The sequence below is a fragment of the Enterococcus sp. HMSC078F03 genome (assembly GCF_001811595.1).
Classification (GTDB): Bacteria; Bacillota; Bacilli; order Lactobacillales; family Enterococcaceae; genus Enterococcus; species Enterococcus faecalis.
The window spans coordinates 29038-76959 of sequence record NZ_KV805568.1; the positions used below are offsets into that span (position 1 = coordinate 29038).

Annotated in this window: 61 protein-coding genes and 1 other annotated feature; of the genes, 52 read left to right on the forward strand and 9 right to left on the reverse strand. The window is 37.1% G+C overall.

The window, feature by feature from the left end:
- The 3 genes from HMPREF2810_RS16235 to HMPREF2810_RS08595 form a co-directional block, all read left to right on the forward strand.
- Positions 1 to 180: hypothetical protein (locus tag HMPREF2810_RS16235; RefSeq protein ID WP_002418863.1), on the forward strand; the 180-nt coding region annotated here is incomplete at its 5' end.
- A 15-nt stretch (positions 181 to 195) separates the two neighbouring features.
- On the forward strand, positions 196 to 573 hold the full coding sequence (locus HMPREF2810_RS08590; protein ID WP_002356033.1) for a DUF956 family protein: 378 nt from the start codon (positions 196 to 198) through the stop codon (positions 571 to 573).
- Positions 574 to 839: 266 nt separating this feature from the next.
- A complete protein-coding gene (locus HMPREF2810_RS08595) occupies positions 840 to 1367 on the forward strand; it encodes an HdeD family acid-resistance protein (RefSeq protein ID WP_002383513.1) in 528 nt (175 codons plus the stop codon).
- Between the two features lie 46 nt (positions 1368 to 1413).
- Here HMPREF2810_RS08595 and HMPREF2810_RS08600 read toward each other — a convergent pair whose 3' ends face one another.
- Complete coding sequence (locus HMPREF2810_RS08600) at positions 1414 to 1617, reverse strand: hypothetical protein (protein WP_002383512.1); 204 nt, start codon at positions 1615 to 1617, stop codon at positions 1414 to 1416.
- Between the two features lie 197 nt (positions 1618 to 1814).
- Between HMPREF2810_RS08600 and HMPREF2810_RS08605 the strand changes: the two genes are divergently transcribed.
- The 5 genes from HMPREF2810_RS08605 to mprF all read left to right on the forward strand — a co-directional run bounded on the left by HMPREF2810_RS08605 (position 1815) and on the right by mprF (position 8791).
- Entirely contained in the window at positions 1815 to 2585 is a 771-nt protein-coding gene (locus tag HMPREF2810_RS08605) for a MurR/RpiR family transcriptional regulator (RefSeq protein ID WP_010714969.1), read from the forward strand.
- A 148-nt stretch (positions 2586 to 2733) separates the two neighbouring features.
- On the forward strand, positions 2734 to 4302 hold the full coding sequence (gene malX / locus HMPREF2810_RS08610; protein WP_002378674.1) for a maltose/glucose-specific PTS transporter subunit IIBC: 1569 nt from the start codon (positions 2734 to 2736) through the stop codon (positions 4300 to 4302).
- A 14-nt stretch (positions 4303 to 4316) separates the two neighbouring features.
- Complete coding sequence (locus HMPREF2810_RS08615; protein ID WP_002383510.1) at positions 4317 to 5531, forward strand: MalY/PatB family protein; 1215 nt, start codon at positions 4317 to 4319, stop codon at positions 5529 to 5531.
- Positions 5532 to 5630: 99 nt separating this feature from the next.
- Positions 5631 to 6011: a RidA family protein gene (locus tag HMPREF2810_RS08620; RefSeq protein WP_010714971.1), complete on the forward strand. Its 381-nt coding sequence runs from the start codon at positions 5631 to 5633 to the stop codon at positions 6009 to 6011.
- 188 nt (positions 6012 to 6199) lie between these two features.
- Entirely contained in the window at positions 6200 to 8791 is a 2592-nt protein-coding gene (gene mprF, locus HMPREF2810_RS08625) for a bifunctional lysylphosphatidylglycerol flippase/synthetase MprF (protein WP_002383508.1), read from the forward strand.
- A gap of 36 nt (positions 8792 to 8827) precedes the next feature.
- On the opposite strand, the gene HMPREF2810_RS08630 is transcribed toward mprF, so the two are convergent.
- The 3 genes from HMPREF2810_RS08630 to HMPREF2810_RS08645 form a co-directional block, all read right to left on the reverse strand.
- The gene (locus HMPREF2810_RS08630; protein WP_002383507.1) at positions 8828 to 11443 is read right to left on the reverse strand and encodes a YfhO family protein; all 2616 of its coding nucleotides are present in this window, start codon (positions 11441 to 11443) and stop codon (positions 8828 to 8830) included.
- Between the two features lie 559 nt (positions 11444 to 12002).
- Positions 12003 to 12512: a ClbS/DfsB family four-helix bundle protein gene (locus HMPREF2810_RS08640; RefSeq protein WP_002383506.1), complete on the reverse strand. Its 510-nt coding sequence runs from the start codon at positions 12510 to 12512 to the stop codon at positions 12003 to 12005.
- Between the two features lie 7 nt (positions 12513 to 12519).
- Positions 12520 to 12987, reverse strand: coding sequence for a VOC family protein (locus tag HMPREF2810_RS08645; RefSeq protein WP_002383505.1), 468 nt, complete (start codon positions 12985 to 12987; stop codon positions 12520 to 12522).
- Positions 12988 to 13051: 64 nt separating this feature from the next.
- Between HMPREF2810_RS08645 and HMPREF2810_RS08650 the strand changes: the two genes are divergently transcribed.
- On the forward strand, positions 13052 to 13999 hold the full coding sequence (locus tag HMPREF2810_RS08650; protein WP_002383504.1) for a helix-turn-helix transcriptional regulator: 948 nt from the start codon (positions 13052 to 13054) through the stop codon (positions 13997 to 13999).
- A 91-nt stretch (positions 14000 to 14090) separates the two neighbouring features.
- On the opposite strand, the gene HMPREF2810_RS08655 is transcribed toward HMPREF2810_RS08650, so the two are convergent.
- A complete protein-coding gene (locus tag HMPREF2810_RS08655) occupies positions 14091 to 15344 on the reverse strand; it encodes a glutamate-5-semialdehyde dehydrogenase (RefSeq protein ID WP_002383503.1) in 1254 nt (417 codons plus the stop codon).
- A complete protein-coding gene (proB, locus tag HMPREF2810_RS08660) occupies positions 15331 to 16146 on the reverse strand; it encodes a glutamate 5-kinase (RefSeq protein ID WP_010714974.1) in 816 nt (271 codons plus the stop codon). The genes HMPREF2810_RS08655 and proB overlap by 14 nt, the downstream gene beginning before the upstream one ends.
- Before the next feature lie 319 nt (positions 16147 to 16465).
- On the opposite strand from proB, the gene HMPREF2810_RS08665 reads away from it, so the two are divergent.
- The 18 genes from HMPREF2810_RS08665 to glmU all read left to right on the forward strand — a co-directional run bounded on the left by HMPREF2810_RS08665 (position 16466) and on the right by glmU (position 33085).
- Positions 16466 to 16951, forward strand: coding sequence for a dCTP deaminase/dUTPase family protein (locus HMPREF2810_RS08665; protein ID WP_002361472.1), 486 nt, complete (start codon positions 16466 to 16468; stop codon positions 16949 to 16951).
- Positions 16952 to 17029: 78 nt separating this feature from the next.
- On the forward strand, positions 17030 to 18400 hold the full coding sequence (gene radA / locus HMPREF2810_RS08670) for a DNA repair protein RadA (protein ID WP_002356050.1): 1371 nt from the start codon (positions 17030 to 17032) through the stop codon (positions 18398 to 18400).
- Between the two features lie 100 nt (positions 18401 to 18500).
- Positions 18501 to 19646 carry a PIN/TRAM domain-containing protein gene (locus HMPREF2810_RS08675; protein ID WP_002383500.1) on the forward strand — a complete coding sequence of 382 codons (1146 nt, stop codon included), beginning with the start codon at positions 18501 to 18503 and terminating at the stop codon, positions 19644 to 19646.
- 18 nt (positions 19647 to 19664) lie between these two features.
- Positions 19665 to 20138 (forward strand): 2-C-methyl-D-erythritol 2,4-cyclodiphosphate synthase, encoded by a 474-nt coding sequence (ispF, locus tag HMPREF2810_RS08680; protein WP_002367570.1) that lies wholly within the window; start codon positions 19665 to 19667, stop codon positions 20136 to 20138.
- A 52-nt stretch (positions 20139 to 20190) separates the two neighbouring features.
- A complete protein-coding gene (gene gltX / locus HMPREF2810_RS08685; RefSeq protein ID WP_010706819.1) occupies positions 20191 to 21648 on the forward strand; it encodes a glutamate--tRNA ligase in 1458 nt (485 codons plus the stop codon).
- Positions 21647 to 21853 (forward strand) — a binding site (T-box leader). Its footprint overlaps the gene before it by 2 nt.
- A gap of 64 nt (positions 21854 to 21917) precedes the next feature.
- Positions 21918 to 22457 (forward strand): serine O-acetyltransferase EpsC, encoded by a 540-nt coding sequence (gene epsC, locus HMPREF2810_RS08690; protein WP_048942189.1) that lies wholly within the window; start codon positions 21918 to 21920, stop codon positions 22455 to 22457.
- Complete coding sequence (cysS, locus tag HMPREF2810_RS08695) at positions 22450 to 23862, forward strand: cysteine--tRNA ligase (RefSeq protein ID WP_002370606.1); 1413 nt, start codon at positions 22450 to 22452, stop codon at positions 23860 to 23862. Before epsC ends, cysS begins: the two co-directional genes overlap by 8 nt.
- Positions 23859 to 24257, forward strand: a complete 399-nt coding sequence (locus HMPREF2810_RS08700; protein WP_002356056.1) for a Mini-ribonuclease 3 — start codon at positions 23859 to 23861, stop codon at positions 24255 to 24257. The genes cysS and HMPREF2810_RS08700 overlap by 4 nt, the downstream gene beginning before the upstream one ends.
- The gene (rlmB, locus tag HMPREF2810_RS08705) at positions 24247 to 25104 is read left to right on the forward strand and encodes a 23S rRNA (guanosine(2251)-2'-O)-methyltransferase RlmB (RefSeq protein WP_002378685.1); all 858 of its coding nucleotides are present in this window, start codon (positions 24247 to 24249) and stop codon (positions 25102 to 25104) included. The genes HMPREF2810_RS08700 and rlmB overlap by 11 nt, the downstream gene beginning before the upstream one ends.
- Before the next feature lie 14 nt (positions 25105 to 25118).
- Positions 25119 to 25649 (forward strand): NYN domain-containing protein, encoded by a 531-nt coding sequence (locus HMPREF2810_RS08710; protein WP_002383499.1) that lies wholly within the window; start codon positions 25119 to 25121, stop codon positions 25647 to 25649.
- Between the two features lie 85 nt (positions 25650 to 25734).
- Complete coding sequence (locus HMPREF2810_RS08715; protein ID WP_002383498.1) at positions 25735 to 26301, forward strand: sigma-70 family RNA polymerase sigma factor; 567 nt, start codon at positions 25735 to 25737, stop codon at positions 26299 to 26301.
- Positions 26302 to 26358: 57 nt separating this feature from the next.
- On the forward strand, positions 26359 to 26661 hold the full coding sequence (locus tag HMPREF2810_RS08720) for a Veg family protein (protein WP_002383497.1): 303 nt from the start codon (positions 26359 to 26361) through the stop codon (positions 26659 to 26661).
- Between the two features lie 180 nt (positions 26662 to 26841).
- Complete coding sequence (gene ispE / locus HMPREF2810_RS08725) at positions 26842 to 27693, forward strand: 4-(cytidine 5'-diphospho)-2-C-methyl-D-erythritol kinase (protein ID WP_002356061.1); 852 nt, start codon at positions 26842 to 26844, stop codon at positions 27691 to 27693.
- Between the two features lie 167 nt (positions 27694 to 27860).
- Positions 27861 to 28814, forward strand: coding sequence for a metal ABC transporter substrate-binding protein (locus HMPREF2810_RS08730; protein ID WP_002383496.1), 954 nt, complete (start codon positions 27861 to 27863; stop codon positions 28812 to 28814).
- A gap of 25 nt (positions 28815 to 28839) precedes the next feature.
- On the forward strand, positions 28840 to 29532 hold the full coding sequence (locus tag HMPREF2810_RS08735) for a metal ABC transporter ATP-binding protein (protein WP_002356064.1): 693 nt from the start codon (positions 28840 to 28842) through the stop codon (positions 29530 to 29532).
- A gap of 161 nt (positions 29533 to 29693) precedes the next feature.
- A complete protein-coding gene (locus tag HMPREF2810_RS08740) occupies positions 29694 to 30533 on the forward strand; it encodes a metal ABC transporter permease (protein WP_002383493.1) in 840 nt (279 codons plus the stop codon).
- Positions 30534 to 30676: 143 nt separating this feature from the next.
- Positions 30677 to 31498, forward strand: coding sequence for a pur operon repressor (gene purR / locus HMPREF2810_RS08745; protein ID WP_002381336.1), 822 nt, complete (start codon positions 30677 to 30679; stop codon positions 31496 to 31498).
- A 201-nt stretch (positions 31499 to 31699) separates the two neighbouring features.
- A complete protein-coding gene (gene glmU / locus HMPREF2810_RS08750) occupies positions 31700 to 33085 on the forward strand; it encodes a bifunctional UDP-N-acetylglucosamine diphosphorylase/glucosamine-1-phosphate N-acetyltransferase GlmU (protein ID WP_002356067.1) in 1386 nt (461 codons plus the stop codon).
- A gap of 544 nt (positions 33086 to 33629) precedes the next feature.
- Here the strand turns inward: glmU and HMPREF2810_RS08755 are convergent.
- The 3 genes from HMPREF2810_RS08755 to HMPREF2810_RS08765 all read right to left on the reverse strand — a co-directional run bounded on the left by HMPREF2810_RS08755 (position 33630) and on the right by HMPREF2810_RS08765 (position 36071).
- Positions 33630 to 34979, reverse strand: coding sequence for a recombinase family protein (locus HMPREF2810_RS08755; RefSeq protein ID WP_048942190.1), 1350 nt, complete (start codon positions 34977 to 34979; stop codon positions 33630 to 33632).
- Between the two features lie 28 nt (positions 34980 to 35007).
- Positions 35008 to 35190 (reverse strand): hypothetical protein, encoded by a 183-nt coding sequence (locus tag HMPREF2810_RS08760; RefSeq protein ID WP_010824902.1) that lies wholly within the window; start codon positions 35188 to 35190, stop codon positions 35008 to 35010.
- 164 nt (positions 35191 to 35354) lie between these two features.
- Positions 35355 to 36071 (reverse strand): XRE family transcriptional regulator, encoded by a 717-nt coding sequence (locus HMPREF2810_RS08765; protein ID WP_229226729.1) that lies wholly within the window; start codon positions 36069 to 36071, stop codon positions 35355 to 35357.
- Positions 36072 to 36213: 142 nt separating this feature from the next.
- On the opposite strand from HMPREF2810_RS08765, the gene HMPREF2810_RS08770 reads away from it, so the two are divergent.
- The 25 genes from HMPREF2810_RS08770 (at position 36214) to HMPREF2810_RS08890 (ending at position 47890) form a co-directional block, all read left to right on the forward strand.
- The gene (locus HMPREF2810_RS08770) at positions 36214 to 36420 is read left to right on the forward strand and encodes a helix-turn-helix domain-containing protein (RefSeq protein WP_010824904.1); all 207 of its coding nucleotides are present in this window, start codon (positions 36214 to 36216) and stop codon (positions 36418 to 36420) included.
- A 37-nt stretch (positions 36421 to 36457) separates the two neighbouring features.
- Positions 36458 to 36619: a hypothetical protein gene (locus HMPREF2810_RS15890; RefSeq protein WP_010824905.1), complete on the forward strand. Its 162-nt coding sequence runs from the start codon at positions 36458 to 36460 to the stop codon at positions 36617 to 36619.
- A 21-nt stretch (positions 36620 to 36640) separates the two neighbouring features.
- Positions 36641 to 37336, forward strand: a complete 696-nt coding sequence (locus HMPREF2810_RS08775; RefSeq protein ID WP_010824906.1) for a Rha family transcriptional regulator — start codon at positions 36641 to 36643, stop codon at positions 37334 to 37336.
- A 12-nt stretch (positions 37337 to 37348) separates the two neighbouring features.
- Positions 37349 to 37522, forward strand: coding sequence for a hypothetical protein (locus tag HMPREF2810_RS15895; protein ID WP_002369040.1), 174 nt, complete (start codon positions 37349 to 37351; stop codon positions 37520 to 37522).
- Positions 37523 to 37628: 106 nt separating this feature from the next.
- A complete protein-coding gene (locus HMPREF2810_RS15900; protein ID WP_002389151.1) occupies positions 37629 to 37784 on the forward strand; it encodes a hypothetical protein in 156 nt (51 codons plus the stop codon).
- 56 nt (positions 37785 to 37840) lie between these two features.
- A complete protein-coding gene (locus HMPREF2810_RS08785) occupies positions 37841 to 38077 on the forward strand; it encodes a hypothetical protein (protein ID WP_002389004.1) in 237 nt (78 codons plus the stop codon).
- The gene (locus HMPREF2810_RS08790; protein ID WP_010824907.1) at positions 38078 to 38755 is read left to right on the forward strand and encodes an ERF family protein; all 678 of its coding nucleotides are present in this window, start codon (positions 38078 to 38080) and stop codon (positions 38753 to 38755) included.
- Positions 38740 to 39678, forward strand: a complete 939-nt coding sequence (locus tag HMPREF2810_RS08795; RefSeq protein ID WP_048942191.1) for a DUF1351 domain-containing protein — start codon at positions 38740 to 38742, stop codon at positions 39676 to 39678. The genes HMPREF2810_RS08790 and HMPREF2810_RS08795 overlap by 16 nt, the downstream gene beginning before the upstream one ends.
- Positions 39675 to 40355, forward strand: a complete 681-nt coding sequence (locus HMPREF2810_RS08800) for a putative HNHc nuclease (RefSeq protein WP_016618508.1) — start codon at positions 39675 to 39677, stop codon at positions 40353 to 40355. The genes HMPREF2810_RS08795 and HMPREF2810_RS08800 overlap by 4 nt, the downstream gene beginning before the upstream one ends.
- Before the next feature lie 2 nt (positions 40356 to 40357).
- On the forward strand, positions 40358 to 41326 hold the full coding sequence (locus HMPREF2810_RS08805; RefSeq protein WP_010824910.1) for a phage replisome organizer N-terminal domain-containing protein: 969 nt from the start codon (positions 40358 to 40360) through the stop codon (positions 41324 to 41326).
- Positions 41327 to 41956 (forward strand): hypothetical protein, encoded by a 630-nt coding sequence (locus tag HMPREF2810_RS08810; protein WP_048942192.1) that lies wholly within the window; start codon positions 41327 to 41329, stop codon positions 41954 to 41956.
- Positions 41957 to 42376, forward strand: a complete 420-nt coding sequence (locus tag HMPREF2810_RS08815) for a Cas9 inhibitor AcrIIA9 family protein (RefSeq protein WP_002409390.1) — start codon at positions 41957 to 41959, stop codon at positions 42374 to 42376.
- Positions 42373 to 43746 carry a PcfJ domain-containing protein gene (locus tag HMPREF2810_RS08820; RefSeq protein ID WP_048942193.1) on the forward strand — a complete coding sequence of 458 codons (1374 nt, stop codon included), beginning with the start codon at positions 42373 to 42375 and terminating at the stop codon, positions 43744 to 43746. Before HMPREF2810_RS08815 ends, HMPREF2810_RS08820 begins: the two co-directional genes overlap by 4 nt.
- A gap of 2 nt (positions 43747 to 43748) precedes the next feature.
- The gene (locus HMPREF2810_RS08825) at positions 43749 to 44021 is read left to right on the forward strand and encodes a hypothetical protein (protein ID WP_048942194.1); all 273 of its coding nucleotides are present in this window, start codon (positions 43749 to 43751) and stop codon (positions 44019 to 44021) included.
- Positions 44005 to 44511 carry a YopX family protein gene (locus HMPREF2810_RS08830; RefSeq protein WP_033627942.1) on the forward strand — a complete coding sequence of 169 codons (507 nt, stop codon included), beginning with the start codon at positions 44005 to 44007 and terminating at the stop codon, positions 44509 to 44511. Before HMPREF2810_RS08825 ends, HMPREF2810_RS08830 begins: the two co-directional genes overlap by 17 nt.
- A complete protein-coding gene (locus HMPREF2810_RS08835) occupies positions 44512 to 44820 on the forward strand; it encodes a hypothetical protein (RefSeq protein WP_048942195.1) in 309 nt (102 codons plus the stop codon). It abuts the gene before it with no gap.
- A complete protein-coding gene (locus HMPREF2810_RS08840; RefSeq protein WP_048942196.1) occupies positions 44817 to 45299 on the forward strand; it encodes a hypothetical protein in 483 nt (160 codons plus the stop codon). The genes HMPREF2810_RS08835 and HMPREF2810_RS08840 overlap by 4 nt, the downstream gene beginning before the upstream one ends.
- Complete coding sequence (locus tag HMPREF2810_RS08845; RefSeq protein WP_048942197.1) at positions 45296 to 45574, forward strand: hypothetical protein; 279 nt, start codon at positions 45296 to 45298, stop codon at positions 45572 to 45574. The genes HMPREF2810_RS08840 and HMPREF2810_RS08845 overlap by 4 nt, the downstream gene beginning before the upstream one ends.
- Before the next feature lie 11 nt (positions 45575 to 45585).
- The gene (locus tag HMPREF2810_RS08850) at positions 45586 to 45804 is read left to right on the forward strand and encodes a hypothetical protein (RefSeq protein ID WP_048942198.1); all 219 of its coding nucleotides are present in this window, start codon (positions 45586 to 45588) and stop codon (positions 45802 to 45804) included.
- Complete coding sequence (locus HMPREF2810_RS08855) at positions 45801 to 46004, forward strand: hypothetical protein (protein WP_048942199.1); 204 nt, start codon at positions 45801 to 45803, stop codon at positions 46002 to 46004. Before HMPREF2810_RS08850 ends, HMPREF2810_RS08855 begins: the two co-directional genes overlap by 4 nt.
- An 11-nt stretch (positions 46005 to 46015) precedes the next feature.
- Positions 46016 to 46516, forward strand: a complete 501-nt coding sequence (locus tag HMPREF2810_RS08860) for a DUF1642 domain-containing protein (protein ID WP_048942200.1) — start codon at positions 46016 to 46018, stop codon at positions 46514 to 46516.
- Entirely contained in the window at positions 46517 to 46747 is a 231-nt protein-coding gene (locus tag HMPREF2810_RS08865; protein ID WP_016630712.1) for a hypothetical protein, read from the forward strand.
- 16 nt (positions 46748 to 46763) lie between these two features.
- On the forward strand, positions 46764 to 46946 hold the full coding sequence (locus HMPREF2810_RS08870; protein WP_002389222.1) for a hypothetical protein: 183 nt from the start codon (positions 46764 to 46766) through the stop codon (positions 46944 to 46946).
- 182 nt (positions 46947 to 47128) lie between these two features.
- Positions 47129 to 47329 carry a hypothetical protein gene (locus HMPREF2810_RS08880; RefSeq protein ID WP_002409380.1) on the forward strand — a complete coding sequence of 67 codons (201 nt, stop codon included), beginning with the start codon at positions 47129 to 47131 and terminating at the stop codon, positions 47327 to 47329.
- 144 nt (positions 47330 to 47473) lie between these two features.
- The gene (locus tag HMPREF2810_RS08890) at positions 47474 to 47890 is read left to right on the forward strand and encodes an ArpU family phage packaging/lysis transcriptional regulator (RefSeq protein WP_048942201.1); all 417 of its coding nucleotides are present in this window, start codon (positions 47474 to 47476) and stop codon (positions 47888 to 47890) included.
- Positions 47891 to 47922: the final 32 nt, after the last annotated feature.

The window sequence follows — 47922 nt, forward strand, 5'->3', positions numbered from 1 at the left end:
ATTTCGGCTTATTTCCGAAGGAGCTGGTTCTGTTTCCGCCGTTTATCAGTTTTTGATTCTGGAACAAAAAAAGCGGAAGAGAAGTCGAGAAACTTTTCTTCCGCTTTTTTAAACAAAGATGTAATTTTGTTTGTTTCGATCAGGAAAGAAACGTATAATAAAGAGGAATTAGTCGAATGAAATGGAGCAGATAACATGGTACAATCATTAAACACAAAAGTTGATTTAGTTATAGATGCGACGGCATTTACAGGATTAACAGATTATGGACAAATTATGATAGGTGACCGCGGGTTTGAATTTTACCATGCCAAAGATCCACGTAAGTTTATCCAAATTCCGTGGGAAGAAGTCGATTACGTGTTGGCTTCAGTAATGTTCAAAGGAAAATGGATTCCTCGTTATGCGATTCAAACCAAGAAAAATGGGACGTATACGTTTGCTTCAAAAGAGCCGAAGCGAGTGTTACGAGCTATTCGTGAATATGTTGATCCAGATCACATGGTCCAATCTTTGAGTTTCTTTGATGTCATAAAAAGAGGGATCCTCTCGATTGGGAAAAAGAAAAAATAATTTATAACTGTTACTTTTTTATAAACTAGATGAAAAAGTAGCGGTTTTTTTGTGGGATAAATTGACGGAAAGCAATGGTGATGTTACTTTTATTTATACAAAAATGTCTGAATTTTATACAAAAAAAGATAATTAATGTTTTTTTGTTTTTTTAAATATGTTTATTGTAAGAGTAGTTTTTATAAAATATAAAAAATATTTGACAACATATAAAATAGTAGTAACATAATAAGTGTAATAAATTATTTTATAGAGGAGTGAGTGTCATGGAACAACGACAACATCATGGAATAGACTGGGGTTCATTAGTATTAGGAATTCTATTTGTTCTGACTGCATTAATTTCCTTCCAAAATCCTGCCGGTAATTTAATTGCCATTGTGATGGTTTTTGCGATTTTTGCTATTATTAAAGGGATTTTCGAAATTTTTGTACGTAATCGTATGAAAGAATTGCTAGGCTACAAAGCTTATGCACCAATCATCTTAGGGATTATTGATATCCTAATTGGTGTTTACTTATTGTTTAACTTAAATATTGGTGTCGCTGTGTTACCATTTGTTTTTGCAATTTGGTTTTTATTCGACTCAATTTTCGGCTTATTTACTTTAGATTTTGCTAAACGAGTAAGCACAGGTTACTTCTGGTTCACATTAATTGTTGATGTTTTAGGGATTATCTTAGGTGTAATGTTATTATTTAATCCATTGTCTTCAGCATTAACTTTAAGCTTCTTAGTTGGCTTTTACTTTATGATGTTTGGTATTAGCAATATTGTATATGCTTTTAGATAAAAGAAGTAAAAAAACAGGTTTTCCGAAAAGGAAAACCTGTTTTTTTTTAATAACGACGGTGGCAGTTGCCATTATTTCCCGAAATTGTTCGAACAAGCCACACGATAATCGCTACGGGAACTAAAATTTTTACTGCTAGCCACAATAAGCTTCCCACGATACCGACAACGGCACTAAAGAGTGAACCGACAACTAAAAATAAAAGGACCACTAAAAGAATATTTATAAACATTGGTCGTTGATTATTCATACGTACTACCTCCAAATTTTTCCTGTTTTCTATATACAGAGTATAGCAAGAATGCGCAACAAGCACCTCCATCGGAAGGCTGATTTTTTTCTCTGGCGAATGATGGAGCCGCTGTTGGTTATTTTGGACTTTCTGATTGAAATAATCAGAATATTCTGGTGTATAATTATAAAAAAGGATTTAAAGTGAGGGATTGGATGACGACTGAGGGATTAATCGCTTTGTTAGAAAAGAAACGAAATGATTTAAGTAAAATTGAAAATCAAGTACTGGATTATATTTTGACGCATATGACGGAAATTAGTTCACAAACCATTTATGAGGTGGCGCAGGCGTTGTTTGTTTCAACAGCCACTATTTCTCGGACAGCCAAACACTTAGGTTATCGAGGCTTCCAAGAATTAAAATATGCGATCGTCCAATCGGTGCAGAGCGAGAGCACAGAAAGCGATAGTCGTAGTTTTCAAGCCATTACGCAACAATTGATCGCCAACGTGCAAGATAGTTTTCAACAGATGGATGAAGCCAAAGTCGCGGAAATGCTAAAAATGATTGAGTGCGCGAATACGATTGAAGTGTTCGGTGTTGGTGGCAGTTTTCCTATTTGTACTGATTTTGCACGAAAGCTAACATTTTTAGGAAAAAAAGCCTATGCACGATCTGATTGGGATGAACAAGCGGCAGCAGTTAAGAATCTGGATGGACAGGATTTAGCCATTTTTGTCAGTTATACAGGAGAAACTAAGGGGATTTTAGCGTATGCACGTGTAGCGCAGGAACAGCAAGTGCCGATGATTAGTTTGATTTCGACTAAAGGAAGCACCTTGGAAAAATTGTCGACGACGACGTTATTTGCCAAAGGGACGACACGTTATCATCAGCGCGTGGATTTAAGTTCAAGAATTGCTGTCATTTGTTTGTTCGATACGGTTTTATTAATGTACGCAGAGGCAAAGCAGCCGCGGTAATTTTATGCAACACCATACTAAATGATGTAAGGGGATACAGAAAAAGTGTAGCCTCTTTTTTCTTTGTTTTGGGCTAGTTATAATGAGGGCAATGAATGTAAACGCAATCATTTTTAGTTTTGTAAAGAATGAATGGAGGAGTTAAGAAATGGCAGTAAAGAAAAAGAAAGCGACTTTCTGGGAGTTTTTCCAAGGATTAGGCAAAACGTTTATGTTGCCAGTGGCTTTATTAGCTTTTATGGGGATTTTGTTGGGATTAGGAAGTTCTTTTTCCAGTGAATCTATGATTGAAACAATCCCGTTTTTAGGAAAGCCCGCAGTAAAAATTATTTTCCAATTTATGTCGACAATTGGTGGTTTTGCGTTTGCCTATTTACCTGTCATGTTTGCAATGGCCATTCCGTTGGGGTTAGTTCGGAAAGAAAAAGGAATTGCTGCGTTTTCAGGTTTCGTAGGCTATACGGTGATGAATTTAGCGATTAATTTCTATTTAGTGCAGACGAATCGCCTCGTGGATCCTGAACAGTTGCGGGAAGCTGGCCAAGGAATGGTTTTTGGGATTCAAACGATTGAAATGGGCGTTCTCGGTGGAATTATCGCGGGGCTTATTGTCTATAAGTTGCATAATCGATTTTATACGGTGCAACTACCAGATAGTTTTGCCTTCTTTTCTGGCGCACGGTTTGTGCCAATTATTACTTCATTAGTGATGGCCTTCGTGGGCTTAGTCATTCCGTTAGTTTGGCCACTTTTCGCGCTAATGATTATGGCGATTGGCCAACTTATCCAACGTTCTGGTATTTTTGGGCCTTTTCTGTTTGGGTCAGGGGAACGTCTACTGTTACCGTTTGGGTTGCATCATATTTTGGTTTCCATGATTCGTTTTACTGAAGCAGGGGGTTCAGCGGTGGTGGCTGGCAAAGAAGTGTTTGGTGCGTTAAATATTTTCTATGCAGAATTGCAAAATAATTTACCGATTTCACCAAGCGCAACAGCTTTCTTGTCACAAGGGAAAATGCCGACCTTTATTTTTGGCTTACCAGCGGCGGCGCTTGCGATGTATCATACTGCAGCTCCGGCGAATCGACATAAGATTAAAGGCTTACTCCTTTCAGGTGTAATTGCTACGGCTATCACTGGCATTACAGAACCAATTGAATTTTTATTCTTATTTATTAGTCCATTATTATGGCTGTTTCATGTCATTATGACTGGTCTAGGTTTCATGGTAATGGCTTTATTGGGTGTTGTGATTGGAAACACTGATGGCGGGCTACTGGACTTTGTTATTTTTGGCTTGTTACAAGGAACTTATACAAAATGGTGGTGGGTTCTCATTGTCGGCGCTATCTGGTTTGTTGTTTATTATTTCGTCTTTAAAACAGTCATTGTAACCTTTGATTTAAAAACACCTGGACGAGACAAGGTCTTAGATGAGACTGAATATACCGATCAAGAAGTTCAATATAAGAAAACGGGTGGCTATGATGCGCCTGGGATTTTAGCGGCTTTGGGTGGGCAAGAGAATATTCAAGCTATTGATAATTGCATTACGCGTTTACGTTTAGTGTTAGCAGATGCTAATAAAGTAGATGATGACAAATTAAAGCAATTAGGGGCTTTAGGCGTCGTGCATTTAGATGCGCAGAATGTGCAAGTGATTATCGGAACCAAAGTGACAACGGTCCGTAATCAATTAGAGATGATTTTAGGTTAGAAAAAAGACAGAAGGTGAAGAGTGTGTCGTTTGATAAAGCAATTGATCGACGAGGAACGTATTGTACACAGTGGGATTTTGTAGAAGACCGATTTGGGGAAGCGGACTTGCTTCCCTTCACTATTTCCGATACGGATTTTGCTGTGCCAGAGGCAGTTCTGGCAACATTACAGGAGCGTTTGAAACATTCCGTATTTGGCTATACGAGGTGGAACCATCCGCAATTAAAAGAAGCAATTCAAACGTGGTACCAGACAAGATTCCAGACGAAGATTGAAGAACACTGGATTATGTATACCCCGACCGTTATCTATGGGATTTCTGCGTTGATCCAATTATTAACTAATGAAGGGGAGGGCATTATTTTACAAACACCTGCGTATGATGCATTTTTTAAAGTTATTCAGGAAAATAAGCGGCAAGTAGTGGCAAATGAACTGCTTTATCAAGAGAAGCGCTACAGCATTGATTTTATTGATTTAGAAAAAAAACTAGCGCAACCAGAAAATCGCTGTTTGCTTTTATGTTCCCCGCATAATCCAACAGGACGTGTTTGGGAGCAATGGGAATTAGAGCGAATGGTTTCATTGTGCCAACAGTATGATGTGTTTTTACTTTCTGATGAAATTCATATGGATATCGTTAATAAAGGCCAAGTTCATCGACCAATTACGCAATTTGGTTATAAAAAATCTGCCATTATTACCAGTGGCACGAAAACCTTTAATTTTCCAGGGCTGATTTTTGCTTACGCCCTAATTCCAGATAACGAATTACGTGACGCTTTTCAGCTCAAATTAAAAAATGCCGATGGTTTATCATCAACAAGTATTTTGGGAATGCTAGCAACCATGACGGCCTATCAAAAATGTGGTACTTGGGTTGACGAGTTGAATGATTATTTAGCGGAGAACCAACGTTACGTGAAAGATTTTTTACAGACATATTTGCCAAAAATTAAAGTGACGGAGCTGGAAGCCACTTACTTAATGTGGTTGGACGTATCAGCGGCAGTTCCAGATGTGGCCCGCTTACAAGAGGCTTTAGTTTCTGTGGGGAAAGTCGCCATTATGGACGGCTCAATTTATGGCGGTAATGGACAGCGATTTTTACGGTTAAATATTGGCTGTTCGCAAGCAAAACTACACGAGGGACTTGAAAGGATGCGCCAAGGTTTTGAAGCTGTTTTACAAAAGGATGGCACAACATCAGCGCTTGGGAATAATTGAGAAAAGATAGCATTCCGAAAATGGTTGCAGTACAATGGAAAAATAGAAACAAATAAAATAACAAAAAGTAACAACTTGTCATTTACTGGGGGAAAAGAAATGAAAACAATTAAAACAAAGCAAGCACCACAAGCAATTGGGCCATATTCACAAGCAAAAATTGTGAATGGTTTATTGATTACTTCTGGTCAGATTCCACTGGATCCTGAAACAGGCAAGGTGGTTGGGACAACGATTAAAGAACAAACCAATCAAGTACTGAAAAATATTCAAGGGCTTTTAACAGAAGCTGGTAGTGATTTTGCTCATGTAGTCAAAACGACATGCTATTTACAAAATATGGCGGATTTCACGGCATTCAATGAAGTCTATGCTGAGTATTTTAGTGCGGAATATCCTGCACGCACAACGATTGAAATCTCTAAATTACCGATGGATGTGTTGGTGGAGATTGAGATTATCGCAGAAGTAGTGGCGTAAAAAATACAGTTAAAAGAGTGAGAAAAAATCGTCTTAGATTTTTTTCACTCTTTTTTTCAATAAAACAATACGATTCAGCCAAAATGTCTAGCCGTGCTGGAAAATTTTCAGCAAATAGGCTACCATGGAAGAAAATCGATAAAACGAAAGTTAAATGAATAGAAAAGAGATATGAAAGAGGCTATAAGATGAAAAAAAATATTAGCCAACTAACGCAGTGGTTGAAAGAACACAGTTTATTATTGAAACTAATTTTTCTTGGTTCTGTATTAGTTTTCGTGGCTAACCAAGTGACACATATCGCTCAAGGCATGACCTGGGCGGATATTTTTTCCACGATGGAACAACAAAGTACGGGACGTTTAATTGGTATGGTCTTGGCAGGACTGTTAGGGGTTATTCCAATGCTCCTTTATGACTATGTAGTCGTTAAATTATTGGAAAAAGAAGGTAAGCCACCAATGAAACGAATGGATTGGTTAACTTCGGCTTGGGTCACTAATACCATTAATAACTTAGCGGGTTTTGGCGGCGTGGTTGGGGCAACGCTACGGATTAATTTTTACGGAAAAGATGTACCGCGGGGCAAGGTTGTAGCAACGGTCTCAAAAGTTGCTCTGTTCTTGATTTCAGGGTTATCTATTTTATCTTTTGTGGCGTTTGTTGATTTATTTTTTATTCGAACCCAAAATGTTTTTCGTGAATATTGGGTTTGGTTATTATTGGGCAGCCTGATTGCGCCCGCGCTCTGGTTTTTCACGTATTTAAAACGGCGAACATTGTTTAAAACATTTTTTCCAAAAGCGGTGCTCCTTTTATTCGGCGCTTCATTAGGTCAATGGCTAGGTGGAATGTTTGCTTTCTTGATGATAGGTCGCTTGATGCAGGTGCCAGTTTCGATGGTTTCTGTTTACCCAATGTTTGTTATCGCTACGTTGATTGGGATGTTAACTATGGTTCCTGGTGGTATGGGAACGTTTGATGTCTTAATGATTTTGGGCTTATCACAATTAGGGATTGATCGATCACAAGCGGTCGTCTGGTTGTTGTATTATCGTTTGTTCTATTATGTGACGCCTTTTATGACAGGAGTTATTTTGTTCTTGCAACAAGCAGGCATGAAAGTTAATCAATTTTTTGATAATTTACCTCGGTTATTTTCACAAAAAGTGGCGCATTTTATTTTGGTGGCGGCGTTATATTTTGCAGGAATTATGATGGTTCTATTATCGACTGTGACGAATTTGTCGAATGTCAGTCGTTTATTCCAAGTGTTACTTCCCTTTTCTTTTAATTTTTTAGATCAAACATTGAATTTATTTGTAGGATTCTTGTTATTAGGTTTAGCTCGAGGCATTTCTATGAAAGTGAAAAAAGCTTATTGGCCTACAATTATTTTACTAGGATTTTGTATTGTAAATACGGTGGCACGAACGACTTCGTGGCAGTTAATTGCTGTTTATGCCGTTATTTTATTGGCGGTTATTTTGGCTCGTAAAGAATTTTATCGTGAAAAGTTTGTTTATTCATGGGGCGCTTTAACGGTAGATAGTATTTTGTTTGGCTGCTTGTTTATCGGTTATGCGGTTGCTGGCTATTACGCCGCACGACCAGCTGGTGGCAATCAAGTTATCAATCACTTTTTGTTGTTTCCGTCAGATGATGTTTGGTTTAACGGATTGATTGGATTAAGTATTTCCTTGATTGGTTTATTCTTTTTGTATCAATATTTAGCCGAAACAACTGTTACTTTAGGTGAGGGGTTTGAAGAAGCGCGGTTGACACGCTTTTTGGAAAAATTTGGTGGCAACGAAGGCAGTCAATTTTTGTATTTAAAGGATTATGGTCATTTTTACTACCAAGAAGAAGGCGAAGATCAAGTACTTTTTGGGTTTCAAATGAAGTTTAATAAATGCTTTGTCTTGGCGGATCCAATTGGGCACCGAGAGAAATGGACAGCGGCGACACTGGCGTTTATGGATCAAGCTGATTTGTTAGGTTATCAATTAGTTTTTTATCGTATCTCGGAAGAATATGTTATGAATCTTCACGATTGCGGCTTTGAATTTATGAAAGTTGGGGAAGAAGGCTTGATTCAATTTGATGAGCCGTCAACAGTGAATCAAACAGCCTGGACGGAAACAGTGACTGAAAAAATAGCAGCAGAAGCAGCGGATTTTCAGTTTGAATTTTATCCCGAAACGATTAGTGATGCCTTATATCAAGAGTTAGAACGAGTTTCTGCGGACTGGTCACGGAATCAAAAAGAGCGCTACTTTATTGGTGGACGGTTGGATCCCGAGTATTTGAAATGCAGTAGTGTGGGCTTGGTGAGACAGAAACAAACGGTCATCGGTTTTATTACGGGAAAAGAAATGGAAAAAGGCAAAAGTATTTCGTATGATTTGTTACGTATTCGTTCAGAAGCACCTGCTTTTACTAGAGAATATTTGTTCACTCATTTTATTGAAACCTATCAACAGCAGGGCTATCAATTAATTGATATTGGGATGGCGCCGTTGGCTAACGTAGGGGAGAGCAAGTACTCTTTCTTAAAAGAACGCTTTGTTAATATTTTTTACAAGTATAGTTATCAAATTTATGCGTTTCAAGATACACGCAAGCGCAAAGAACAATATGTCACTAGTTGGCAACCTCGTTATTTTGCTTATCCTAAGCGGACCAGTGTACTCTTTGCTTTTGTGCAACTTTCCTTGTTGATTACGAAAGGAAGACATCAAAGTGTTTCGCTTGTGGAAGAAGCAATGACTGAAATTTAAAAAAATCACGCGATGACTTAGCCATCGCGTGATTTTTTATTTGTCTTCTTTTTTACGGTTTCGTCTAGCAGGAATCAAGGTTACGTATGCAACGAAACCACCAGTACATAGAACGAATAACACGATGCCAGGAATCAATCCTTCTGGTAAATAAGAGAACTGAATAGTATGGGTTCCAGCGCTGACAGGAACGCTTAGAAAGGCATCTTTAAAGGCTTTTGGGGTAACTTTTTTGCCGTCAATTTTGACACGCCAACCTTTGTCATAAGGAATTGTAGTGACGAGTACTTGATCGTTGTCGGCGGTAAAAGTACCTGAAGCAGAGCGTTTGCCAGTGGTTAAATCAACGCCTTTTTCTTGTACGGCGGAAATGGCTTTTTCAAATGCATTGGTATTTAAGCCAACCACTTGCGGCTGAACAAAACTTACTGCTTTGGTTCCATAAAAACTTACTTTGAAGTTAACAGTTGTATCTTTGGGATAGTAACCTAAATTATAATATTGGCCAGTAATGCCAATTTGTGATTGCTGACTTGAGCCGTTCACGGTGACCGTCGCAGTGGAACTTTCCAATTGAGCAAAATCCGTTGGGAATAAACTCAAATAAGCTTGCGTATTGGCGGGCACATTGACTGTATAAGAAATCTCTTTGGCTACGTTATGTTGTTTCTCCGTAAAAGTTACGCCAGCTGTATTTTGCGTAATTGTCACGTTATTTTGAAGCGTCATCGTTGGTTGATAAAAGGTAAAATACCGTTCATTGGTATTGGCTAAAGCATTTAGTAAATTTGTTTGACTACCTAAATTATCATTGAGAGGTTGCCGGACATTGTAAATCTCTTTGTTTGCTAAAAATCCTAACGGCAAAGCATTTTCGTTACGATAAAGTTGATATTTACCAGCAGCAGCTTGTCGTTCAAAACCGAATTTCATTGGATTGTTTTCAGCAATATTGTATTTAATGCCCATCAAAGCATCCATTAACAAGGTATTATTTTGGTAACGAATATTTAAATTCGTGCCTCGTGAGCGGAAACCTAAGGCGTTTAGGTATGTTGAAGAATGTCGGTTCCGTACGGAAGAAAACATGCTAATGCCACTGTAGCCATAGTTAATGCCGTCATTGGCCGAAACACCATTTAAATTTTCCAAGCGGTAAAAGGTATCATTTTCTTTTTTTGTCTGATCGACTAGATTTTTTAGGTCAGGATAAGGTTCAGAATACAAGCTACGTGATGCGTAGTTCCAATCATCTAAAATACCAGTGACCATCGCCCGTGTGTTAATGATTGCTTCACCAGAAACGAGCAGCAATAACAAAATCACTAAGTATTGCATAGGCGCTTTTTTCAATTGATAAAAAGCAATTCCGAAAAAGTATAATAGTAAAAAAGTTGCTGTTAGTACGAAAGAGGTTAAAGTCACATACGTATAACTAGTAGCACCTTTTGTGCCCATTGCAAGAGCAAAAATTGCTAAAAGAATCAAAATCAAGCCGCTTAAGACGCCGAGATCATCCTTTTCAAATTTCTCCCAACCATAACCTGCAAGCAAAATAACTAAGAATGAAAAGAGGAAACTATAGCGGAAAAGAAACATGTTCGGCGCATGCATACCGTGCCAGAATAAATTTAAGGGCGTGATGTAAAAGCTAGCAATCAATAGGACAAACAAACTGCCAAAAAGTAGTTTGTTTTTCAATGGAACTTCTTTCGTAACGAAATAGAAGAGACAAAAAATCAAAGGCAACAACCCAATGTAAATAAAAGGAATGGACCCATATTTGGTTGTATCGTAAACGCCAATCATATTTTTCATAATAATATCTAAAAAGGCAGTCGCTTCTGTTTTAAAGGTTGTAATTTCAGAAAGAGTTTCACCATTGGTTCGTAAATCTAAGACAGCAGGTAAGACCATAATCATGGATGCTCCACCAGCTAAAAGAGAAGTAGTAAAATACGCAACGATTCGAGATTTATATCGTTGCCAGTCTGTAAACGTTCGTGCAAAATAGTACAGGAAGGAAAACAACCCAATCATAAAGCCAAAATAATAATTGGTAATGAAAAGCAAGAAATAACTGACAAACAATAATGTCGGCTTTCGTTGGTCCATTAAACGATGAATTCCTAAAATTACGAGTGGCAGATAAATAAAGGCATCCAGCCACATAATTAATTCTGAATGGGCCACAATGAAGGACATTAGCGCATAAGACACACTTAAAGTCACATGGGACCATTTAGGAATCTTAAAGGTTTGTTTTGCCAAGAACCAAAAACTCAAGCCAGCACTCCCAATTTTCAACAACGTTAGGAAATAGAGCGCATCAGGCATGTTTTGATTGTTAAAGAAAAAGACGAGCGGCGTAAATAAGCCACCAAGATAATAGGAAATTAAGGACAAGTAGTTTAATCCCAAAGAAGCATTCCACGTATAGAAAAGACTTTGTTTTCCATGAAGAACATTGTTAAAGCTTGCGTGAAAGTTTGAAAATTGAGAAAAGGCATCGCTGGCTAAAACACTGCGACTACTTCCTGGATAAATCCCAATACTCAAATAGATAATTGCCATAATTAAAAATGGAATGAAGAAACTGGCTAACATATAAGGCCAGTTGTTTTTTAAAAACTGCCTACTTTTATTTTTCATAAATAACCTCACCTGATTTTTCGAAAGTACCTATAGTTTATCATACTCTTTATTTGATGTACCAATAGAAGAAAAACTTTAAAATTTTATTAGGATCCTAAGGGTGGAGTGAAGAAGAATTAGTAGTAAGAGATTGACATTCAAATGCTAAATCACCAGATTAAACAACGAATATTCTCCGAAACGAATATTCTCCGAAAAATTGCTGAAAACACCTTGTGGATAACTTTGTGCATAACTCTGTTGAAAACCACAAAAGAGCTTTTTATCTCGGTTTATCCACAAGGATAAGTTTTCGAGTTGCTAAAAAAAATAGACGTAAGTTCAGAAGTCCTGCTTGCTAAAAGTAAAGGAACCCATAAAATTGAAAGAAGATGAAAACGTTATTAAAACAACGTTTTCATCTTCTTTTTTCTAGAATTTACAAAGATTTAATGTCGAACAAATAAGCACTGTGGAAAAGTTTTTTGGAAAAAACAAGAAATTTCATCCACAAAGTTTTCTGTGGAGAATTTAAAAATGCTTGTCAAGCTTTTTTTGAAAAAATGTGGATAACTTTTTAAAGACACGCTTTTTTCCATTTGCGAATTTGCGTTCGGAAACTAGTAAAAGGGGCAACGCTATTAATGTGAATCCATTTCCAAAGAGGCCATTGTGCTTTGGTGGTCGCCCAAGCCCGTTGTTGAGGTAAAAATAATTCATCTTCGGAAAGCGAGGCAATCCAATGAAGTAATTTTTCTAAGATGTCTTGCAACGCAATCAGCTGACTTTCTAAACTCATTTGTCCATAGGTTTGATAAAATGATTGATAGAGAGCGCCCAGTTGATTCCATTTATAACCTTCAGCTGGCGTTTGAACGGTCAGACCACGTTGTTCTTGTTCTTCCCAAGAAAGCAGCAAGTTGAGCCAGCCTAATTGATAGGCTAAGTTCTCTGAAGGTGTTTTAGCTACTGTTTCAATTCGGTGATCTTTAAGTGTTTCAGGAATTTCTGCAAATTCAGCTAAATATTTTTGTGAAGCTATTTGAATGGCCTCAATCAAGGCTTCTTTTGATTCATAGGTTCGCATTCTTCGGCTAACGTCCTTTCTTGGTAGGATCTGCTTGTTTTTCATGAGTAATTTGAGTGACTAAACCAAAAGGATCTTTCACAATCGCATAAAATGTTGCAAATTCATTTTCAATTGGTTCTTGGATAATACAGGATTCGGGATGGCACGTGAGTTTTTCAAAAATTGTTTTGGCAGAGTGACGGCTGTCGACGGTTAAGCTGAGGGTCAATTGTTCTGTGGGCGTGGTATTCATTCCTGCAAATAAAGGATTATCAGCTAGTTGTAATTGAAAAGTGTCCATTTGTAAAATCGAGTGAGAAAGCCAGTGTTCTTCGCCAGCGGGAATGGTCAAAGAAGGATTTAAGCGCTCTTTAAATTCTTGATTAGTAATTTTAAAAAGAATATCACCAGCAAAGGCTTCTTGGTAAAACGTCAAGGCTTCCGTTGCTCGTCCATTTAAGACCATAAAAAGGGCAAATTGTGTGTTTTTCATTGTTTGAACCTCCTAAGATTGATAAGATAAGCATAACAATAAAAGGTGTCAAAAAGTGACACCGATGGAGGGAAAAATGAAAAAATCAGAACGTTTAAATCAGGAACTTTTTTTCTTGAGAACCCATCCTCAGTTTAATTTAAATCAGTTAATGAAAACTTTTGGGATTTCTAAAAGCACAGCTTTGCGGGATATTGAAGCTTTGGAAAATTTAGGCGTGCCGCTATATGTGGAGAATGGTCGTTATGGTGGCTATCGAGTTTTAAACAAACCGTTGTTGCCGCCGATTTATTTTAATGAAAACGAAGTGTTAGCGATCTTTTTTTCGTTACAATTACTGAAATTAGTCGCAGAGTCACCGTTTGGTCATTCCTATCAGCAGATTAAGCAAAAATTATTGCATTCTTTAGATGAACCAACCCAATTTAAAATCAGTCAAATGAGTAAGGTCGTCTATTACGAAGGAATTGAACAAGTAGAAGCACCAGGCAATTTAGAGCAGCTGTTTCATTGTATTTTGGCGCAACAAGTAATTCAGTTTAACTATACCAGATATGAAGCAACAACGAAAAAAATCTTACCAACCCGGTTAACTATTTTAGAAGGGTATTGGTATTGTTCAGGCTATGATGTGACTAAAAAGGCTTGGCGTACTTACCGCTGTGATTTTATGGAGGCTATTCAGCAGTTAAACCAAACACTGGATTTTACGAATGAAGAATTGAAAGAATCGTATCGCCATCAACAAACGACGGCACGTACGATTCCATTTAAAGCAATCATTACAGAAAAAGGCAAAGAATTTTTTTATAAACATCGCTTTGACAATATTCAGTTGGAAGAAACGCCCACGGAGTGTTTTTTAGTTGGACAGATTCATCCAACAGAAACACAATTTTTAGCCAACTATTTTATGGGCTTTGGTGAAGAAGTGACAATTTTAGAGCCAGTCCAAGTGAAACAAGCATATGTAGAAAGTATAATGAGGATTCAAAAAAAATATCAAGAATAGATTGTGGAACTGTGAACAATTCCATGTGTAAAGATGCACATTGGGGAGGAGAAAGAAAAACCCTTGATTTTTAAATCAAGGGTTTTTCTTTCTAAGAACGTGCTTGCCCATTTCCATAAATAACATATTTTGTCGAAGTAAGCTCTGCTAGACCCATAGGTCCACGGGCATGTAATTTTTGCGTACTAATACCGATTTCGGCGCCAAATCCAAATTCAAAACCGTCCGTGAAACGAGTTGAAGCATTCGCATAAACAGCGGCTGCATCCACTTGTTGTAAAAATTGTTGTGTGGCAAAGTAATTATCACTAATAATACTTTCGGAATGTTTTGTATTGTAGCGATTAATATGCTGGATGGCTTCGTCTAAAGAATCAACGACTTTCACTGCTAAGATAAAGTCGAGAAATTCCGTTTCCCAATCTTGTTCAGTCGCTGGAATGGCTTCTTCAAAAATTGCTAACGCACGTTCATCTGCCCGAAGTTCCACGTGAAACTCCTTCAAGGCTTTTTCAATTGTTGGTAAAAAGGCTTCAGCCACTTCTTGATGAATTAATAACGTTTCGGCGGCGTTACAGACAGAAGGACGTTGACATTTAGCATTGACAATAATTTCAGTTGCCATTGTTAACTGGGCGTCTTTGTCCACGTAAATATGACAATTGCCTGTGCCCGTTTCAATAACAGGAACAGTGGCCGTTGTCAAAACAGTTTTGATTAAGTTGGCGCCGCCACGTGGAATGAGGACGTCCAAGTAGTCATTTAAGCGCATAAGTTGTTGGGCTGTTTCTCTAGAAGTATCATCAACAAATTGAATGAGATGGGGAGAAACGGCTTCTTGTATTAGCGCTTCTTGTAAAATTGTCACCAATATCTGATTGGAGTGAAACGCTTCTTTTCCGCCTCGAAGAATAACAGCATTTCCCGATTTGAAACAAAGGCTAGCGGCATCTGTTGTCACGTTTGGCCGCGATTCATAAATAATTCCAATAACACCTAAAGGCACGCGTTGTTGCCCAATTAACAGCCCCGCTTCATTGCGCCACATTTTATCTACTTCCCCAATTGGATCGGGTAAAGTAGCGACTTGGCGCATGCCCTCGGCCATCGCTGTGATCCGTTCTTCTGTTAAACGTAAGCGGTCTTGCATTGTTTCAGAAATTCCGTGGGTAGCGGCTTGCTCTAAGTCTAATGCGTTTGCTTGTAAAATGCGGGGCGCATTGGCTTCAATGGCTGCGGCCATTTTGTTTAACAAAGTATTTTTTTGACGAGTATCCATCAAGCCTAGCGTATAAGAGGCTTCTTTAGCTTGTTGCCCTAGTTGCTTTAAATCAGTCACTTTCATGCCCTCCTTTAATAAATAACGTACCGATATCTTTTCCTTCTAAAATTTCAAAGATGATTTTTGGCTGCTTTCCGTTTGCTAAAATCATCGCCTGTTGATTAGCTAACACACGTTCAGCAGCTTTTAATTTACTAGACATCCCACCAGTGCCAAAGCGGCTCCCCTTACCACCGGCTAATTGGAACAAGTCTTTATTAATTTCATTGATTTCAGAAAATAACGTGGCTTCTTTGTTGACAGTAGGGTTATCTGAAAAGAAACCATCAATATCTGATAACATAACTAACAAGTCAGCTTGAACAATTTGGCAGACAATGGCTGACAATTGATCGTTATCCCCGAACTTGGTTAAGTGATCCAATTCTTCAATTGCGACAGTATCATTTTCATTGACGATAGGAATAATATTCATTTTTAAGAGTTGTTCAAAAGTATTGGTAACATTATTGCGACTTTCAGGATATTCAATAACATCACGAGTTAATAAAACTTGTGCCATTTGTTGGCTATAGGTTGAAAACCGCTGATTATAAATGTTCATTAATTCTGCTTGGCCGACTGCAGCGACTGCCTGTTGTTCTGGAATTGTCGTTGGGCGCACAGATAGATTTAATTTATTCAGTCCGACACCAATTGCGCCAGAAGAAACTAAAATAATTTCTTTGCCTTGGTTGCTTAAATCACTCAAAGTAAAGGCTAATTGATCAATTGCTTTTAAGTTAATATTGCCATTGGGATAAATCAGAGAACTGGTTCCGACTTTGATCACAATTCGTTTGGCCTGTTGGAGTTTGTTTCTCATAAGTGCCTCGTTTCTTTTTACAGTAAAATTTGACACTCATTATAACAAAATCAGCGGCTACTAGAAAGTGCTAAATAATGAATAGTAAAGAAAGTTTAATGAAAGTGTGAACTTTTTGAGGGAATCTTGGGACTTTTTGGGATTTGGTCTGTTTATTTTAAGAGAAGATGATAGACTAAAAGAAGGAAAATAAACAAAAATTCTCCTCTTTTTTGCGTAGTCTAGATTAACTGGGCTTTTAGAAATGAGAAACTTACTAAAAACAACCAGAGTATCAGAGATTATGGTAAAATAGGAGTAGTTTAGACAGTAGGGGAGAATGAATATGAAACAACGTGGTTTTGAGATTATTTCTAAGTATCAAGAAGAGGGCTTGAGTGTCCCACAACGAGCAACAAAAGGTGCCGCTGGGTATGATTTTCAAGCAGCCGAAACGGTCGTTGTACCAAGTCTTTGGAAGTTACAACAAGCTGGAGAAAATCCTAAACCAATTTTAGTTAAAACAGGAATTAAGGCGTATATGCCTGATTCTGAATATTTAGAATTGGTGAGTCGTTCTTCGAACCCGCTAAAACGGTTCCTACTTTTAGCGAATGGTGTCGGAGTCATTGACAGTGATTATTATAATAACGAGAATAACGAAGGACATATCATGTTCCAATTTTTAAACTTTGGATATGAAGATGTTGTCATTGAAAAAGGTGAACGAATTGGCCAAGGGATTTTTAAGCCGTTTTTATTAGCGGATGATGACCAAGTCGAGGCAGAAAGAACGGGCGGTTTTGGTTCGTCTGGACAAAAATAAAGCCCATTTTTTCAGTAGGCAACGTTATTCAAACCATTTAATAAATGTTAAAATAAACAACAGATAAGGAGATTCTACATGGCAAAAAAAGCAAAAGTTCAATTTGAATGTCAAAGCTGTGGGTATGTGTCTCCAAAATATCTCGGCCGCTGTCCTAATTGTGGACAATGGAATTCGATGGTGGAAGAGGTTATTCAAGATACTTCTGATCGTCGTGCTAGAGTAAGTTTGACTGGTAAAAAGACACAACCACAACGGCTATCTGAAGTCGTACCTAAAAAAGAGCCTCGTGTAAAAACTGAATTAGTGGAGCTGAATCGGGTTTTAGGTGGTGGCGTTGTCCCAGGTTCGTTAGTTTTAATCGGTGGCGATCCCGGAATTGGTAAGTCAACATTGCTCTTACAAGTATCGCAACAATTAGCAGCCACAGGTGGCACGGTTTTATATGTTTCTGGTGAAGAAAGTGCTGAGCAAATTAAATTACGAGCGGAGCGTCTAGGCACCGTCAACGAGACATTTTACTTATACGCAGAAACAGATATGCACGAAATATCACGAGCCATTGAAAAATTAGAACCAGATTATGTCATTATTGACTCGATTCAAACAATGACGCAGCCAGATGTTACCAGCGTTGCTGGTAGTGTCAGTCAAGTCCGAGAAACAACTGCCGAATTATTGAAACTGGCAAAAACGAATGGGATTGCCATTTTTATTGTCGGACACGTAACGAAGGAAGGGTCTATCGCAGGGCCACGGATGTTGGAACATATGGTAGACACGGTTCTTTATTTTGAAGGAGATAAGCATCACACCTTTAGAATTTTACGGGCTGTCAAAAATCGGTTTGGCTCAACGAATGAGATTGGTATTTTTGAAATGCAGACACATGGATTGGTTGAAGTTATGAATCCTTCTCAGGTCTTTTTAGAAGAACGTTTAGAAGGAGCCACTGGGTCTTCGATTGTGGTAGCAATGGAAGGTTCACGCCCCATTTTGGTGGAAATCCAAGCGTTAGTTACCCCAACGATGTTTGGCAATGCCAAGCGAACGACCACCGGGTTGGACTTTAATCGCGTTTCTTTAATCATGGCGGTTTTAGAAAAACGGGCAGGCCTTTTATTACAAAACCAGGATGCGTATCTAAAAGCGGCTGGTGGAGTCAAAATTAATGAACCAGCTATTGATTTAGCGTTAGCAATCAGTATTGCTTCTAGCTATAAAGAAAAAGGAACCTCATCTTCAGAATGTTTCATTGGTGAGATTGGTTTAACTGGTGAAATCCGCCGCGTGAATAGTATTGAACAACGAGTGCGTGAAGCGCAAAAACTAGGCTTTACAAAAGTCTATGTCCCTAAAAATAACCTTGGTGGCTGGGAAGCGCCTGAAGGGATTGAAATTATTGGCGTTTCAACAATTGGTGAAACGTTAAGAAAAGTTTTTAAATAATGAAAGTAGAAATAATCCGTTTAGGTTGTTGGTGGCGTATGATTTTTATACGCCCCACAACACTAGACGTCTTTATTAAATAAACGAGGAGGATGGCTATATGCAAAAACGAATCATCACGTTGCTGATGATCATTGCTGGTGCAAGTTTAGGAATTTCTCTTTTCCCCATGGCTTGGGAAATGGCTAAGCAAGGCAATAACAGTTGGTTAAACAATAACTTTACGAACGGATTAATCGGTGCAATTATTTTCTTTATTTTATCTTTAGGGTTAGCAAAGTATATTGTTTCCGCTGTCAAAAAAATCGAAGCAGCTTTAAATGAAATGAGTTTAACCTATTTATTATTTGGAAGTATTGGTGCCATCATTGGTTTAACAATTGGCGTCATTATCTCCATTCCAATGTACAACTTACAAATTCCTGTCGTGAATAGTTTACTACCAATTCTAGTTATGATTATTCTGGGTTACTTAGGTTTCCGAATGGGAACAACACGGATTGAGGAATGGAAAAAAGTTTTCACACCTCGCCAAAAGAAAGCAAATACGGAAGACGCCGAAGGACAAATGTTGGAACGTAAAGTGGAAGACAACTTCCATAAATACAAAATTTTAGACACCAGTGTCATCATTGATGGCAGAATCTACGATATCGCGAAAACAGGATTTTTAGAAGGTGTTTTGCTCATCCCTAACTTTGTTTTATATGAATTACAATACATTGCTGATTCTGGAGACAGTTTAAAACGGGTGAGAGGTCGTCGTGGCTTAGATATTTTAAATGCTTTACAAAAAGAAGAAGGTATCTCCGTTGAGATGTATGACGGAGATTTCGAGGATATCTCTGAAGTAGATAGTAAATTAATCAAATTAGCAAAATTATTAGATGGCGTGGTTGTGACCAATGACTACAACTTAAATAAAGTCTCTGAATTTCAAAATGTGCCTGTTTTAAACATTAATGCTTTAGCTAATGCTGTGAAACCAGTGGTGATTCCAGGTGAAACGATGAATGTGATGGTTGTAAAAGCTGGAACAGAGCGTCAACAAGGGGTCGCTTACTTAGATGATGGCACAATGGTTGTGGTTGAAGATGGCCAGCATTACATGAATGAGCAAATCGAAGTGGTCGTCACAAGTGCTTTACAAACCGCAGCTGGGCGTATGATTTTTGCCAAACCGGCGCATGCGGGTCGCGGGATTAATGATCGCAAGGATAACCATCCTAAAAACGATAAAAATTAAGCAAAGTGAGGACTTAGTATGATTCGAATCGGTCAAGGTTTTGATGTTCATCAATTAGTTCCGCAACGACCTTTAATTATTGGTGGGGTTACTCTTCCTTATGAAAAAGGTCTGTTAGGGCACTCAGATGCCGATGTTTTAACACATGCAATTATTGATGCAATCCTTGGTGCCGCTGGTCTGGGTGATATTGGGCAACTGTTTCCCGAAACCGATCCGCAGTTCAAAAATGCGAATTCTGTAAACTTATTAAAAAAAGTAAATGAAAAAGTTGGGCGGTCGGGCTTTACTATTGGCAATATTGATTGTACAATTTTAGCGGAAGAGCCAAAGATGAGCCCATACTTGGCAGAGATGAAAAAGAATCTAGCCGCGAGTTGCCACTTAGCGGTCACACAAGTGAACATTAAGGCAACGACCATGGAAACGATGGGCTTTGTTGGTAAAAAAGAAGGAATCGGCGCAATTGCCGTTGCTTTATTGGAAAAATAACTGAAAACGACGTTAAACCGTCTGTTTTTAAAAAATGGAAAGAGGAATGAACATGACGAAAGTTCGTGTGCGTTACGCACCAAGTCCAACTGGACACTTGCACATTGGGAATGCAAGAACAGCATTATTTAACTACTTATTTGCCCGCCATAATGACGGAGAATTTATCATTCGTATCGAGGATACCGACCAAAAACGGAACATCGAAGACGGCGAGAAAAGTCAGTTGGAAAACTTAGCATGGTTAGGGATGGAATGGGATGAATCACCTGCTCATCCGGGAGAATATGGTCCATATCGTCAATCAGAACGTAAAGAAATTTACCAACCATTGATTGATCAATTATTAAGTAGCAATCGTGCGTATAAGTGTTATTGTACGCCAGAAGAATTAGAAGCAGAACGTGAAGCACAACAAGCTCGTGGGGAAATGCCTCACTACGCAGGCACTTGTGCGAATTTAACACCTTCTGAACAAGCAGCCAAAGAAGCGGCTGGTCTAGAACCAGTGATTCGTTTCCGTGTGCCACGTAACACAGAATACAAATTTGATGACATCGTAAAAGGTGAAATTACTTTTGAGTCAGATAACATTGGTGGCGATTTTGTCATCCAAAAACGCGATGGGATGCCAACGTATAACTTTGCCGTTGCAGTAGATGATCACTTAATGAAAATTTCTCACGTTTTACGTGGCGATGATCACATTGCGAACACACCAAAACAATTAATGATTTACGAAGCGTTTGAATGGACACCACCTGTCTTTGGCCATATGACCTTAATCATTAATTCAGAAACTGGCAAAAAATTGAGCAAACGTGATGAAACAATTTTACAATTTATTGAACAATACCGTGAATTAGGTTACTTACCAGAAGCCATGTTCAACTTTATTGCTTTACTAGGATGGTCTCCTGTTGGCGAAGAAGAAATCTTCTCACAAGAAGACTTGATTAAATTGTTTGATGAACAACGCTTAAGCAAGTCACCAGCGGCCTTTGATGCGAAAAAATTAGAATGGATTAACAATCAATACATGAAACAAATGGACTTAAGTGAACTAACAGATATGTGTATTCCTTATTTAGTCGCTGACGGTCGTGTTGAAGAAAATCCATCTCCTGAAAAAATCGAATGGTTAAAACAATTAGTTAGCTTGTATCAACCACAAATGAGTTATGCAGCTGAAATTGTGGAACTATCAAACTTGTTCTTTAATGAACATCCAGTTTTAGATGATGCTGCGAAAGAATTCTTGCAAGGAGAAACAGTGCCAACTGTGTTACATGCGTTTAAAGAACAATTAGAAGCCTTGGACGTTTTCGATGTGCCAAGTATTAAAGCAGCGATTAAAGCCGTCCAAAAAGAAACCGGCGTTAAAGGAAAAAACTTGTTTATGCCAATTCGAATTGCTGTTTCTGGACAAATGCATGGTCCTGAATTAGGTGAAACTATCGAATTATTAGGCAAAGAAAAAGCATTAGATCATTTAAATAAAGTGTTATAAAAACACAAAGAATAGAAGAAGTAGACAATCAGATGGATTTCAGAGACGCTGTGGGTGGTGAGAACAGCGAGCATCTTTTGTCGAAATGCATCTATGAGTGGCTTCGGTGAAAAAAGTAACCGAAGACGTCGGCAGGCGTTAACTGTATCGAGGCAAGAGCTAGTTCTTGTGAAGAAAAGTGGAACCACGCATGGGCGTCTTTTAAGCAACGTTTTTTTGTTGCTTAAAAGACGTTTTTTATTTTTGTATAATAGAAAGGAGTTCACCCTATGAGTTGGTTGAAACGTAGCGTCGCAGCTGTTAAAAGAAACGATCCTGCAGCGCGGACCACACTAGAAGTTCTTTTAACGTATCCTGGCTTGCACGCCCTGTTTTGGCATCGCTTGTCTCATTTCTTATATAGGCATCAGTTGTTTTTGTTGGCGAAGATTCATGCACAATTTTGGCGTTTCATAACGGGCGTAGAAATTCATCCCGGAGCCACAATTGGTGCGGGAGTTTTTATCGATCACGGCATGGGCATTGTGATTGGGGAAACCGCGGAAATAGAAGAAGATGTTGTTTTGTTTCACGGAGTGACGTTAGGTGGGACCGGTCGTGATACGGGTAAACGCCATCCAACAGTGAAAAAAGGAGCGATGATTTCGGCACGAGCTCAAATTTTAGGGCCAGTTGTGATTGGTGAACGTTCAAAAATTGGTACGGGTGCTGTTGTTATTTCAGACATCCCAGCAGATGCCACAGCTGTGGGTGTTCCTGCGAAAGTCGTTCGTCTAAATGGTAGAAAGGTGGAAAAAGGGCATGATTAAAATTTATAATACATTGACCAGAGAAAAAGAAGTATTTACGCCAATTGAGGCGCATAAAGTTCGGATGTATGTCTGCGGACCAACCGTGTATAACTATATCCATATCGGTAATGCGCGCAGTGCGATCGCCTTTGATACGATTCGTCGTTATTTTGAATATCGTGGGTATGAAGTGAATTATGTCTCGAACTTTACAGATGTCGATGATAAAATTATCAAGGCAGCCAAAGAATTGAAAATTACTGCGCCGGAAGTGGCGGAGCGTTTTATCAAAGCCTTTGAAGAAGACACGCAAGCATTGAATGTCCAGCCAGCAACGTTACATCCTCGGGTGATGGACCACATGCCTGATATCTTAGCTTTTATCGACGTTTTAATTGAAAAAGGTTTTGCTTATGAGGTCGCAGGTGATGTGTATTATCGCACCCGTAAATTCCCTAATTATGGTAAATTAAGCCATCAATCGATTGATGAATTAGAAGTGGGGGCAAGTCAACGAACTGGCGTTGAACAACAATTAAAAGAAGACCCATTGGATTTTGCTCTTTGGAAAAGTGCCAAAGAAGATGAAATTTCTTGGGATTCTCCTTGGGGTAAAGGACGTCCCGGCTGGCATATTGAATGCTCTGTCATGGCGACAAAACACTTGGGAGAGACGATTGATATTCATGGCGGTGGACAAGATTTAGAATTTCCACATCATGAGAATGAAATTGCACAGAGCGAAGCCAAAACAGGCCATACCTTTGCCAATTACTGGATGCATAACGGCTATGTCACAATTGGTGAAGACGATGAAAAAATGAGTAAATCCCTAGGTAACTTCATTACTGTTCATGAAATGATTCAAAAAGTGGATCCGCAAATTTTACGTTTCTTTATGTCCACCACCCAGTACCGTCGCCCGATTCGTTATAGCGAAAGCACTCTAAAAGAGGCAGCAGCCAATTATCAAAAATTGAAAAATGCGTTTGAAAATTTACGTTTTAGACAAGCAGATGCGGTCGCAAGTTTGCCAGAGGATGAACACTATTTAGCGCAATTAAACGAATTAGAGCAACGTTTTATTACGGAAATGGATGATGATTTCAATGCAGCTAACGGGATTACGGTCGTTTATGAATTAGCGAAGATGATGAATCAGTACAGTGAACAAGCGACAGTTTCGGAACCAGTTCTAGTGGCGATGGATAAGCTTTTCAGTGGCTGGTTAGCTATTTTTGGTTTATTCTTTAAAAACGAAGAATTAGTGGATGCACAAGTAGATGCGTTAATTGAAGAACGGAACCAAGCACGGAAAGACCGTGATTTTGCCCGAAGTGATGAAATCCGCGATTTATTAAAAGAACAAGGCATTGTTTTAGAAGATACTCCGCAAGGAACGAGATGGAGAAGAAGTGAATGAGAGATTACAAACAATTAAACGGTTTAGCTTTGGCCTATGTTGGCGATGCGATTTATGAAATTTACATTCGTGATTATTTAGTTTCCTTGGGACAAACGAAACCGAATGTTTTGCATCGCATGGCGACACACTACGTGTCAGCAAAAGCCCAAGCAAGCTTAATGCAAGCGATGTTAGCGGGAGAAATGCTAACGGAGGAAGAAGAAGTGATGTACAAACGCGGTCGGAATGCTAAAAGTCACACCTTTGCCAAAAATGCTGATGTGACGACCTATCGGGTAGCGACCGGTTTCGAATCCTTGATGGGTTATTTACATTTGACACAACAAAAAGAACGTTTAGAAGAATTAATTAACTGGTGTATCAAGAAAGTAGGTGAAACCAATGAAAAATGAAAAATCTCGTCCTTTTAAAAAAGGTAAGAAACGTCCAGAGCGTTCAGATAAGCGTTCAAAAGAACGGAACCCACGACCAGCGACAGCAGGTGCTGATGGAACCTCAGAAGAGCTAGCAGATAACTTTGTCTTTGGTTTCCATGCCACTGTTGAGGCGTTGCAGCAAGGACGCGGGAATAAATTGTTTTTACAAGAAGATGCTCGTGGCGAGAAAATTGAGCAATTAAAACAAGCAGCGAAAGAACAGGCGGTTCCAGTCAAATGGGTGCCTAAAGCAAAATTAGATACGATGAGTGATCACGGTGTGCATCAAGGCATGGTTTTAGCAATCACAGCGTATCAATATTTAACTTTAGAAGAATTATTGGAACAAACAAAAGAAAAGACAGCAACACCATTTTTCCTAATTTTAGACAGTCTAGAGGACCCACATAACTTTGGCTCAATTTTGCGAACAGCTGATGCGACAGGCGTGGACGGTATTATCATTCCGAAACATCGTGCAGTGGGAATTACACCAACCGTAACCAAAGCGTCAACAGGGGCCGTGGAACATATTCCAGTGGCTCGTGTAACGAATCTAGCGCAAAGTATTGCAACGCTAAAAGAGAATCAATTTTGGATTTTTGGTACAGATATGTCTGGAACGGATTATCGTCGCTGGAATACACAAGGCGCAATTGCCTTAATCATCGGAAATGAAGGTCGTGGCATGAGTCAAGGTCTTCATAAAGAAGTGGATGAATTATTAACGATTCCAATGACTGGACACGTTCAAAGCTTAAACGCTGGTGTGGCTGCAGGCTTGCTAATGTATGAAGTCTATCGTGGCCGCAACCCATTATAGAAGAAGGCGATTGTATGAAAAAACAATTGTTAATCGTTGATGGCTATAATATGATTGGTGCTTGGCCAGAATTGGTCCAGTTGAAAAAGCAAGAGCGTTTAGAGGATGCGCGTGAACTGCTTCTTAGTCGTCTGTCCAATTATGCCAAATATGAAGGGGTGGAAATCATTGTGGTCTTTGATGCCCAACTAGTCCCAGGCATTCAGCAAACGTACAAAAAGTACCTTTTGACCGTGGTTTTCACCAAAGAAGATGAAACAGCAGATAGTTATATTGAACGTCTAGCTGGTGAAAAAAATGATCGTTTAACGCAAGTAACAGTCGCAACGAGTGATTTGGCTGAACAATGGGTGGTCTTTTCACAAGGTGCATTGCGGACTTCGGCCAATGAACTTTACAAAGCTGTCCAGAAAACAGAAAAGACGATTGCCATTCATGCAACAGATATCCATTTCCAGCAATTTCGTCGAAATTCTCCATGGAACGTGGAGCAGTTATCAAAACTTTCTGAGAAGCTAGAAGAATTGTCTCAAAAAAAAGATTAAACAAATGTTCGCTTAAGTCATAAATTTCTAACATGCTATGCTCTCCTAAATCATTCGATACGTTTATCGAAAAGGAGGGCTTTTTATGTTAGAACAGATTCAACAAGCATTAGCAGGAGACCAAGAACAATTTCAAGCCTTATATGGGCAATATCAGCCAGTGATTTATAAGTGCATGAAAAAATACTATTTAAAAGATTATGATACTGAGGACTGGCTTCAAGAAGGGCGAATTGTCTTCTTTCGGACGTTAGAACGATTTGATTCAGAAAAACAAGCATCATTAGGAAAGTTTTTTAAACGAAATTTTGAAAATCACGTACATAGCTTAATTCGCCATCAATGCGCCTATAAGCGGCGAACAGATACCTTGTCTATTTCTCTGGAACAACGATTAGAAAGCGCTGGTGAAGAGTTAGTGGACTATTTAGGGACAACGGCCACCGACCCATTAGGTCAATTAATGATTCAAGAAAAATTGGCAGCTTTTCCGACACGTCTTTCCTCGTTGGAACAACAAATTTTAAACGCATACTTAAAAGGCTACACGTTAGAAGAAATCGCTAAAGTACGTGGGGGAACTTTTTCAGCTGTCCGAAGTGCCTATGATCGTGCCAAAGCAAAAATGAAATATACATTAGAAAATGAATAAAAATTCGACAAAACAGCCGGTTTGTCGAGCAAAAGTAGTTGCAAACAGACTTCTAGTATGATAAACTTGAAATTTTTTAAAAAAAGTGATATAATGTTTCTCGAGGTGAATGCAATGCCAACAACGTTATCGTCAATTAAGAAAGATTTGGAAGGCCGTATCGGCAGTGAAATTATGTTAGTTGCTCAGACTGGAAGAAAGCGCCAAACAGAACGTAAAGGAATCTTAACGGAGACTTATCCATCTGTTTTTGTTGTTGACTTGGATCCAGACGAGAACTCATTTGAACGTGTATCTTATAGCTATTCAGATGTTTTAACACGCACCGTTGAAATCGAATTCATCGGTCAAGCCGTATAATTTAGAAAGTCCGCTTAGGAGTGAAGGAAGAGCCCTTCGTTCCTAAGCTCTTTTTAATTTCAGCCATCTGTCGTCAGAGAAAGAGCAATCTTCGGTGTACTTCTTCATGGACATATGATAGAATCTAAAAGATTAAAATGTTGGTAGACAAAAGATTAAGGAAGGTGAATCAGGGAACCGATGGAAATAATCGAACGAGCTCCTGCGAAAATTAATCTTGGGTTAGATGTTCTGCATAAACGTGTGGATGGCTATCATGAAGTTGAATCTATTTTTGCAAGTGTAGATTTAGCCGATCATTTAACTTTTGAAAATCTAGAAGAAGACATCATTCGTATTGAAACGGACAGCTCTTTTTTACCCGTGGATCGACGGAATCATGTCTATCAAGCAGTTGACTTATTAAAGCGTACCTATAATATTCATAAAGGAATTAAAATATATATTGAAAAACGTATCCCCGTGGCAGCTGGTTTAGCAGGGGGGAGCAGTGACTGTGCCGCAGCATTACGAGGCTTGAACAAACTGTGGAATCTGGGGTTGACGATGGACGAACTCTGTGAAATTGGTAGCCAAATTGGTATGGATGTTCCTTATTGTTTAAGGGGCGGAACAGCCTTTGCAAACGGACGTGGGGAGAAAATTGAAGCATTACCGACCATGCCTCAATGTTGGATTGTGTTAGTTAAACCAAGAATTAGTGTATCTACTAGTACCGTTTTTAATGATTTAGCGGTAGATGAATTGCACCATCCAGATATTGCTGGACTAAGAATAGCTATTGAAAATGGTGATTATACTGGGATGACCCAGACGGTCGGCAATGCGTTGGAAAGTGTCACGATTGCCAGACATCCAATCGTGCAACAAATCAAGGATCGCATGCTGAAGTACGGCGCTGATGCAGCGTTGATGAGCGGCAGTGGACCGACAGTCTTTGCTTTATGTGAAAAGAAAACACGAGCACAACGGATTTATAATGGACTCAAAGGCTTTTGCGAAGAAGTTTATTTGGTTCGGACATTGAAATAAATAAAAAACAACAGAGCGTGGGACAAAAATCCAAAGTGATTTTTGTCCCACGCTCTGTTGTTTTTTTAAATTTATTCCTTGACGTCCCGTGATCCATTTGGTACATTATTCCTGGCAAATCGTAAATATTACGGTTTATAATAGGTAAATCGAAAAGAGGACAGAACATGACGAAAATCTACCGCCGTTTGATAATCGGCGTTACTTTAGCAATCAGCGCTTTTCTTTTAGCTAGTTGTGGGCAAACCACACAATCGCCAAAAGAGAAGAAAGAGCTCACGGTAATGACTACTTTTTATCCGATGTACGACTTCGCAAAACAAGTCGTTGGTGATGAGGGAGAGGTTGAGCTGTTGATTCCAGCTGGAACGGAACCACACGATTATGAACCAAGCGCAAAAGACTTAGCGAAAATTACTGATGCGGATGTCTTTGTTTATAATAGTAAAGAGCTAGAAACTTGGGTTCCGAATGTTATTGAAAACTTGGACACGAAAAAAGTTTCAATCGTGGAAGCCAGTCAATCCATTCAATTGATGCAAGGAACAGAAGAGGAAGAATCTGGCGAAGAAGGTCATGAAGGCCATAACCATTCTCACGAACTGGATCCGCATGTCTGGTTAGATCCCGTGTTAGCGCAAAAAGAAGTGATAGCGATTCGGGATGCGCTTATCAAAAAATATCCTGAGAAAAAAGCCGTATTTGAAAAAAATACCGCTGCTTATTTGGAAAAATTGACTGCGCTAGATAAGGAATACCAAGCTGCATTTGCAGGCGCTAAAAATCGGACCTTTGTGACGCAACATGCTGCATTTGGCTATTTGGCAAAACAATATGACTTGACCCAAGAACCGATTGCTGGGATTTCTCCAGACCAAGAACCTTCGCCAAGTCGTTTAGCCGAATTAAAAAAATATATTAAAACAAACAATGTTTCTGTGATCTATTTTGAAGCATCGGCTTCTACAAAAGTAGCCAAAACATTGGCAGATGAGACAGGCGTCGAATTAGCCGTATTGAATCCTTTAGAGAGTTTAACTCAAAAAGAACAAGAAGCAGGCGAGAACTATGTGTCTGTCATGAAAGAAAACCTCGCCGCTTTACAAAAAAGCATTCATTAATCTGGCAACAGAAAGGAGCCAACTTATGCATTATATTGAAGTCGAAAATTTAACCTTCTATTATGATGATGAACCTGTTTTAGAAGATGTTTCTTATTATGTTGATCCAGGGGAATTCGTTATTTTAACAGGAGAAAATGGCGCTGCCAAGTCAACGCTGATCAAAAGTACTTTAGGGTTATTAAAACCAACAAGTGGCAAAATTACGGTCGCTAAAAAAAATAGTGCTGGTGAAAAAATCAGCATTGGCTACATTCCACAACAAGTCGCTTCTTTCAATGCGGGCTTTCCTAGCACCGTCATTGAATTAGTACGTTCAGGTCGGTTTCCCAGAAATCGTTGGTTCAAACCGTTGACGAAAAAAGATCATCTTCATGTGGAAAAAGCTTTGAAATCAGTGGACATGTGGGAAATGCGCCACAAACGAATTGGCGAGCTTTCTGGCGGGCAAAAGCAACGAATTAGTTTAGCACGAGTGTTTGCGACTGATCCAGATTTGTTTATTTTAGATGAGCCAACAACAGGTATGGATGAACAATCGCGAAACGAATTTTATCAATTGTTGCAACACAGTGCGCATGAACATGGAAAAGCTATTTTGATGATTACGCATGATCATGAAGATATCAAAACCTATGTAGATCGTCAAATTCGTCTTGTCCGCAAAGAAGATTCGAAATGGCGTTGCTTCCATATGAGTGAAGAATCGTATACGTAAATTTTCCAATAAAACGTTATCTGGCTCGATAATAACGAAAGCCTAGGAACAGCTTAAAGAAATGTTGGAAAAATTTAAAAAATAAGCAGGAATTAAAAAATTAATTCGCTTAAACGTCGCTACAATGGTAGTGTTCATTTTAGCGGTAAGGAGTGAATCGTATGGCAGAAATGCTTTCTTATGCATTTATGCAAAAGGCCTTTTTAGCAGCACTGTTTATCTCAGTGATTGCCCCAATGCTCGGCGTCTTTCTAGTTATTCGCCGACAATCTTTAATGGCAGATACCCTTTCACATGTGTCATTAGCCGGTGTGGCACTAGGCTTCTTTTTTAATTGGAATCCTAATTTAATGACCTTAATTGTCGTGATTGTGGCTGCAATCATTCTAGAATATTTACGAATGATTTATAGCACCTATTCAGAAATTTCGATTGCTATTTTAATGTCAGGCGGTTTGGCTTTGGCGTTAGTTTTAATGAATTTAACAGGAGGCAATTCAGCTGCTAGTATTCAATCGTATTTATTTGGTTCCATCGTCACGATTACGTGGGATCAAGTGGTTATGTTGGCAATTTTATTCGTAGTTTTAGTTCTATTGTTTATGTTATTTAAACGCCCAATGTATGTTTTAACATTTGATGAAGATACTGCTCATGTTGATGGGCTACCTATTCATTGGATGTCGATGCTTTTTAATGTAATTACTGGTGTGGCGATTGCTGTGATGATTCCGATCGCGGGAGCCTTGTTAATTTCAGCAATTATGGTCTTACCAGCTGCGATAGGTATGCGAATTGGTAAAGGCTTCAACACGGTAATCATCATCAGTGTGTTTATGGGCTTGATTGGCATGCTAACAGGGTTGACTAGCTCGTATTATTTGGAAACACCACCGAGTGCAAGCATTACCCTAATTTTTATTGGTTTATTCTTATTAGTCAATATTTATCGCCGAGTGGTTGTTATGGTCCAACGAAAACAAAAAATGCAAAGAAACTAAGGAGAAAAACGAAAGTTTTTCTCCTTTATTTCTTTTTTTTAAAAGAAATGGCGAACTATTTTCAGTTATTTGAAAAAAATCCTCGAATTTTTCGGTTAAACCCCTTATAATAAGGAACGATAGAATGAAAAGGAGTGACGAATTTGAAAATTCGGAGAAGTGAACGATTAATCGATATGACCCAATATCTTTTAGATCATCCCCATACATTGGTTTCTTTGACATATTTTGCTGACCGATACCAATCTGCCAAGTCTTCCATTAGTGAAGATTTAGCAATTGTTAAAAAAACATTTAAAGAACGTGGAACAGGTATTTTAGAAACGATTCCAGGCGCTGCAGGCGGTGTCCGCTTTATCCCTGAAATTCCTTATGAGGAAGCGGAGCAGTTGATTATGGATTTGTGTGATCGTTTGTCAGAACAAGATCGCTTATTACCTGGGGGTTATGTTTATCTTTCAGATTTACTTGGGGAACCGAATTTATTAAGACAAGTGGGCCGGATTATTGCTTCTAAATATTTAGGCAAACAAATTGATGCGGTAATGACCGTTGCGACCAAAGGAGTGCCAATTGCGCAAGCTGTGTCTTATTACTTAAATGTTCCGTTTGTGATTGTTCGTCGCGATTCTAAGATTACTGAAGGTTCAACGGTGAGCGTGAACTATGTATCAGGGTCTTCAGAACGTATCGAAAAAATGGAACTTTCAAAACGCAGCTTAAAACGCGGCTCAAAAGTTTTAGTCGTGGATGACTTCATGAAAGGCGGCGGCACCGTCAATGGTATGAAGAGTATGATTGAAGAATTTGAAGCAGAACTTGTGGGCATTACTGTTTTTGCTGAGTCAAAATTCAATGGCCGTCGTGCAATCGATGACTACACTTCGCTATTATATGTGGAAGATGTGGATACACAAACAAAAACGATTAGCGTAGTCCCAGGAAACTATTTCACAGAGAAATAATTTGAAAAAGAACCTGAAAATGGTCCATTCCATTTTCAGGTTCTTTTTTTCTGTTTTATTCCTTTAAAAAAAGATGAGAAAATAAATTGGTCTACCTTTTAAATGCCTTATTTTGTTGAAAAAGACAAAAGAGTAAGATAAACTAGAAAAGGTATAATGAGGACGATTTAGAAGAAAATCAAACAATTTAGTTAATTTGAGGTGGCAAACGTGGAAAATAGATACGCAATTATTTTAGCAGCTGGTAAAGGAACACGCATGAAATCTAAACTTTATAAAGTATTGCATCCAGTTGCTGGTAAACCAATGGTCGAACATATTTTAGATCAGGTAGAACAAACAGAACCAACAGAAATCGTGACAATCGTTGGACATGGGGCGGAAATGATTAAAAGCCATTTAGGCGAACGTAGTCAATATGCCTTACAAGCTGAACAATTGGGAACTGGGCATGCAGTCATGCAAGCACAAGAGTTATTAGGTGGTAAACAAGGAACAACATTAGTTATTACAGGGGATACGCCGTTATTAACTGCGGAAACCTTGAAAAATTTATTCGATTACCATCAAGGTAAGAATGCAAGTGCGACTATTTTAACAGCGCATGCGGAAGACCCAACAGGCTATGGTCGAATTATTCGTGACCATGTGGGCATTGTAGAACGAATCGTGGAACAAAAAGATGCCAGTGAAGAAGAAGCACGTGTTCAAGAAATTAATACAGGAACCTTCTGTTTTGATAATGAATCATTGTTTGAAGCGTTAGCGAAAACAGATACAAACAATACACAAGGGGAATACTATTTAACAGATATCATTGAAATTTTGAAAAAAGAAGGCAAAGCTGTCGCTGCTTACCAAATGGCAGACTTTGACGAAGCAATGGGTGTAAATGATCGCGTCGCTTTATCCACTGCTAATAAAATTATGCATCGTCGTTTAAATGAAATGCATATGCGAAATGGTGTTACATTTATTGATCCAGATACAACGTATATTGATGAAGGTGTGGTAATTGGTTCAGACACAGTCATTGAAGCGGGAGTCACTATCAAAGGAAAAACAGTGATTGGCGAAGATTGCTTGATTGGCGCACATTCAGAAATCGTTGATAGTCACATCGGCAATCAAGTGGTTGTTAAACAGTCTGTGATTGAAGAAAGTGTGGTTCGCGAGGGGGCCGATGTGGGTCCGTATGCACATTTACGTCCTAAAGCAGATGTGGGGGCAAACGTACACATTGGTAACTTCGTGGAAGTAAAAAATGCAACAATCGATGAAGGAACAAAAGTGGGCCATTTAACATACGTTGGTGATGCAACATTAGGCAAAGATATTAATGTCGGTTGCGGCGTTGTTTTTGTTAATTATGATGGCAAAAATAAACACCAAACAGTCGTGGGTGATCACGCGTTTATTGGCTCTGCAACGAACATTGTTGCGCCAGTCACGATTGGTGATCATGCGGTGACTGCTGCTGGTTCAACTATCACAGAAGATGTCCCTTCAGAAGATTTGGCGATTGCCCGGGCACGTCAAGTGAATAAAGAAGGCTATGCTAAAAAGTTACCTTACATGAAGGATTAACCTCAAATAAAAAAGAACGCTCTTTTGCTTAAGCAAAAGAGCGTTCTTTTTCCTCCTTAAAGACTAGACCAATTGCTGCTAATATTTGTTTAGAGGCATTCAAGGACTAGACCAATGCTGTTTATTCGGTATTTTTAGTTATTTTTTTCAAAAAAATAGTTTTTGTTCTGCTTTTCCAATATAAAAAGACTTTCTTTTTTATAAAGTTCGTGTTTTGGTCAAAATTACTATTTTTTTCACAAACAAATCCGCTGTATTGTCCAAAAATAAAAACAATTTACAGGAAAAACATCTTATTTTAACGGAATTTACTGTTTTTTATTTAACGGATATATTATGATAGGAAAAGAAGAGCAGCGTGATGGGGGAAGGCTCTTTTTGTTGTTTGTTACTTTGACAATTGTTTGTTGCAAATGGGTTGAAACACAAGGAGGAAATTTGTGAAAAAGTTGAGCTTTAAAAAAGTGAAGTGGGGCATGCATTTTTTAATGGCTGTTGCATTGATAGCGCCAAGCGTTACTAGTAGGACAGTTCCTAAAAGTGGCTAATTTTTTGTTAAAAAATTAATTGTTATTTTGCCATGAGGGTCTACAATTAAGTTTTTAAGTACTGATCTCCAAACAAACCTTTTTTCTTCTTCATCGAAATCACGATAAGTACTTTCTATATTTTTTTTAAACCAATTTGATTTAAATACTATAGTTTCCTTAGGCTTGACTTGAACAATCATCTGTTCAAGCTCTTTTCTATCTTTCTTATATTCGTCTAAACTTATAACCTCATTAAGATACGCTTTTTTTAACCGTTCTATTTTCTTTAGTACTTTTGAATTATTGTTTTTTTCAGGAGCAGAAACTGCTATCTTCTTCTGTTTAGCTTCAAAGTTTTCCGCGTCTGCTTTAATGTTGTTTAATAAATACTCTTCAAGTATCTCTTCGGGTATATTTATCTTATTTGGGCATTTATTTCTTTTATAAGTGTTTCCGTTACAACGGTATACTTTTTTTGTATAATACATCACTGTGCCATCTTTTTTAATATATTTTCTTTTTCGATAACGTCCAGTCATTTTTTTACCGCAACAACTACATACTACCAGTCCTGAAAAGATATAAGTACGTTTTGCTATAGATGAAATATTTTTATCTAATAGATTTTGAACCTTCTCAAAGGTTTCCTTATCCACTATGGGAGGACAATAATTTTTGTTACCAGAAACTTCACCTATATATTTTCTATTCCTTAACATGTGCTTGATTGTTCGAGAACTTCTTGTAATATCATATTCATTGAATAGATATTCAACAGTTAGGCGTATACTGTTGTGAATAGAATAATGTTTAAAAATATCTTTTGCGATAGGTGCATTTTCGTTAGGTATTAACTTCTTATCACAGATTTTATAACCAAAAGGAACGCTACCAGTTACCACTTCTCCCTTTCTAATTTTGTTTTCAAATACTGCTTTGATACGTTCAGACGCCATTTGTGCTTCTAATTCAGCAAAACTCATTGACTGATTAACAAAGGAACGTCCATAAGCAGTATCAGTATTGAAAAATGGTTGTGAAACGGCAAGCCATGTTACGCCAGAATTATCTAATATTTCTTGAATATTTAAGTAATGACGTAAATTTCTAAACCATCGATCTAATTTGGTAAACAAAATAATATCTATTCTGTTCTTTTTTATATCTTCTAATAAGCGTTGAAATTCATCGCGGTACAATTTTTGTCCTGAAATGCCGTCATCAATATACGTGTCAATGATTGTCAAATTGTCTTGAGTACTTACATAATCTTTTAAAGTAGCTATTTGTGCGTCTAAACTATCCCCGTGTTTTGCTTGTTGATCAGTAGAAACCCTAATGTATAACGCTGCTCTCTTTAGCATAAACGAATCCCCCTATCTTATTTAAAAACTACTCTTGGTCTTTCTCAACATTAAGCTTGTTTAATTGTAAAAATAACTGAGCATAATCAGATTTAAGCTCTTGGTATTCTTTTTCAGTAAATCTGTGACTAGGTCCTGTACGTAAATTTAAGTTAATATATTCAATATTCAACTCTTCGCAAAGTCTTTTTTCTACTTCATATTTATTCATAATATCCCTCCTTAGAGAATGTATGTTCTTTTTTTGTAAGAAGAAAAGTCCGAGGGTTAAAATTTATATTTATTTCTTAGCTAACCACGAACTATTCTTCTATAAATTATTTTTTTAAACAGATTGGTCTTTAATAGAATACTTTTAAGTCTAATACAAAAGTTCTATAATATAACTTTTCCAATAATTCTAATTTTTTCATTTTCTAAAATTCTATCTTCATATTTGGTATTGATTGATCTCAAAATAATTTGCTTATTTGAGTAGTCTTTAATTACTTTCTTACATGTAACACCATCATTATCAATTTCTACGATTGCAATTTCACCATTTTCAACATCACATTGTTTTTTATAAAAAACAATGCTTCCATCTTTAATTAGCGGTTCCATTGAATCTCCCTGAATATTAATAGCACAATCTGCTCCTTCCGGCACGTGTGCGAAAGAGTGCTGTTCAACGTCTATATCTCCATATTCTAGAACTGCAGGGTTTGCTGCGGTCTTTCCTACCAATGGAACAACTTTTCTATTGCGTGATTCCGTTTCAAGAATTTGCTTATCTAATTCTTTCTCGGCAAATATTAATACATTTTTTTGTCTTTTAGTTTCTAACTTAGCTGAGGTTTCGTTTATTTTCGTTAAAATTTGAGAAAGTGGTTCTTCTTCAAATCCTAATAGGTATTCTGGGCTTGTTTCTAAAGCATTGGCAAAGTCAGATATCTTATTAACAGGAAATTGTCTTGTTCTATTTTCATAACGTGACATTGCGGACTTAGCTATTCCAACTTTTTCTGCTAATTCAGTGGATGTCATTTTTTTCTGTTTACGCAAGTTTGTAATTAATGTCATAATTTCATCATTCGTTCTCAAATTATTCACCTCCTAAAGAAATAATACTAATAAAGTTCCCAATAGTCAACAAAAAATGTTCTTATTCGGCACAAATAGTTGACATTCGGGAATCACCGATATATCATTAAAGCACATTCATGAATGAATAAATGTTAGGAGGATTATAAAAATGGAATTTGACTTCAACCGTTTAAAAGCTGAGAGAATCGCAAAAGGGTATTCTCAAGAAGAATTAGCAAAGAAATTACAATGGACACGAAGTGTATATACAAAACGTGAAAATGGTACAGTTTCATTGGGAGTTGACGAACTAGCAAAAATAGCAACAGCATTAGAAATGCCAGAATCTAGAATATCTATTTTTTTTACTCGTTAAGTTCCCGAATGTCAACAACAGAGGAGGGAAGTGTGATATGAATCAAAAGTCGTCAGAAAAAGTAGATATCGATTTATTGGCACAAGCTTTTGCTGATGTTTTAACGCGACGTACTGGTATACAACATGTTTGTAAAATAAAAAGTAAAAGTGAATCTAAGAAAAGTGAAGGTAACAGTTATCAGAAAGAAGCTAACTAAAAATGAAGGGAGAAACAGAATATGCAATTAGTAATAATGAAAAATAAACAAGTGGTAACAAGTAGTTTACAAGTTGCTGAAACATTTAGAAAACAGCATAAACATGTTTTAGAAGCCATTGATGAATTAAAGCAAGGGCTAGCCGAAAATTCGGCAGACTTATTTTATGAAGATATATATGTTCATCCGCAAAACAAACAATCTTATCGCCAAGTTATCATGAATCGCGACGGCTTCACTTTATTAGCAATGGGGTTCACTGGTCAAAAGGCATTGCAGTTCAAACTGAAATATATTGAGGCTTTTAATCAAATGGAAAAAGAAATTCAACAGCCCAAACTACCAACTTCCAAAAGAGAACTAGCAATGCTTGCTTTATCAGCAAATGAAGAAACAAATGAGCGTGTAGATAATATTGATAAACGATTAGTAGATATCGAAGAAAATAAACTGATTAGCACTGAAGATAAAGGGACGATCGATAGCAGAGTTAGAAAGAAAGTGTACTACTTATGCAAAGAACAACGCTTAAGTCAAGAAGCAAAATCAATGCTCTTTCAAGATTTGGGATCTAGCATAAAACGACTGTTTAATGTTCCTAATAGAGGTCGCATTAAGGATAAGGATTTCCAACGTGTTCTTGAATTTATTGATAACTGGCAGCCGTCATCTGTTACTAAAGAACAGATTAAACAGCTTGAATTAGAAATGTTCTAGGAGGTAAATAATATGAGAAAAATTTATAACTTAAGAAGAATTGCAGTACTGCTTATTGTTTTCGGATTGGGTCTGCTAGTGGGTGGAAACTTTAATCCAATCATCCAAAATGTGTATATTGGATTGTTCATTATTTGGACATTATTTTATGACTTAGCTCTTGAAGATAGAGAGGTAAATAAATGACAAGGAAAGAAAAACTACAACAAACGAAAAAACTTGCTGATTTATGGTACCAGCAACAAAAAAATCAAATATACATTATGCAACAAAAAGAGAGAAGGGAATTTAGATGTTTAAAGCAGTAGGAAAAGATAGTTTGAAAATTTACGTGGTTGAGGATACGAAAGCCCTGGTATTTCAAAAGCTTAAAGAAAAATATCCAGACACTGCGATAAATAAGGCAGTATTTCCAGAAGCGTTATTTATCCAAGAAACAAAAAAGTGACTTCCGCCGGCAAGCAAAAAGTCACAAACAAAATTAATTGATAGGAGAATTATAGCATGAGAGTGGAAGTGGATTCAATGCAAAGAATTGTCTTAATTGATAATCATTCACCTTATGGATCACTGATTTTTGAAAAGGATGCTATTAATAATCATGTTGCTGTTTACCAAGATAGCGAAGATGAAGAAGTTAGAACAGTATTCGAGAGTTTAGATGAAAGTGCTTATTTTAATCAAGTTGAATTAATCGAAGGACTTCAAAAAGTTATTTCATTACTGAAAGAAGGGGAATAAATGAACGAGAACAGCGAAAATTTAAAAGAATTGTTTGATGGGATGTATAAGCTAAAAAGCAAATTAATTCAACCAAGATTTGACGCAGAAGTTGCCTATACAACGAAAAAAGGTCCAATGAATTTCCAATATGCAACTCTAAAAGCGATTGAAGAAGCAATTAGAAAAGCTGCACAAGAATCCGAAAGCGGAATTGATTTTCAACAAAATGTCGTCAATGAGAATAATGCGTTAAAAGTCACAACAATTATTACTCATGTTAGCGGTCAATATATCATTCATGGACCTTTTGAATTTCCAAACAGTGGCACTAATCCGCAAGGGCTAGGAAGCTTAACAACTTATGCAAGACGTTACTCTTTGTCTGCTGCTTTTGGAATTGCTGCAGATAAAGACGATGATGGCCAAACAGCAGCTGAAAAGAACAGCGATACTTCAAAAGTTGATTTGATTAGCGGTAAACAGTTAGCTACGTTAAACGATCATATCCGACAACTTTCTGAGTTATCGAATTCTGAACTTGACTATGTGCGGAATGAGCTAAGTAAAGAATTGAATGTAGATGTCAATGAAAATATGCCAGCTAGCATGTTCAAGAAAGCTATGGAAGTTCTGAAGCAATGGATACAACAATTCCAACCACAACCAGAAGAAAACATTACATGGGGGCAAAACTAATGACAAACGAATTAACAACAGAATTGCAGTTTAGTGTTGATTTTAAAGCCAGTGAAATTACCATTCAAAACGAAGTGCAGCTAGCTTCGATTGTCGACAGTGCTGTTGAACATTATTCAACAATGATTTTTACAGATGAGAATATTCCCGACGCAAAAAAAGCTAGAGCAGATTTGAAAAAAGTATCTGATTTACTAGAAAACCAACGAAAAAATATAAAAAAAGAATACAGTGAACCTTTAAAAAAATTCGAGGACAAAATAAAAAAATATACTGGAAAAATCAATCTAGTGCGCTCAAGCATCGATGAAAATATTAAGTCTTATGAAGAAACCGAACGCAATAAACGAAACGAAAAGCTTCAAGAAGTAATTGCTGAAATGTCTGAAAATTATGGTGTTGATATCAATGAATTTAAAATTTCGGATTCATGGTTAAATAAAACATCTTTCACTGCTAAAGGTGAATTAACCAAAAAAACTATTGAAGAGATCGCAACAGTAATGTATTCAGTAGCAAAGGAAAAAGAGCGTATCAAAAACGATAAGCTCATTGTTGAAAATTATGCTAAGGCAGTTGGTCTTGACTCGTTTTCTTGGGTCGCATTAATCGATAAAGGGTCTACTGCACCAGAACTGATAAAAGAAATCGATTCAGCCGTTGCTTTAAAAAAAGAACAAGAAGAACGTGAAAGAGCAAAAAGAGAACACGACGAAGCCATGGCTGCTTTGAAAACTGAAACAATCAACAATAAAACGGTTGACACTGCGACAGGTGAAATCATCACGGAAAAAGCGCCAAAAACCAGCAAAAAACAACAAGAGAAAACAGTTACGTTAAGACTAACAGCAGAGCATCAAAAGTTAGTTGCTTTAAACAATTTTATTATTAATAACGGGATTCAAGTGGAAGTGATTGAATGAACCTGAACAATGTTTATTCTGCTGTTATTAAGAGTTTGAAAAACAACTCAATAACAGCAGTAATAAACGAAGCAATAAATATTGAACGATTAAAAACCATGTATTTTGATTATACAGGGCCAAGAGAAGTTGAAATAAGATTTATTGATCCGAGAAAATTTAGTGTTGCCCAACGTCGATTTATCTTTGCAATGCTAGAGGATATATTCTCTTTCACAGGGCAAGAAACGGAAGTGTTAAAGGAAATGTTCTATCTCAGGTTTGAAGCGTTACAAGGCTATGAAATTAGCCTCAGAAACGACTCAACGAACACAATGGACGATGCAACCATTTTAGCGAACATTATCTTGAATTTCATCTTTGAAAATAATATTCCATTTCGCAATGGGTACGATATTTTACCTGCTAATCAGGAATATTACTTTTACAAATGCATCACTAACAGAGTTTGCTGCATATGTGGCAAAACTGGTGCAGACATTGACCATTTTGATAAAGCTCTAGGTCGGCGGAAAAGAAAAAGTGTGGACCACACAGAATACACTTACGCTGGTTTGTGCCGATGCCATCACACAGAAAAACACAACATTGGTATTACAGCATTTAAGAAAAAATATCATGTTAAAGGAATTAAATTAAATCAAGATACCATCAAGAAATTACACATTGGAGGGTAAACATGGCAGACAATAAAAAATATTACTATCTCAAACTCAAAGATAATTTTTTCGATAGTGATGAAATGATTGTGCTAGAAAGTATGCCCGATGGTTATATCTATTCCAATATCTTATTAAAACTTTATTTAAGAAGTTTGAAATATGAAGGGCGCCTAATGTTTAACGAAAGGATACCATTCAACTCAACAATGCTATCACAAGTGACGAGGCATAGCGTTGGAGATGTCGAAAAAGCAATACAGGTTTTTAGAGATTTAGAGCTCATTGAGGTTTTAGATAATGGAGCAATTTATATGTTAGATATCCAAAATTTTATTGGAAAATCTTCAACAGAAGCAGATAGAAAAAGGGATTATAGACAACAAATCAAGAAAGAAAAAGACAGTCTGTTGCTTAATGATGTGACAAATGTAACTACAAACGTCCGGACAAATGTCCAAAAAAAGGGTAACAAATGTCCGGACAAATCTACACCAGAGATAGAGATAGAGTTAGAGAAAGAGTTAGAGATAGAAAAAGAAGATTCAAAACCTTCTCGTAAATATTCTAACGAACATTTACGCCTTGCTGAAAAGTTAAAAAATAATTTAATCAATGATTTTCCAAGTGAAATGAAAAGAGCCAATATTGAAAAGTGGGCTGATACGTTCAGGTTAATCGAAGAACGAGATCAACAGACTATTGCAGCAATTGACTATGTTCTTGATTGGTTACCGACAAATTCATTCTGGTTCGGAAACATTAGAAGTGCTTCTAAGCTAAGAACGCAGTTTGAAAAACTAAAATTTGAAATCAAAAATGAAAAGGAACGTGGCCAACAAAGAGCGACTTACCAGCGTCAAAATGTGAGGGTTGAAAATTTACCAGAGTGGGCAAAAGAACCCAAAGAAAATACTGAAAAAAAGCTTTCGCCTGATGAGCAAGCAGAATTAGACAGACAAATCAAAGAATTCCTGGAGGGGAAATAAATGAACGACAATAAATTATCAAAACATTTAAAACGAGCCGTATCTAAGTTTGAATCAAGACCAATTTTAAGATGTGTCCATTATGATGCAAATGGAAGCATAGCTGCAACAGACTCTCATAGATTATTGCTAATCGAGAACTTCCACAATCACAATAAAGAAATTAACCAAGATATCAGAACAATGGAAATACTCGACGCACCATATCCTGAGCTTGGCCATCTTATACCGAATAAGGCAAAATCAAAAATAAAAATAACAATAAGTTTGTCAGTTTTATTAAGAGCAGCAAAGGCATTAAACACAAATACAGATGAAATAATCGTGATGAAAATTGAACAAGGTAAAATTACTTTTACAAACTTACACGACGAAAAAATATATGGTTCACCAGTGAAAATTGAAGTGAATGCACAAGTTGTTGGTGAATCAATGAAGTTAGGTGTTAATTCACGATATATCATTGATGCCTGTGAATTTCTATTAGATGCAAAAGAGAGGTATGCCGTTGATGATACTGTAATTCATCTTTATTCAGAAAATAAACCATTTACGCTTGAAATCAAAGAAGGTAAGTATCTTTATCTGGTAACTCCAGTGAGACTGAATCTGCCTGACGGAGGTAAATAGATGACTGATGTAAAAGAAAAAGCACTAGTTATTATGCTTAAAGAAATGGAAAAAGAGCACACAAAAGCTGAAGATAAAATTCATAATTGGTTATGCGATCAAGAAGATGAAGAACTATTTAAAGGGGTTCTGAAACAAGGTAAATCAATCAGCAATGCTCTAAATTATTGTGGACATAAAGCTCGAGAAATGGCTATGAAAGGGGTAGCTATTGTAGACGATTTAGAAGTTTTTGATTGGGTAAAAGAATATTACCTATCAGATGAAACAAACGTCAAACAAGAAACGTCACAAGTTGCAACATCAATTAAATCTAAAAATAAACCTGTCAAAGATAAGAAAAAGTCTAAAGAAAAACCAAAAGCCAATAAACCAAAAATCAATGAAGGATTGCAATTAGATTTGCTTGATTTTCTATGAAAAAGAATGCTGATTGGTACGTTGAGAAGAAATTAATTCCTCCTAAAAGTTTTTTTAACTGGTGTGAATCACAAATACCGATTTATAAGTGGTCCAACAAAAATGAAGTGATCGTATCTTCTGACAGAAAATTTGGCCATGTTATAGAAAAAAGGTTAACAAAAAATTCAAGATTAACTTTTGTAGATAAGTTTTATTCATTCGCAATAGTACTTGTTACTTCTAAACGAATCGAGGTTCAGTCTTATGGCTATTGGTTAGATATTATTGACGGTAAAGAAAGCCTAGAAAGCACGTTGGTGAATTTTGAAATTTTCGATAATGATGAATGTGTAAAGATAACAAAATGGGGTAAAGGATATGTTTTTGGACTTACTCCAAATTATGGAGGAATGAGTTCGCCTTATCATGGAACAATTTTTTATAAAAATAATTGGGAGACAAAAGTAAAAAAGATTTCGCCATTAAAATATTTAAAGTTTAAGTATGATGACATTCAAATTTATGAATTAAGAAACTGGTATCAATATCGCTTTGAAATTGAATTTTTGCAGAAAATAAATGCAAAAAAACTAGTAGATGAAGTGATGTATCCGAAGTATTCATATCAGAATGGAACATATAGAAAAGGTGTAGATATGCGGACCTTGAATAAGAAATGGCTGAAAGAAAATAAACAATTTTTCAAAAATTCTAACCGAGATTTTTATGAATTCGAATTAGAAAAACGGATAAAAAACCGGAATGGAAAGGTCGTACCTGGTATTGAAAAGTTCTTGGATTATCATGCCATTAACAAAATTCCGAAAGGTATAGGAATGGTTAAATTTCAGAATTGGGTTATTAAAAATAAAATCAATATGCTTTACTACTTCGACTATCTGAATATGTTAAAAGATTTAAATATAGATCCTACAGGTGATGCTAATTTAATTATTCCTAAGGATTTAAAAAAAGCACATGATAATGCTGTGGAATTGCTGAATCAATTAAAAATCGAACAAAAGAGAAAAGAAAATGAAAAACTACAGCAAGAGTACGAGGAAACGTTGGTCAAACGCTTAAAACTAGAAAGAGTTGTTGGTAATTATGAATTCAAAATACCTCGAGACATTATCGAAATAATCCAAGAAGGTAAAGCATTACATCATTGTGTAGGTGGTAGCCATTACATTGAACGTCACAGTAAGGGGCAAACAACTATTGTCTTTGTTCGTAAGAAGAACGACACAGAAACGCCGTTTTACACCTTGGAATATCAAAAAGGGCATATTGTTCAATTGAGAGGTAAACGTAATCAGAGAGCCTCTCACGAGGTAGAAACAGCTAGTGAGAAATGGATTGAATTAATAAAAAAAGAGGTGATATAAAAATGCCTTACGTTGTAAAAGTAACTGCATATTTGGATCAACATGGGAATCCTGTATCAAATATAAAAGATGCTAAATTTTTTGAAAAAAAGGCGATTGCAGAAAGTGCTGCATTTGTAACAGATGGAATTATTAAAGAGGTTAGCAAAGTAATAGTTATACCTAAAAAAAATAAAATTTTGAAAACAAAAACTGAACCAATTAAGAAAGAAAAAAGCACTAAAAGCAATCAAGTTTGGATGAAAGCGAGTGAAGAAGATGATTCCAAAGTTTAGAGCAAGAGATCAAAGAGGTAACTGGCATATTGGCCTTTTAACTTTTATGTTTGGCCAGTATGCCATCGTAAATGAAGCAGATGAAAATTCGGTTTATCTGATTGATAAGGAAACAGTCGGACAATCAACTGGATTGAAAGGCTATATGTCCGATTCTTATAAAGACAATGAAGAAAAAAATGTTTTTAAAGGCGACATCATTGATATTTTTTGGGAAGAGTGGCCGATGGGATATTACCAAGAAAATCATATGGTTGGTGTAGTTGATAAAGACGAAACAGGAACAGCATGGATAATCAAAGATGCCAAATATGAGTATGACACTCCTAAGCAAATACCAAACGAAATTGATGGTATTCCTGTATCAATGAGTTTGCCAGATGCAGAAGACTTAGAAGAAATATTCTTGCATAATTTTAATTTATCGTCTAGCGACATAACTATTTTAGGTAACATCTATGAAAACCCAGATTTATTGGAGGTCAAATAAATGGCGATTAAAGGAAGAAGCAAGTTTGACTTTGAAGTGTTTAATGGAGATTTCAATAATTGGATGGGCTTCAATAAACAAAAATATTCCAGGGAACAAGCAATAGAGGAATGGCGGTCAGAACTAATGCTTGACGAAAGCACACCTTACATTGTTGAAGATGCATTTGTTAGATATCGTTTCGGAGTAGACGAAGACAATGAGAACCGTAGTTGCTGGTGGTTAGAATGGCGAGATTGTGGTCATAGGTCTGTGCCTGTTTGGTCCATTAGAACGCCTTTTCCGTGGGAATTGGAGGGAACAGAATGAGTAAAAAACAAATACTAAAAGGTTGGGTCGCTAAAATAGGAGATTGTGATCCAGCAATCCATTTATTAAAAAGCTTGATGCACAGACAAGATTATAACGAATTTGATCTAGAAAATAGAAAACTCGGTAGTTTAATTTTGAACGCTTTGTCAGCTTTAGGATACGAAAATATTTCAGATGAAGAGGAAGACTTTGAAAATGGAATTAATGATAAACGTGTTGCTGAAAATGTAATAATGCAACTATACGCTAGTGACAAACAAGAAAAATTAGAAAGCATTAAAGAAAAAGTGGTATTGGACAGTATGGGATTGTTAGAGTTTCAAGAGAACTGGTATGGCTACAGTACATGGACGATTGAAGGTTATGAAATAGAAACCTTTACGCTAGGTGGTCATAATTTACTTGAAATATTAGAAGGATTAGAAGGTAAATTTATTTATTTGGTTATCGATCGATTTAAGGAGGAAGAAAAATGAAATTTTACGAAATGAGAGAACCTTATTATGCATTAATTGCTGCTGAAGATGAAAAACAATGTTTAAAATTTTATAAGGATATTGTTTGCGAAGTGGAAGACGAAAAAGAATTTTTCGATGATATGAAAATAATTGATAAATACGAAGCGTTCAAAATGCTTGCTAAAAGTCATACTGAAGATGGTGGAGAATTGGGTGCAGAAGAAGCTTTCAATCAATTAGAAAATCTTGAAGAAGACGGCGAAGCATTGCTGATTGACAGCGGTTTGCTTTAGGAGGTATCGGAATGAGTATGAGCATTCAACCAGGAGACAAAGTAAAGTATATCGGTAAAGGAGTTCCCAAATATACTGGGAAAATATTAGAAGTAGAGAAGGTAATTCCGTTAGGCTGTATTCTTTTATTTCCAGAAGAAGATAGAGGATTAATAGGATTCGAGGGGCTCGGCGTATGGAAAAAAGAATCGTTAATCTGTGGATTTGATGAAGTGGAGGAACAGCGATGAAAAAAAGTGGTCTCAAAATCGGAGAAATTGAGTTCTCTGAAGTTCACTCAGGTGGTGAATCAAGCATTTTTTTCAGTGTTTTAGATGGAGAGTTAGCGATATGTACAACGAATTCAGCAGATGAAAGTCAACATGATTTTACCATTCCTAAAAATGAGTGGGAAATTATTAAAAGAGTTATTGATATAAATTTTGCGTAGGAGGAACAGCGATGAATAAACAAGAATTGATAGACATATTAGAGAATTTAGAATGTAGCACAGAAAGTTTAAGCTATGACAACGGTTATGAACAAGGCGTTTATGATTCGTTGTCGTACGTGATACTACTAGACGAACCGAAAAAAGTCGTTGTTCCGAAGTTCGTGGCAGAATGGATTGAGTATGCCAAAAAGAAAGGAGATAGTCTAATTGATTCGTTCAATCCGTGGGATCTTTATGGTGCAGAATATATCGATGCTACTCGATGGATCGATAATAATCAAGAAACGTTTGCTCTTGCTTGGGTCAACGGCTACGAAGTCGAGAAAGAGCAATTGTATTATGTTTTTGACACGACAACAAAACAATATTTAGGTGTAGATAAAGTTTTAAACAAAGCGTTCTGGTTATCGTCTCAGAATAGTGGAGCAAGAACACCGCTAACTGAACAAGAAATCAAAGCAATTGACGAGCGTTACTGGGATTTTGCTGTGAAAGTGGAGGTAGAATAAATGAATACAAGTAATTATACAGGCGTCGCAGAGAACCTAATTCAAAGCTTTGGAAGTTTAGCAGAATCAATCAGAAAAGGATTTGGAATTTTTAGTGAACAAGAGAACCGACGAATTCACTATTTATGCAGTAAGGGGTTTTCTCTTGAAGATGCGAAGATCGTTACTAAGTTGGAAAACGGGTATACCGTTTCGTACAAAGAGTTAAAACGATTTGCAAAGTTATTATGATTAGGAGGCTGAATAAATGGAACAACTCTTATTAACAAAAACTGGTGAAAACGAAATCGGTATAAATGCTACAGGAATGGATGATAATGAAATTGTCTTCACGTTAGCTGCTGCTTTAATTGGATACAGCAAGGAATTGGGACTAACAGAAGCAATACTAAACGAAAGTATGTCCGTGCTGTGGAAAGATGGTGAATAAATGAAACGCAATTGGAAAAGAGTAATAAATAAAGTTAGTGGCATTGCAATAATGATTCTTGTAGCAAAAGCAGCCGTGAGCTATTTCGTGTATAGCAATGACATAACAAGCAGTGACCTCGTTTATTTCCTTTCATGCTCATTTATTTTGGGGTTAGGGCTATATTTAGGAGGTTCAAGTGTATGAGTTATCCAGAAGTTTATATCTTAGGAAGGCAAGTCGATGGCGTTTATGTTGAGTATTCAGAACCATATCTTTCAAAAAAAGAAGCTGAATTTGATAAGCATCACTATGAAATGGGCCAATCAATGTCACATGATGCTGGCTCTTGGAAAATTTTAAAGTATGGCAGACCAATTACACTGGAGGTGCAACATGGGTAAGAAAAAATCAAAAATTAAAAAGAAAAAGCGTCGCTTGCAAGAAAAGGCAATTGCAAACGGCACTCAAAATTCTAAAAAATAAAAAAAGTCGGAATCGCTCCGACCAACCACATTGATATTATAACATAAAAGGAGCGATTTAACTTGATTCAATTGTTAAAAGAAGTTGATTTCAGTCAGACTAGAGCCAATGCGAGAGCCGTGTTGAAAAATTTTAGACGTTTGGACCGAATAGCTGGTCGTTCCTTAGTAGATGTTCGGTCGCCAATAATTACAGACATGCCCAAAGGTATAAGGCATGGCAACAAAGCAGAAGATGCGTTGATCCAGATGATTGATGTTGAAGCAGAACGTGATGCAATCCTAACGACTTTGATGTCATTAAGCATAATAAGTCGTCAAATTCTTCACTACAGTTTTTGTGTGCAGGACCATTACTCTAATTACAAAATCGCCAGAGAAGTCGGCTATTCTGAAAGAAGTATTCAAAGAATGAAATCAGAAGCTTTGATTGAATTCGCGGAAGCTTACCGAAATGGAAAAATAATTGCATATAAATAATTTTTGGCGGTTTTTTGGCGGAAAGTTGGCGG

Bases quoted from the DNA above. Each gene is read 5' to 3' on its own strand.
- HMPREF2810_RS08590 (WP_002356033.1), top strand. From the start codon at position 196: ATGGTACAATCATTAAACACAAAAGTTGATTTAGTTATAGATGCGACG.
- HMPREF2810_RS08595 (WP_002383513.1), top strand. From the start codon at position 840: ATGGAACAACGACAACATCATGGAATAGACTGGGGTTCATTAGTATTA.
- HMPREF2810_RS08600 (WP_002383512.1), bottom strand. From the start codon at position 1,617: ATGAATAATCAACGACCAATGTTTATAAATATTCTTTTAGTGGTCCTT.
- HMPREF2810_RS08605 (WP_010714969.1), top strand. From the start codon at position 1,815: ATGACGACTGAGGGATTAATCGCTTTGTTAGAAAAGAAACGAAATGAT.
- malX (WP_002378674.1), top strand. From the start codon at position 2,734: ATGGCAGTAAAGAAAAAGAAAGCGACTTTCTGGGAGTTTTTCCAAGGA.
- HMPREF2810_RS08620 (WP_010714971.1), top strand. From the start codon at position 5,631: ATGAAAACAATTAAAACAAAGCAAGCACCACAAGCAATTGGGCCATAT.
- mprF (WP_002383508.1), top strand. From the start codon at position 6,200: ATGAAAAAAAATATTAGCCAACTAACGCAGTGGTTGAAAGAACACAGT.
- HMPREF2810_RS08630 (WP_002383507.1), bottom strand. From the start codon at position 11,443: ATGAAAAATAAAAGTAGGCAGTTTTTAAAAAACAACTGGCCTTATATG.
- HMPREF2810_RS08640 (WP_002383506.1), bottom strand. From the start codon at position 12,512: ATGCGAACCTATGAATCAAAAGAAGCCTTGATTGAGGCCATTCAAATA.
- HMPREF2810_RS08645 (WP_002383505.1), bottom strand. From the start codon at position 12,987: ATGAAAAACACACAATTTGCCCTTTTTATGGTCTTAAATGGACGAGCA.
- HMPREF2810_RS08650 (WP_002383504.1), top strand. From the start codon at position 13,052: ATGGAGGGAAAAATGAAAAAATCAGAACGTTTAAATCAGGAACTTTTT.
- HMPREF2810_RS08655 (WP_002383503.1), bottom strand. From the start codon at position 15,344: ATGAAAGTGACTGATTTAAAGCAACTAGGGCAACAAGCTAAAGAAGCC.
- proB (WP_010714974.1), bottom strand. From the start codon at position 16,146: ATGAGAAACAAACTCCAACAGGCCAAACGAATTGTGATCAAAGTCGGA.
- HMPREF2810_RS08665 (WP_002361472.1), top strand. From the start codon at position 16,466: ATGAATATGAAACAACGTGGTTTTGAGATTATTTCTAAGTATCAAGAA.
- radA (WP_002356050.1), top strand. From the start codon at position 17,030: ATGGCAAAAAAAGCAAAAGTTCAATTTGAATGTCAAAGCTGTGGGTAT.
- HMPREF2810_RS08675 (WP_002383500.1), top strand. From the start codon at position 18,501: ATGCAAAAACGAATCATCACGTTGCTGATGATCATTGCTGGTGCAAGT.
- ispF (WP_002367570.1), top strand. From the start codon at position 19,665: ATGATTCGAATCGGTCAAGGTTTTGATGTTCATCAATTAGTTCCGCAA.
- gltX (WP_010706819.1), top strand. From the start codon at position 20,191: ATGACGAAAGTTCGTGTGCGTTACGCACCAAGTCCAACTGGACACTTG.
- epsC (WP_048942189.1), top strand. From the start codon at position 21,918: ATGAGTTGGTTGAAACGTAGCGTCGCAGCTGTTAAAAGAAACGATCCT.
- cysS (WP_002370606.1), top strand. From the start codon at position 22,450: ATGATTAAAATTTATAATACATTGACCAGAGAAAAAGAAGTATTTACG.
- HMPREF2810_RS08700 (WP_002356056.1), top strand. From the start codon at position 23,859: ATGAGAGATTACAAACAATTAAACGGTTTAGCTTTGGCCTATGTTGGC.
- rlmB (WP_002378685.1), top strand. From the start codon at position 24,247: ATGAAAAATGAAAAATCTCGTCCTTTTAAAAAAGGTAAGAAACGTCCA.
- HMPREF2810_RS08710 (WP_002383499.1), top strand. From the start codon at position 25,119: ATGAAAAAACAATTGTTAATCGTTGATGGCTATAATATGATTGGTGCT.
- HMPREF2810_RS08715 (WP_002383498.1), top strand. From the start codon at position 25,735: ATGTTAGAACAGATTCAACAAGCATTAGCAGGAGACCAAGAACAATTT.
- HMPREF2810_RS08720 (WP_002383497.1), top strand. From the start codon at position 26,359: ATGATAAACTTGAAATTTTTTAAAAAAAGTGATATAATGTTTCTCGAG.
- ispE (WP_002356061.1), top strand. From the start codon at position 26,842: ATGGAAATAATCGAACGAGCTCCTGCGAAAATTAATCTTGGGTTAGAT.
- HMPREF2810_RS08730 (WP_002383496.1), top strand. From the start codon at position 27,861: ATGACGAAAATCTACCGCCGTTTGATAATCGGCGTTACTTTAGCAATC.
- HMPREF2810_RS08735 (WP_002356064.1), top strand. From the start codon at position 28,840: ATGCATTATATTGAAGTCGAAAATTTAACCTTCTATTATGATGATGAA.
- HMPREF2810_RS08740 (WP_002383493.1), top strand. From the start codon at position 29,694: ATGGCAGAAATGCTTTCTTATGCATTTATGCAAAAGGCCTTTTTAGCA.
- HMPREF2810_RS08755 (WP_048942190.1), bottom strand. From the start codon at position 34,979: ATGCTAAAGAGAGCAGCGTTATACATTAGGGTTTCTACTGATCAACAA.
- HMPREF2810_RS08760 (WP_010824902.1), bottom strand. From the start codon at position 35,190: ATGAATAAATATGAAGTAGAAAAAAGACTTTGCGAAGAGTTGAATATT.
- HMPREF2810_RS08770 (WP_010824904.1), top strand. From the start codon at position 36,214: ATGGAATTTGACTTCAACCGTTTAAAAGCTGAGAGAATCGCAAAAGGG.
- HMPREF2810_RS15890 (WP_010824905.1), top strand. From the start codon at position 36,458: ATGAATCAAAAGTCGTCAGAAAAAGTAGATATCGATTTATTGGCACAA.
- HMPREF2810_RS08775 (WP_010824906.1), top strand. From the start codon at position 36,641: ATGCAATTAGTAATAATGAAAAATAAACAAGTGGTAACAAGTAGTTTA.
- HMPREF2810_RS15895 (WP_002369040.1), top strand. From the start codon at position 37,349: ATGAGAAAAATTTATAACTTAAGAAGAATTGCAGTACTGCTTATTGTT.
- HMPREF2810_RS15900 (WP_002389151.1), top strand. From the start codon at position 37,629: ATGTTTAAAGCAGTAGGAAAAGATAGTTTGAAAATTTACGTGGTTGAG.
- HMPREF2810_RS08785 (WP_002389004.1), top strand. From the start codon at position 37,841: ATGAGAGTGGAAGTGGATTCAATGCAAAGAATTGTCTTAATTGATAAT.
- HMPREF2810_RS08790 (WP_010824907.1), top strand. From the start codon at position 38,078: ATGAACGAGAACAGCGAAAATTTAAAAGAATTGTTTGATGGGATGTAT.
- HMPREF2810_RS08795 (WP_048942191.1), top strand. From the start codon at position 38,740: ATGGGGGCAAAACTAATGACAAACGAATTAACAACAGAATTGCAGTTT.
- HMPREF2810_RS08800 (WP_016618508.1), top strand. From the start codon at position 39,675: ATGAACCTGAACAATGTTTATTCTGCTGTTATTAAGAGTTTGAAAAAC.
- HMPREF2810_RS08805 (WP_010824910.1), top strand. From the start codon at position 40,358: ATGGCAGACAATAAAAAATATTACTATCTCAAACTCAAAGATAATTTT.
- HMPREF2810_RS08810 (WP_048942192.1), top strand. From the start codon at position 41,327: ATGAACGACAATAAATTATCAAAACATTTAAAACGAGCCGTATCTAAG.
- HMPREF2810_RS08815 (WP_002409390.1), top strand. From the start codon at position 41,957: ATGACTGATGTAAAAGAAAAAGCACTAGTTATTATGCTTAAAGAAATG.
- HMPREF2810_RS08820 (WP_048942193.1), top strand. From the start codon at position 42,373: ATGAAAAAGAATGCTGATTGGTACGTTGAGAAGAAATTAATTCCTCCT.
- HMPREF2810_RS08825 (WP_048942194.1), top strand. From the start codon at position 43,749: ATGCCTTACGTTGTAAAAGTAACTGCATATTTGGATCAACATGGGAAT.
- HMPREF2810_RS08830 (WP_033627942.1), top strand. From the start codon at position 44,005: ATGATTCCAAAGTTTAGAGCAAGAGATCAAAGAGGTAACTGGCATATT.
- HMPREF2810_RS08835 (WP_048942195.1), top strand. From the start codon at position 44,512: ATGGCGATTAAAGGAAGAAGCAAGTTTGACTTTGAAGTGTTTAATGGA.
- HMPREF2810_RS08840 (WP_048942196.1), top strand. From the start codon at position 44,817: ATGAGTAAAAAACAAATACTAAAAGGTTGGGTCGCTAAAATAGGAGAT.
- HMPREF2810_RS08845 (WP_048942197.1), top strand. From the start codon at position 45,296: ATGAAATTTTACGAAATGAGAGAACCTTATTATGCATTAATTGCTGCT.
- HMPREF2810_RS08850 (WP_048942198.1), top strand. From the start codon at position 45,586: ATGAGTATGAGCATTCAACCAGGAGACAAAGTAAAGTATATCGGTAAA.
- HMPREF2810_RS08855 (WP_048942199.1), top strand. From the start codon at position 45,801: ATGAAAAAAAGTGGTCTCAAAATCGGAGAAATTGAGTTCTCTGAAGTT.
- HMPREF2810_RS08860 (WP_048942200.1), top strand. From the start codon at position 46,016: ATGAATAAACAAGAATTGATAGACATATTAGAGAATTTAGAATGTAGC.
- HMPREF2810_RS08865 (WP_016630712.1), top strand. From the start codon at position 46,517: ATGAATACAAGTAATTATACAGGCGTCGCAGAGAACCTAATTCAAAGC.
- HMPREF2810_RS08870 (WP_002389222.1), top strand. From the start codon at position 46,764: ATGGAACAACTCTTATTAACAAAAACTGGTGAAAACGAAATCGGTATA.
- HMPREF2810_RS08880 (WP_002409380.1), top strand. From the start codon at position 47,129: ATGAGTTATCCAGAAGTTTATATCTTAGGAAGGCAAGTCGATGGCGTT.